Annotated in this window: 57 protein-coding genes and 5 tRNA genes (2 of these 62 running past the window's edge); 9 read left to right on the plus strand and 53 right to left on the minus strand. The window is 39.0% G+C overall.

All coding sequences use genetic code 11. From position 1 onward, the window contains the following. The 8 genes from ltrA to BQ9859_RS09085 form a co-directional block, all read right to left on the minus strand. Positions 1-780, minus strand: the 5' portion of a protein-coding gene (gene ltrA, locus BQ9859_RS09045; protein ID WP_075877859.1) for a group II intron reverse transcriptase/maturase. Its footprint begins 513 nt before the window's first position; 780 of the gene's 1,293 nt are visible here — the first part of the coding sequence; the start codon lies at positions 778-780; its stop codon lies beyond the left edge, outside the window. 678 nt (positions 781-1,458) lie between these two features. Continuing rightward, entirely contained in the window at positions 1,459-3,843 is a 2,385-nt protein-coding gene (locus BQ9859_RS09055) for an HAD-IC family P-type ATPase (RefSeq protein WP_075877860.1), read from the minus strand. A 122-nt stretch (positions 3,844-3,965) separates the two neighbouring features. After that, the gene (gene tsaD / locus BQ9859_RS09060) at positions 3,966-4,985 is read right to left on the minus strand and encodes a tRNA (adenosine(37)-N6)-threonylcarbamoyltransferase complex transferase subunit TsaD (RefSeq protein WP_075877861.1); all 1,020 of its coding nucleotides are present in this window, start codon (positions 4,983-4,985) and stop codon (positions 3,966-3,968) included. Next, positions 4,982-5,431: a ribosomal protein S18-alanine N-acetyltransferase gene (gene rimI / locus BQ9859_RS09065; RefSeq protein WP_075877862.1), complete on the minus strand. Its 450-nt coding sequence runs from the start codon at positions 5,429-5,431 to the stop codon at positions 4,982-4,984. Before rimI ends, tsaD begins: the two co-directional genes overlap by 4 nt. Continuing rightward, positions 5,428-6,036 (minus strand): tRNA (adenosine(37)-N6)-threonylcarbamoyltransferase complex dimerization subunit type 1 TsaB, encoded by a 609-nt coding sequence (gene tsaB, locus BQ9859_RS09070; protein WP_075877863.1) that lies wholly within the window; start codon positions 6,034-6,036, stop codon positions 5,428-5,430. The genes rimI and tsaB overlap by 4 nt, the downstream gene beginning before the upstream one ends. Beyond that, positions 6,033-6,482, minus strand: coding sequence for a tRNA (adenosine(37)-N6)-threonylcarbamoyltransferase complex ATPase subunit type 1 TsaE (tsaE, locus tag BQ9859_RS09075; protein WP_075877864.1), 450 nt, complete (start codon positions 6,480-6,482; stop codon positions 6,033-6,035). The genes tsaB and tsaE overlap by 4 nt, the downstream gene beginning before the upstream one ends. A 155-nt stretch (positions 6,483-6,637) precedes the next feature. Continuing rightward, entirely contained in the window at positions 6,638-7,351 is a 714-nt protein-coding gene (locus tag BQ9859_RS09080; protein WP_075877865.1) for an ABC transporter permease, read from the minus strand. Then, the gene (locus BQ9859_RS09085; RefSeq protein ID WP_235846423.1) at positions 7,348-8,229 is read right to left on the minus strand and encodes an ABC transporter ATP-binding protein; all 882 of its coding nucleotides are present in this window, start codon (positions 8,227-8,229) and stop codon (positions 7,348-7,350) included. Before BQ9859_RS09085 ends, BQ9859_RS09080 begins: the two co-directional genes overlap by 4 nt. A gap of 235 nt (positions 8,230-8,464) precedes the next feature. Here BQ9859_RS09085 and BQ9859_RS09090 point away from each other — a divergent pair, with 235 nt between their 5' ends. After that, the gene (locus tag BQ9859_RS09090; protein ID WP_075876486.1) at positions 8,465-9,721 is read left to right on the plus strand and encodes an IS110 family RNA-guided transposase; all 1,257 of its coding nucleotides are present in this window, start codon (positions 8,465-8,467) and stop codon (positions 9,719-9,721) included. A 57-nt stretch (positions 9,722-9,778) separates the two neighbouring features. Here BQ9859_RS09090 and BQ9859_RS09095 read toward each other — a convergent pair whose 3' ends face one another. From BQ9859_RS09095 to BQ9859_RS09105, 3 genes are all read right to left on the minus strand, one after another. After that, positions 9,779-10,576, minus strand: a complete 798-nt coding sequence (locus BQ9859_RS09095; protein ID WP_075877867.1) for a MerR family transcriptional regulator — start codon at positions 10,574-10,576, stop codon at positions 9,779-9,781. Between the two features lie 118 nt (positions 10,577-10,694). After that, positions 10,695-11,561, minus strand: coding sequence for a LysR family transcriptional regulator (locus BQ9859_RS09100; RefSeq protein WP_075877868.1), 867 nt, complete (start codon positions 11,559-11,561; stop codon positions 10,695-10,697). A 113-nt stretch (positions 11,562-11,674) separates the two neighbouring features. Then, positions 11,675-13,669, minus strand: coding sequence for an oxidoreductase (locus BQ9859_RS09105; protein ID WP_075877869.1), 1,995 nt, complete (start codon positions 13,667-13,669; stop codon positions 11,675-11,677). A 188-nt stretch (positions 13,670-13,857) separates the two neighbouring features. Here BQ9859_RS09105 and BQ9859_RS09110 point away from each other — a divergent pair. Beyond that, positions 13,858-13,934 (plus strand) — tRNA-Ile (locus BQ9859_RS09110). 20 nt (positions 13,935-13,954) lie between these two features. Further along, positions 13,955-14,030, plus strand: a tRNA-Ala gene (locus BQ9859_RS09115). Positions 14,031-14,461: 431 nt separating this feature from the next. On the opposite strand, the gene BQ9859_RS09120 is transcribed toward BQ9859_RS09115, so the two are convergent. The 8 genes from BQ9859_RS09120 to BQ9859_RS09150 all read right to left on the minus strand — a co-directional run bounded on the left by BQ9859_RS09120 (position 14,462) and on the right by BQ9859_RS09150 (position 19,688). Further along, complete coding sequence (locus tag BQ9859_RS09120; protein WP_075877870.1) at positions 14,462-14,824, minus strand: VOC family protein; 363 nt, start codon at positions 14,822-14,824, stop codon at positions 14,462-14,464. Positions 14,825-14,916: 92 nt separating this feature from the next. After that, positions 14,917-15,834: an IS3 family transposase gene (locus tag BQ9859_RS09125; protein ID WP_143404394.1), complete on the minus strand. Its 918-nt coding sequence runs from the start codon at positions 15,832-15,834 to the stop codon at positions 14,917-14,919. Further along, the gene (locus BQ9859_RS09130) at positions 15,789-16,136 is read right to left on the minus strand and encodes a helix-turn-helix domain-containing protein (protein WP_075877515.1); all 348 of its coding nucleotides are present in this window, start codon (positions 16,134-16,136) and stop codon (positions 15,789-15,791) included. The genes BQ9859_RS09125 and BQ9859_RS09130 overlap by 46 nt, the downstream gene beginning before the upstream one ends. A 175-nt stretch (positions 16,137-16,311) precedes the next feature. Next, positions 16,312-17,817, minus strand: a complete 1,506-nt coding sequence (locus BQ9859_RS09135) for a recombinase family protein (protein WP_075877871.1) — start codon at positions 17,815-17,817, stop codon at positions 16,312-16,314. Between the two features lie 58 nt (positions 17,818-17,875). Further along, positions 17,876-18,052: a hypothetical protein gene (locus tag BQ9859_RS12465; protein WP_154666062.1), complete on the minus strand. Its 177-nt coding sequence runs from the start codon at positions 18,050-18,052 to the stop codon at positions 17,876-17,878. Further along, positions 18,052-18,903, minus strand: coding sequence for a ParB/RepB/Spo0J family partition protein (locus BQ9859_RS09140; RefSeq protein WP_075877872.1), 852 nt, complete (start codon positions 18,901-18,903; stop codon positions 18,052-18,054). The genes BQ9859_RS12465 and BQ9859_RS09140 overlap by 1 nt, the downstream gene beginning before the upstream one ends. A gap of 114 nt (positions 18,904-19,017) precedes the next feature. Continuing rightward, positions 19,018-19,362 carry a replication initiator protein A gene (locus tag BQ9859_RS09145; protein ID WP_075877873.1) on the minus strand — a complete coding sequence of 115 codons (345 nt, stop codon included), beginning with the start codon at positions 19,360-19,362 and terminating at the stop codon, positions 19,018-19,020. After that, positions 19,359-19,688, minus strand: coding sequence for a plasmid mobilization protein (locus tag BQ9859_RS09150; protein WP_075877874.1), 330 nt, complete (start codon positions 19,686-19,688; stop codon positions 19,359-19,361). Before BQ9859_RS09150 ends, BQ9859_RS09145 begins: the two co-directional genes overlap by 4 nt. 275 nt (positions 19,689-19,963) lie before the next feature. On the opposite strand from BQ9859_RS09150, the gene BQ9859_RS09155 reads away from it, so the two are divergent. Genes BQ9859_RS09155 through BQ9859_RS09165 form a run of 3 tightly spaced genes read left to right on the plus strand, consistent with a single transcriptional unit; the run spans position 19,964 to position 23,073 of the window. After that, complete coding sequence (locus tag BQ9859_RS09155) at positions 19,964-20,164, plus strand: hypothetical protein (protein ID WP_075877875.1); 201 nt, start codon at positions 19,964-19,966, stop codon at positions 20,162-20,164. Continuing rightward, positions 20,157-22,082, plus strand: a complete 1,926-nt coding sequence (locus BQ9859_RS09160; protein ID WP_075877876.1) for an HsdM family class I SAM-dependent methyltransferase — start codon at positions 20,157-20,159, stop codon at positions 22,080-22,082. Before BQ9859_RS09155 ends, BQ9859_RS09160 begins: the two co-directional genes overlap by 8 nt. Next, entirely contained in the window at positions 22,072-23,073 is a 1,002-nt protein-coding gene (locus tag BQ9859_RS09165) for a restriction endonuclease subunit S (RefSeq protein WP_075877877.1), read from the plus strand. The genes BQ9859_RS09160 and BQ9859_RS09165 overlap by 11 nt, the downstream gene beginning before the upstream one ends. Before the next feature lie 168 nt (positions 23,074-23,241). Here the strand turns inward: BQ9859_RS09165 and BQ9859_RS09170 are convergent, their stop codons facing one another. Beyond that, on the minus strand, positions 23,242-23,595 hold the full coding sequence (locus BQ9859_RS09170) for a TnpV protein (RefSeq protein ID WP_075877878.1): 354 nt from the start codon (positions 23,593-23,595) through the stop codon (positions 23,242-23,244). A 301-nt stretch (positions 23,596-23,896) separates the two neighbouring features. Here BQ9859_RS09170 and BQ9859_RS09175 point away from each other — a divergent pair, with 301 nt between their 5' ends. Continuing rightward, positions 23,897-25,153 carry an IS110 family RNA-guided transposase gene (locus tag BQ9859_RS09175; RefSeq protein WP_075876486.1) on the plus strand — a complete coding sequence of 419 codons (1,257 nt, stop codon included), beginning with the start codon at positions 23,897-23,899 and terminating at the stop codon, positions 25,151-25,153. Between the two features lie 127 nt (positions 25,154-25,280). Here BQ9859_RS09175 and BQ9859_RS09180 read toward each other — a convergent pair whose 3' ends face one another. The 28 genes from BQ9859_RS09180 to BQ9859_RS09315 form a co-directional block, all read right to left on the minus strand. Beyond that, the gene (locus BQ9859_RS09180; RefSeq protein WP_075877879.1) at positions 25,281-26,021 is read right to left on the minus strand and encodes a hypothetical protein; all 741 of its coding nucleotides are present in this window, start codon (positions 26,019-26,021) and stop codon (positions 25,281-25,283) included. A 162-nt stretch (positions 26,022-26,183) separates the two neighbouring features. Further along, positions 26,184-26,259: transfer RNA gene (locus BQ9859_RS09185), tRNA-Ala, on the minus strand. Positions 26,260-26,320: 61 nt separating this feature from the next. Further along, positions 26,321-26,821: a CpXC domain-containing protein gene (locus tag BQ9859_RS09190; RefSeq protein WP_075877880.1), complete on the minus strand. Its 501-nt coding sequence runs from the start codon at positions 26,819-26,821 to the stop codon at positions 26,321-26,323. A 6-nt stretch (positions 26,822-26,827) separates the two neighbouring features. After that, positions 26,828-28,627 (minus strand): aminopeptidase P family protein, encoded by a 1,800-nt coding sequence (locus tag BQ9859_RS09195; RefSeq protein ID WP_268874601.1) that lies wholly within the window; start codon positions 28,625-28,627, stop codon positions 26,828-26,830. A gap of 95 nt (positions 28,628-28,722) precedes the next feature. Beyond that, a complete protein-coding gene (locus BQ9859_RS09200) occupies positions 28,723-32,865 on the minus strand; it encodes an MSCRAMM family protein (RefSeq protein WP_143404410.1) in 4,143 nt (1,380 codons plus the stop codon). 125 nt (positions 32,866-32,990) lie between these two features. Next, positions 32,991-33,066 (minus strand) — tRNA-Gln (locus tag BQ9859_RS09205). A 74-nt stretch (positions 33,067-33,140) separates the two neighbouring features. Further along, positions 33,141-33,782 (minus strand): PAQR family membrane homeostasis protein TrhA, encoded by a 642-nt coding sequence (gene trhA / locus BQ9859_RS09210; RefSeq protein ID WP_161941293.1) that lies wholly within the window; start codon positions 33,780-33,782, stop codon positions 33,141-33,143. Continuing rightward, positions 33,772-34,464 carry a lysophospholipid acyltransferase family protein gene (locus tag BQ9859_RS09215; protein WP_083662821.1) on the minus strand — a complete coding sequence of 231 codons (693 nt, stop codon included), beginning with the start codon at positions 34,462-34,464 and terminating at the stop codon, positions 33,772-33,774. Before BQ9859_RS09215 ends, trhA begins: the two co-directional genes overlap by 11 nt. 9 nt (positions 34,465-34,473) lie before the next feature. Beyond that, positions 34,474-34,914 carry a 3-hydroxyacyl-ACP dehydratase FabZ gene (fabZ, locus tag BQ9859_RS09220; RefSeq protein WP_075877883.1) on the minus strand — a complete coding sequence of 147 codons (441 nt, stop codon included), beginning with the start codon at positions 34,912-34,914 and terminating at the stop codon, positions 34,474-34,476. Position 34,915: 1 nt separating this feature from the next. Continuing rightward, positions 34,916-36,154: a beta-ketoacyl-ACP synthase II gene (gene fabF, locus BQ9859_RS09225; protein WP_075877884.1), complete on the minus strand. Its 1,239-nt coding sequence runs from the start codon at positions 36,152-36,154 to the stop codon at positions 34,916-34,918. Positions 36,155-36,165: 11 nt separating this feature from the next. Further along, the gene (gene fabG, locus BQ9859_RS09230) at positions 36,166-36,903 is read right to left on the minus strand and encodes a 3-oxoacyl-[acyl-carrier-protein] reductase (RefSeq protein ID WP_075877885.1); all 738 of its coding nucleotides are present in this window, start codon (positions 36,901-36,903) and stop codon (positions 36,166-36,168) included. After that, on the minus strand, positions 36,893-37,822 hold the full coding sequence (fabD, locus tag BQ9859_RS09235) for an ACP S-malonyltransferase (protein ID WP_075877886.1): 930 nt from the start codon (positions 37,820-37,822) through the stop codon (positions 36,893-36,895). Before fabD ends, fabG begins: the two co-directional genes overlap by 11 nt. A 1-nt stretch (position 37,823) precedes the next feature. After that, positions 37,824-38,906 (minus strand): NAD(P)H-dependent flavin oxidoreductase, encoded by a 1,083-nt coding sequence (locus BQ9859_RS09240; protein ID WP_075877887.1) that lies wholly within the window; start codon positions 38,904-38,906, stop codon positions 37,824-37,826. Continuing rightward, on the minus strand, positions 38,900-39,847 hold the full coding sequence (locus BQ9859_RS09245; RefSeq protein ID WP_075877888.1) for a nitronate monooxygenase: 948 nt from the start codon (positions 39,845-39,847) through the stop codon (positions 38,900-38,902). Before BQ9859_RS09245 ends, BQ9859_RS09240 begins: the two co-directional genes overlap by 7 nt. Before the next feature lie 13 nt (positions 39,848-39,860). Further along, positions 39,861-40,832 (minus strand): beta-ketoacyl-ACP synthase III, encoded by a 972-nt coding sequence (locus tag BQ9859_RS09250; RefSeq protein ID WP_075877889.1) that lies wholly within the window; start codon positions 40,830-40,832, stop codon positions 39,861-39,863. A 2-nt stretch (positions 40,833-40,834) separates the two neighbouring features. Next, positions 40,835-41,752 carry an acetyl-CoA carboxylase carboxyltransferase subunit alpha gene (locus BQ9859_RS09255; protein ID WP_075877890.1) on the minus strand — a complete coding sequence of 306 codons (918 nt, stop codon included), beginning with the start codon at positions 41,750-41,752 and terminating at the stop codon, positions 40,835-40,837. Then, positions 41,749-42,624 carry an acetyl-CoA carboxylase, carboxyltransferase subunit beta gene (accD, locus tag BQ9859_RS09260; protein WP_075877891.1) on the minus strand — a complete coding sequence of 292 codons (876 nt, stop codon included), beginning with the start codon at positions 42,622-42,624 and terminating at the stop codon, positions 41,749-41,751. Before accD ends, BQ9859_RS09255 begins: the two co-directional genes overlap by 4 nt. Next, a complete protein-coding gene (gene accC, locus BQ9859_RS09265) occupies positions 42,608-43,975 on the minus strand; it encodes an acetyl-CoA carboxylase biotin carboxylase subunit (RefSeq protein ID WP_075877892.1) in 1,368 nt (455 codons plus the stop codon). The genes accD and accC overlap by 17 nt, the downstream gene beginning before the upstream one ends. Further along, the gene (gene accB / locus BQ9859_RS09270; protein WP_075877893.1) at positions 43,976-44,410 is read right to left on the minus strand and encodes an acetyl-CoA carboxylase biotin carboxyl carrier protein; all 435 of its coding nucleotides are present in this window, start codon (positions 44,408-44,410) and stop codon (positions 43,976-43,978) included. It lies immediately after the preceding gene. 53 nt (positions 44,411-44,463) lie between these two features. Then, a complete protein-coding gene (acpP, locus tag BQ9859_RS09275) occupies positions 44,464-44,691 on the minus strand; it encodes an acyl carrier protein (RefSeq protein WP_075877894.1) in 228 nt (75 codons plus the stop codon). Between the two features lie 230 nt (positions 44,692-44,921). After that, a complete protein-coding gene (locus BQ9859_RS09280) occupies positions 44,922-45,377 on the minus strand; it encodes a MarR family winged helix-turn-helix transcriptional regulator (RefSeq protein WP_075877895.1) in 456 nt (151 codons plus the stop codon). Between the two features lie 137 nt (positions 45,378-45,514). Continuing rightward, the gene (locus tag BQ9859_RS09285) at positions 45,515-48,112 is read right to left on the minus strand and encodes a cation-translocating P-type ATPase (protein ID WP_075877896.1); all 2,598 of its coding nucleotides are present in this window, start codon (positions 48,110-48,112) and stop codon (positions 45,515-45,517) included. Between the two features lie 216 nt (positions 48,113-48,328). Further along, a complete protein-coding gene (locus BQ9859_RS09290; protein ID WP_075877897.1) occupies positions 48,329-49,756 on the minus strand; it encodes a DUF2812 domain-containing protein in 1,428 nt (475 codons plus the stop codon). 195 nt (positions 49,757-49,951) lie between these two features. Beyond that, entirely contained in the window at positions 49,952-50,467 is a 516-nt protein-coding gene (locus BQ9859_RS09295) for a nitroreductase family protein (RefSeq protein ID WP_075877898.1), read from the minus strand. Positions 50,468-50,585: 118 nt separating this feature from the next. Then, positions 50,586-50,945 (minus strand): 50S ribosomal protein L20, encoded by a 360-nt coding sequence (gene rplT, locus BQ9859_RS09300; protein WP_075877899.1) that lies wholly within the window; start codon positions 50,943-50,945, stop codon positions 50,586-50,588. 25 nt (positions 50,946-50,970) lie between these two features. Further along, positions 50,971-51,165 (minus strand): 50S ribosomal protein L35, encoded by a 195-nt coding sequence (rpmI, locus tag BQ9859_RS09305; RefSeq protein WP_075877900.1) that lies wholly within the window; start codon positions 51,163-51,165, stop codon positions 50,971-50,973. A 15-nt stretch (positions 51,166-51,180) separates the two neighbouring features. Next, on the minus strand, positions 51,181-51,765 hold the full coding sequence (gene infC / locus BQ9859_RS09310; RefSeq protein ID WP_075877901.1) for a translation initiation factor IF-3: 585 nt from the start codon (positions 51,763-51,765) through the stop codon (positions 51,181-51,183). 191 nt (positions 51,766-51,956) lie between these two features. Beyond that, positions 51,957-52,157, minus strand: a complete 201-nt coding sequence (locus tag BQ9859_RS09315; RefSeq protein ID WP_075877902.1) for a DUF378 domain-containing protein — start codon at positions 52,155-52,157, stop codon at positions 51,957-51,959. 108 nt (positions 52,158-52,265) lie between these two features. Between BQ9859_RS09315 and BQ9859_RS09320 the strand changes: the two genes are divergently transcribed. Next, positions 52,266-52,565, plus strand: a complete 300-nt coding sequence (locus BQ9859_RS09320) for a hypothetical protein (RefSeq protein ID WP_075877903.1) — start codon at positions 52,266-52,268, stop codon at positions 52,563-52,565. Between the two features lie 87 nt (positions 52,566-52,652). Then, a tRNA-Lys gene (locus BQ9859_RS09325) sits at positions 52,653-52,728 on the plus strand. 125 nt (positions 52,729-52,853) lie between these two features. On the opposite strand, the gene BQ9859_RS09330 is transcribed toward BQ9859_RS09325, so the two are convergent. From BQ9859_RS09330 to rbr, 5 genes are all read right to left on the minus strand, one after another. Beyond that, positions 52,854-53,315, minus strand: a complete 462-nt coding sequence (locus BQ9859_RS09330; protein ID WP_075877904.1) for a hypothetical protein — start codon at positions 53,313-53,315, stop codon at positions 52,854-52,856. A gap of 835 nt (positions 53,316-54,150) precedes the next feature. Then, the gene (locus BQ9859_RS09340; RefSeq protein ID WP_075877906.1) at positions 54,151-55,326 is read right to left on the minus strand and encodes a CapA family protein; all 1,176 of its coding nucleotides are present in this window, start codon (positions 55,324-55,326) and stop codon (positions 54,151-54,153) included. A gap of 22 nt (positions 55,327-55,348) precedes the next feature. Continuing rightward, positions 55,349-55,831, minus strand: coding sequence for a DNA-deoxyinosine glycosylase (locus tag BQ9859_RS09345; protein WP_075877907.1), 483 nt, complete (start codon positions 55,829-55,831; stop codon positions 55,349-55,351). Then, positions 55,825-57,126: a 30S ribosomal protein S12 methylthiotransferase RimO gene (rimO, locus tag BQ9859_RS09350; protein WP_075877908.1), complete on the minus strand. Its 1,302-nt coding sequence runs from the start codon at positions 57,124-57,126 to the stop codon at positions 55,825-55,827. The genes BQ9859_RS09345 and rimO overlap by 7 nt, the downstream gene beginning before the upstream one ends. Before the next feature lie 107 nt (positions 57,127-57,233). Continuing rightward, positions 57,234-57,671, minus strand: the 3' portion of a protein-coding gene (gene rbr, locus BQ9859_RS09355; protein ID WP_075877909.1) for a rubrerythrin. 102 nt of this gene lie beyond the right edge of the window; the window shows 438 of its 540 coding nt (coding positions 103-540); its start codon lies off the right edge, out of view — the gene reads right to left on this strand; its stop codon occupies positions 57,234-57,236.

A 57,671-nucleotide genomic window follows, 5' to 3' on the forward strand; every position in this document is an offset into this window, starting at 1 on the left:
CTTTGTTTTGGTTGCACTGACTTTTAGGAATAATTTTCTCTCCAGCCATGATGTGACGGACTTCATCACTCGATTTGCTGCCATCTCGCTTTTAACGAAGATATTACTATCATCTGCATATCTCACAAAGCATAGTCCCCTTTCTTCCAGTTCCTTATCAAATTTATCTAAGTAAATATTTGATAGAATTGGACTTAGAGGTCCTCCTTGTGGCATTCCTATGGCATTTGCTTTGACAAAACCATTTTCCATGATTCCTGCCTGCAGGAATTTACGAATCAAATGCAATGTTGTCGAATCATTCACATGCTCTCTAAGTATTGAAATTAATTTATCGTGATTTACTGTATCGAAGTATGCTTCTATATCTAAATCGATGACCCATTCGTATCCTTCATTTAAGTAGTCCAGTGTTCGCAGGATGGCATCATGTGCACTCCTGTTTGGTCGAAATCCAAAACTATTCTCACTGAATTTACTATCATAAATATCTGATAACACTTGAGCTATCGCCTGTTGGATGACCCTGTCTACTACTGTTGGAATTCCCAGGGGTCTTTTCTTTCCATTTGATTTAGGAATATAGACTCTTCTTACAGGTTGAGGTTTGTATTTCTTCGCCAGTATCTGTTTCTTTATCTGTTCCCTATAGGCCTTGAAATACTCGTCAATTTCATCCACTGTCATCTTATCAATGCCAGGTACACCTTTATTACTTTTGACTCTTTTGATTGCCTCTTCGAGATTTTCATCTCTTAAGATCACTTCGATCAATTTCATGTTGTTGCTTCTCCTTCCTTTTGTAAATATATTTGGAACCATTCCCTCTACCTTCATTCCCATGGGATTACGATTCCCACTTATGGAACTATCCTCGATTTCGAACTATCCAAACATTGCGCATGGTGAGCTGCACCATATAAACATTAGGTCCTTGGGTATAGATGTCTCTACCTACTACGACCTCAGCTGACTTCTTGTGGTAAACCTTTTTCGACCGATGTTACCATCACTGATTTTAAAGATATTGGATTTCATCGTCCACAAGACCTCCCGGGGTAATTCACGAATCCTGTTTCTTTCACAACGTCCTGATTTACTGTCTTGGTTTTACGTTTACCTTTTGGACTTCGGTTTGATATGCAACCTTATCCACCATTTAGCCTTATATCCGGTTTCTGTTCGTACGCTCGAAAGAATCGCTACACCACTTCCTCCATCCTCAACATCACTGTTAACGACTTGTGGTTCGCTACACTTGGCGGTAACTACCTGTGGTTGGCTTATCTCCAACTGAATTCGTGCCATGCCCGGCACACATAAAATGGATGTCTCCTGTAACAGATACAGAAAACATCCATAGAATAAAACATCGCATGATCAATAAATCTGCAGACACCTCTCTCTAAAAGCGTCGGACAGATGCATAATAGAAAAGCTCTTTGATTGAAACGTTATTTATTGTTTGATTTTCTCTCTTTTCCATTTATGAAGGATCTTTCGCATAGAATTTTTCATCGTTTGATGCATCATCGGTGTATCTAAATATCGATTGACCAGCTTGGAAATAAGCGTTACCAATAAGATGCCGCAGATGACCGCAACCGCAATGTACGTTGCCAGTTCATAATTCATCGGTGCCAGTTCCAGCCAATTCCAGAAGAATAAAGATGCAATGAAGAAACCGGCAATATCTAAGATCAATACCATTCCTCGATACCAATTGAGCGGTGCATAGATTCGATAGATCATATGAATGGAAATAATGGAAGCAGAGAAATATAAAATTGTAAACATTTCCTCTTGTGTTAACTGCATTTGAATGCTGAGCAGACGTATCAGACAAACGATCAAGACGATTGCCAGTGCATTCGGCAGCGAATAACGCAGCGCATGGCGGCCAATCGACTCTTTCTGGCGCTCGATATTTCTTTCAAACAAGATCATAAAGGAAGGAAACCCGGCAACAAAATTGTCCAGCAGTGTCATTTGGAAAGGAATAAATGGATATGGCATATTCAAGAAAAGGATGATGATGGAAATCAAGATCGTATAAATCGTTTTCAAATAATACATCGATGCGGAACGTGTCACATTATTTGTATCCAGTCGGCCTTCTCTGACCACTTCAGCCAATGTGCTGAGATCGCCATTGATCACTACGAATTGAGATATCTGTTTCGCTGCGTCAGACCCGCTTCCCATGGCAATGGAAACATCCGCATCTTTCAACGCTAAAACATCATTTACGCCATCTCCTGTCATAGCTACGGTTCTGCCGTGACGCTGCAAAGCCAGGATCATTTTATGTTTTTGTTGCGGTGTTGCCCGTCCAATAGTGGAATGTGTCAAGATCGCCTGTTCGATCTCCTCATCGCTTTGTAGTGTAGTTGCATCTACACAATTCTGTGCATCTTTCACACCGGCTTTCTTTGCTAATGCAGCCACAGTCGTCGGAGAATCCCCGGATATGATCTTGATGTCCACTTCATTTTCTTGAAAGAATTGAATCGTTTCCTGCGCATCTTCACGCAAAGGATCCTGAATGATGATCACCGCAAACGGCTCGGCATCGCTCATCGTCTCTTGAAAAGTAGCAAAATCAGGATGGATAGCAGCTAATAAGACTCGTGCCCCACCATGTTTTGCTTCTTCGATCGAAGCTTCAAATGAATAATTTGGCAAGATAAACTCAGGTGCACCTAATATGACCGTGCCTATGCCATCCAATTCCAAAGCGCTCCATTTTCTTGCTGAAGAAAAAGAAACACGGCGCTGAGGAGCATAAACTGCTTCTCCTTGAAAATGCTGTGCCAATGTTTGTGAAGTTGCATTGCTGTCCAGACTTCCTCTCACAAAAGAAGTCAAAACTTTTTCAACTGCTTCCATCGAATGTTCCTGTAACGGAAGCACTTTTTCTACACGCATCTTTCCCTGCGTCAAGGTGCCCGTTTTATCCAGACACAATGTATCTGCGTACGACAATGTTTCAATACTGAACATCTCCTGCACAACTACCTTTTTTTTGCCTAATCGTACAACGCTCGCCATCATAGAAATGCTGGCAAGCAATACAAGACCGATCGGCAGCATGCCCAGCAGCGCCGTAGAAGTATTGACGACCGTGCTGGTGATTGGCTGCTTACGCAATACCAGTGCTTCAAAAAACAGCAAAGCACTCAACGGTACTACCAGACAACTGGTTAATCTGGTAACTTTGCTGAAAACCTTGACCATTTCTGAAGATACCGGCTTTCTTTTTCGCGTTTCATCCGCTATTTTAGTAGCGTAATTGTCTAGTCCAACATGCTCAACCTGCGCATAACACGCTCCGGACAATAAGAAGCTTCCAGAAAGAAGATGATCTCCTGGTCCCTTTAAGATTGGTTCTGCCTCTCCAGACAGCATCGATTCATCCACTTCTACCTGTGTATCTAAAATAATACAGTCAGCCGCAATCTGCATACCGCTTTTTAAATGGATGACATCATCCATGACGATTTCTTCATTGTCGATTTCCTGCTCAATGCCGTCACGAATAACTTTTGTTTTTGGGGAGATGATCAAATTTAGTTTTGCGACCATATTACGTGATTTGATTTCTTGATAAATACGTAAAAATGTATTCGAACTTACAATGACAACAAAGAACAGACTGGTCCAAGCTTTCACCAGCACCAGTGCGAGCGCGATACAAAAATTATACGCATTAAACAAATTAAATGTATGTTCACATATAATTTGCCGATAGCTTTTTACTGCCGGTTTAGGAGAAATATTCACCTGTCCTTTTCGAATCCGTTCTTTTACTTCTGTACTGTTTAAACCAAATCGCTTATCCATGCTTTTATTCACCCCGCGCTTGTTAATCATAATAACATATGAAATTGCTTGAATGTCAGATTCTTACAGAATTTTAACATTCAAGCAATTTATTTATTCCCATTCACTTTTGATTCTATCATTTATTCTGTAACAAGTTCCATTCCCGGTTTTGCACCGATATCAAAAGCAGAGCGGCGGCCGTGCTGATAAGCAATCGTTCCTGCTACAGCGATCATGGCTGCATTATCTGTACAGCAAGAAAGCGGCGGAATCGTAAATTCAATTTCTGGATACCGCGGTGCAATTTCTTCACTGATCAATGTACGCAGTCTAGAATTAGCTGCTACACCTCCAGCTACGACAAAATGGCGAATACCGCTCACATGGTCCAAAGCATATACCACTCTAGATAAAAGTGCATCTAATGCAGTTTCTTGAAAACTGCATGCAAGATCAGCCGGTACAAATGTCTCATGTTTTCTTTCGCAGCGAGCCTGAAATTGCAATACACTGCTTTTCAACCCGCTAAAGGAAAAATCCATCGGTTGTTCCGTTTTGGGTTTTGCCAATGTATAGACAGGATGTCCTTCTTTCGCTAAGCGGTCAATCTGCGGTCCGCCTGGATATGGAAGTCCCATTACACGTGCCACTTTATCAAAAGCCTCGCCAATGGCGTCATCCTGTGTTTCTCCTAATACTTGAAAACTATTCTCATCTTTCAGATAAACCAGTTCTGTATGTCCGCCGGAAACAACCAATGCCAATAAAGGATACTGCAGATCTGTCACTAATTCATTGGCAAATATATGACCAGCAATATGATGAACGCCGATCAGCGGTTTATGAAATGCCCATGCCAACGTTTTCGCTGACTGCAGGCCAATATGCAGACAACCAACTAGTCCTGGTCCTTGCGTCACCGCTACTGCATCAATATCTTCCATCGTGCAGTTGGCCTTTTTCAAAGCCTGATCGATCACCATCGAGATATTTTCAACATGAATACGGCTGGCCACTTCTGGCACAACGCCGCCAAACTCTTTATGTACATCAATTTGTGTCGCTACGACACTGGAAAGTACTTCTTTTTTATTACGAACGACCGCCGCTGCCGTTTCATCACAACTGCTCTCTATTCCTAGTATCAATGTATCTTTCATTCTACGATCCCTCCAATCGAACATGCATAAACATATGCATCTTCTCCATTATCTTGATAATATGATTTGCGTATTCCAACCTGTTCAAAACCAAATTTTTTATATAAAGCTATAGCCGGCTGGTTGCTGACACGAACTTCCAGCGTTATGAATTCACATTGCGCCTGCTTTGTATCCTTTAGTAACTGTTGCATCAAAACAGCGGCAATTCCTTTTTTCCGATGCTGCGGTGCAACTGCAATCTTACATAACTGGGCAGTTTCAAAGGTGATCCAATAAATCATATACGCAAGGATCTTCCCTTCTTCTTTCACGACATAAGCATGTGAAAATGCATTTTCCTCTAATTCATATCGAAACTGTTCTTCGCTCCAGCAGGATGTGAAACATTCTTCTTCCAAACAGGCGACCTCCTTGAGATCCTCTGTCTGCAATAAAGATATCATTTGACCTCCAGATGATATGCACTTTGATCCTTCAGATAACGCGGTGTCAACGTATGTATATTATCCACTGATCGATAAAATGGACGAAGCGCAATAAAATTATCTAAGAGATCATACGGACAGGATATCATGCCTAACAAAGCAGCATCTCCATATACTTGATAATCATTTTCTTTTACCAGCCGCTGGATTTCATCCAAATCTAGAATCGTCTCCGGTTCAACCAGTTTTCCTTGATCGACGATTCCCACATAAGCGCGATGACTGCGTGCATCCATCAGCACCAATGCATTGGCAGCTAAACCTGCATACAACTGCAGAGAGCTGACTGTATACAATGGCAGATGTTTTTGCGTACAGAAAACTTTGGCAACAGACATCGCAATACGCACACCGGTATAGCTTCCAGGTCCATCTGTGATGACCACTTCATCAATATCATCACTGTCCCATCCAGCCTCTTCCATGCATTCGATCAACATGGGAAACAAAGTCTCGCTTTGTCTCTTCCATGACTCTTTCATCGTACCGCTGATCAACCGATCATCTTCATATAAACCAATCACTAAATAGCGATTGGTCGTATCCATACACAATGTTTTCATTTTAGTTCCTCCACGATCTGCTCATATACTTTTCCTGTTGCATTGATTATAAATACCCTCTGTTCGTCTACTCCATTTTGAATTTGGATATCTAATCGTTCTTTCGGCAATGCATGTGCAATATAATCAGGCCATTCTATGACACAAACACCTTCATCAAAACATTCTTCTATGCCTAATTCCTGTACGATTCCTTCCAAACGATATGCATCTACATGATGCAACATCCAGCCATCTCCCATTTCATAGCTCTTTAAGATCGTAAAGGTGGGCGAGTTGATCGTTCCTTTTACGCCTAATGCTTTTCCCAAAGATTTCGTAAATGTTGTTTTTCCCGCACCTAGATCGCCGCTCAATGTGATCAATGCCGGTCTTGGCAACAATTCTGCAATTTTTTCAGCAAATTCTTTTGTCTCTTTCAATGAATGAATCTGGATCTCCTTCATTTCTGCTGCTCCTTTCTTCTTTTATTTCTTACGTTATCCACGTATTTTTATTTATGAAAATTACGCCTTTATAGTATATCACATTTTATCTCTATCTGCTTTAGAGATAACAATTAAAAAGAACTGTTTCTGCTCATTTGAAACAGTTCTTTTGATCATTCTTCGATTCGATATAACAAATAGCGAGTCATGCACAGTGCCAGGATTCCGATCATGAGTAACGGCAGCATCATTTCCAAAGACAAAACAGCCGTTTTCATCATCTCATATCCCCAATAAGCCGGGAAAAACTTTCCTGCTGTCAATAATACAGCAGGCAACAAATGAGCAGGAAATAAAATAGAGGAAAGCAAGATCGACGGAAGAAAAAATAAAATCGACACCATGGAAACTTTTGCCGGATCTCGGACAAGCAGACCGATCACATCAGCTACAATGATCGTGGCAAGGACAAATAACAGGAATGCGCATGCATAAGACACGCCATTCACTGGCAGTGCCGCATCAAAGATCAAAGGGGCAGATACCCCTATTGCGATACCCAGGATCGATAAATGCAAAAAGGCAGAAAGATCACACAGGATGATTCCCATGCTCAATGGTACTCCATTTGCCTGGTATACCTTCTTTAGATCACTATGATATATTTCCATTATTGTCGGCGGCAAACCAATCAAAGCTCCCATGGAAATTCCAAATATATGCATGGATGCAATCAATGTTTCTTTTGCATTAGGCATGATCATCGTGAAAATGCCGCCCATCACCAGATAAAAAGTCAAAGGAACTAAGTAACAGGTAAGTAATAAGGTCTTGCTGCGTATATCTAATTTCCATTGTAAACAAATTGCATAACACCAGGCTTTCATTCTTGCTCTCCTTTCATCAGATTCAAAAAATGCTGTTCCAACGTTCCTCTTGTAACTCGCATATCTTTGATTTCAATTTTTTTTGTTTTGTACTTTTGCAATGAGGCAAGCAAAGAATCAACGACATTTTCACATTGATATTCCTCTTTCCCCAGCCTGCTTTGAATGACGACCTGATATTGCCTGCCTACTCGCTCATGCAATTGATTGATCGTTCCCGCAAATACTATTTTTCCTTGTGACAGGATTACTATTCGATCACATAAGGTCTCCACCTCTGCCATATCATGACTGGCCAAGACGATCGTCTTTCCTTTTTCACGCAATAAACGAATCTGTTCATGAAAGGAAACACGACCCTCTACATCCAATCCCGCACTCGGTTCATCTAAAAACAAGATATCTGGTTCTCGAAGCAAAGCCAGGGCCAAATGTACCCTCCGTTTTTGTCCCGTTGATAATTTGCCATAATACTGCTCAGAAAGATGGGAAACACCTAAAGCATGCAATTGTGCTTTATCTTCTGTTGTATGATTCCAATTGGCGAATAAATGAATTGCTTCTTTTACTTTGATGTATTCCGGTAAAGAAGCAGTCTGCAATTGAATACCAATTTTACCTCTTATCTCGATTTTTCCAGCATCATACTTGCGCAATCCTTCAAGACATTCGAAAGTGGTTGTCTTTCCCGCTCCGTTGACTCCTAACAAGCCGAAAATTTCACCTGCATGTACATTGAAATTGACACCATGCAGCACTTCATTTTTCCCATAACGCTTTATTAAACCTTTGACTGTGATCATCTCTTTCATTTTTTCCTCCATTTCCCCGCGCCTAAAGTCGCGCGGACACAAATATTTCATCAATAAATCCCACATGCTTTATTTTCGTGTTACCCTATAAGAGAGGTGGTATACTACAGAGCACGTGGAGGTGAGTAGGAATTCTACTCAATTGAATATCCTGTATTTTTATAAGTTGCCGTCATCATATCAAGCACAAATAAGTAGGACTTTGAGCCTGGACACTTATGATTGTTCAATCAACTGTTGTCGATTCGCTTTGATGACAGTCAATGCCACCTCTCCTTTTGTATGAAAGGAGCTTTTTTATATGGCAATGAAAATCGTTCGTTTCAACTGCTGTGGCATGGATGTTCACAAAGATCTGGTCGTCGCTACTATTGGTATCACCGATAGACAGTCGAACATCACAGAATATTTCCAACAATCTTTTTCCACTTTAAACTCGGACCTATATCGTTTAAAGGATTGGCTGAATTCTTATCACTGTTGTGATGTCTGCATGGAATCTACCGGTAAATACTGGATCCCTATCTTCAACATTCTTGAAGGTGAGATCAATGTCCATTTAACTCATCCCAAGTATGTCAAAGCCATCAAAGGCAAAAAAACTGATAAGAAAGATTCCAAATGGATCTGTGATCTCTTCAAACATGATCTGATCAAATTCTCGTTTATCCCTCCAAAAGAAATCCGAGAACTGCGTGAGATCGCCCGTTACCGATACAAGCTGGTCTGCATGCGTTCTTCAGAACGGAATCGTTATCAGAACTGTATGACCGTTTCCAATATCGGATTAGCTTCTGTTGTCTCCGATCCTTTTGGCAAGACAGCTTCCAATATCATGAAAGAAGTCATGAAGCCAAACGTGATTGATGATGACAAGATCTTAAAACTCATTCACAAAAATTGTAAGAACAAAGATAAGATACTAGACTCCCTTCACGGCTATCACATCGAAGCGGATCAACGATTCAAGATGGAAAAATCATTGAATCATATGGAGTACTTGGATCAACTCATCAATTCATGTGAAGCAGAATTGGTCAAGCGGGCTTATCCTTTACGCGAATCTTTCCAGCATATCACACAAATAAAAGGAATTAGTTCCTTATCGGCCATTCTGATCATCTCTGAAATAGGAATCGATATGTCTCAGTTTGAATCCGACAAACAACTTGTCAGTTGGGCTGGACTTTCTCCTGCCAACAACGAAAGTGCCGGCAAGAAAAAGTCAGTTCGTATCTCCAAAGCTGGACAATATCTCAAACCACTGCTTGTCCAATGTGCTTTATCGACCATCAAAGATAAGACATCTTATTTTGGAAGAAAGTATTCCAATATCAAGAAACGACGTGGTCACAAGAAAGCCATCATTGCGATCGCACGCATGATGTTGGTCAGTATCTATCACATGATCCTAACAGGCGAAGTATTTCAACCAACGGATTATGAATCCTTCATGAATCCACGATCCGATACCAAACAATCACTAACAGTTGAAGAAGCATTAAACTTTTTGAAACAATCCGGCATTGATATATCTTCTATTCAAATCAACTTATAAATTTTTTCGATATTTTTACTACTTATTTTTAAGTCGGCTTTTTTTTTACAGTTTTATTCACACTTCACTCTCCTGAAACGGATTATCCTTTCTTTTCGAAAAATAAGCATTCAAAGCTTGTTCAACATAACTATTTGCTTCCTGCTGCTTTTGCTGCCACTGTTGATCCAGGTTCTCTGATTGTCCAAAAGCAACAAGTTTCGATAAGATCTGCAGATCTCCTCCTGTAAAATGCATAATCATTTTCCAATACTCTTGTGCAAATATTTGTCCCTCTGCGCTGTCAGCGGGTATATTTTGTTTTTTCAAAGTAATCGCCCGTTCTTGCAGAGACAGAAATCTTTTCATAAAAGCCCTTCCGCTTTGCTTATCAAAATGATTTCGGATATGTTCCAACATTTGATCATCGAAATGTTTGATCAAATAATAAAATTCATTGTGCATCTGCAAATTAACGATGATATCTGCATATTTTTTAAAGTCCACTGTACGCATTTGCAAGACTTCTTCTCGAAGAAGCTCCAGCTCCTGTAAAGATTGTGTCAGCTTGTCTATCTTTTCACGAACTGCCGTTGCCTGCTCCTGCAAAACGTTTGCGACTTCTTGCGGAGTATCTAAAGAAATCAAGCGATTCTTAATATCACTTAAAGAAAAGCCTAAGTGTTTTAACGATAAGATCTGATGGAGACGGATGACATCTTTGTCTGTATATAAACGACGTCCGCCGTCACTTATGGCAGTAGGATTCAGTAATCCTGCATGATCATAATGCTGTAATGTACGTACGCTGACATCCATTTTTTTTGCTATTTCTCCGATAGTCATATATCGTTTGGCACGAGTTGTTTCTTTCATTCTCTCATCTCCTCTATTCATACTATAAAACATGACGTTACGTCATAAGCAAGCACATTTTATTTCTTTCAAAAAAAAGAACAAATAGCAGGATTCATCTGTTTTATTTGTTCTTCTCTTATAATTTGTCTTTACAAAACGATTGAAAGGCCATCAAACAGTTTCTCTGCTTTGTTCGCTTCTTCCAGGTTCCATAAATTTTCCATTGATAATTTTCTTTAAAAGGAATGGCTTTCAGATGATGGAAAGAAGGATTGGGAAAAGCCGGACAAAGTGCAAGTCCAACTTTTTGTTCACAGAGGTGATAAAGCGTTTCACCATCCATTGTTTTGGCACAGATGTTCGGCAGAAAGCCGTGCATCTGACATGAGCGCATAAAATCATAATAAATATGGTATTGTTCATTCATCACGATCATATCTTCCTTCTGCAGCATATCCATGCTCACTTCATTTTCCTTCCAGAAAGGATGTCCTTCATAGACTAGCAGCAGGATCGGCAAACGAATCAGCTCCATTTGCTGAAACAGAGAATCCTCTATTTTAGATGTGACAAATCCATAGTCGATCGTATCTTCCTTGATACCTCTTAATACTATTTCATTCTCATTTTCACCCCAGATGATACGCTGTTCTGGGTATAATTTCTGATAATCAAATATCCGCTGTAGTGAAATTGCTTTTAAAGTACCCGCAGAAAAACCGATACGCAACTCATTTTTCTCCCGGTTCATCATCGCAATTTCCCTTTTCATCTCCTGTATCTCTTTTGTGAACTGTTTGCTTTTCTCATAAAAAATTTTTCCGCTCTCAGTTGCAACTACCCCTTTCTTTGTTCGAGTTAAAAGGGCAGCACCCATTTCTTCTTCCAAGGCCTTTATGATCTTTCCCAGCCCTTGCGGAGAGATATACAGTTTTTTTGCTGCTGTATGGATATTTTGTTCTTCGTACACTGTTTGAAAATAATAAAACACTTTGATATCCATGCGTCTCGCCTCCAAACAAAAGAAAAGTAGCATACTGAAGTCTATCCGTATACTACTTTTTAGTTTAGCATAGATCTCTGTTTACAACAACAAAGCCTTCGATCATGTATGTTTTATGCAATATGGTTGGCTACTTCAAAGGCATCCCAAATCGCATACATGATGTTCGATACTTTCTTGGCATCACCTAATACATAAAGCTGTGGAACTTCAAATTCGAGTTCTTGGTACAATTGATTTTCTTCTCTGTATCCCACTGCCAATATTACACTGTCACATGCAATTTCTTTCTTTTCTCCATTTTGATCAGCAACTAATTTACCATCTTTGAAATGTTCCACTTTAGCACTTGTCATTACTTCAATGCCGTTAAACGGTATCAAAGCTTCCAACATTTCATGATTTGCTTCGCAAAGAGGACCATTCACTGCCATCAATTTATCCAATGCTTCTACGATTGTCACCTTTTTACCTTGTTGTGCCAACCACAAAGCTGTTTCGCAGCCGACTAATCCTCCGCCGATCACAACTGTCTTTTCACCGCAGTCTTTTTCTTTCAACAATACTTGTGCAGCTGTATAAACATGTGCATCATCGCCTAAAGAGAATACTTTTGGTTTGGATCCTGTAGCGATGATCACTGTATCACAGCCGGAAGCGAGTACCATCTCACTTGTTACTTTCGTTTGCAAATGCACTTCTACATCTAAACGTTGTAATTCATTTGTATACCATTTTGCCAATGCCAGATCATCTTCTTTAAAATCAGGGGCACCGCCAGCTAACAGGTTGCCTCCCAACTGATCGCTCATTTCATATAAAACCGGTTCGTGTCCGCGAATCGCCAGTACCCGTGCAGCTTCGCAGCCTGCTACACCGCCGCCGACAATCAGCACTTTTTTCTTTTTTAAGACTGGTTCATATGCCGTCACGCGTTCTCTTGCGGCCTGCGGATTAACAGCACAGTTAATCAAAGAGAATGCTGCAACACGACCCATGCATCCTTCCTGACAGGAAATACATGGACGAATTTCTGCTAATCGGCCACTGCGCAGCTTGTTACAATAATCCGGATCTGCCAATAATGGTCTGCCTAGGTCAATGACATCACATTCTCCGTTTTCAATTGCCTCTAAAGCCATGTCCGGATCATCCATACGTCCTGCACAGAACACAGGAATATTTACAACTTCTTTTACCATCTTGCAATATTCTCTGTATAATCCTTTCTTTTGATACATCGGCGGATGATTCCACCACCAAGCATCATAAGTTCCAACATCCGTATCTAGCGCATCATAACCATAAGATTCAAGAAGTTTAGCCGCTTGCAGCCCTTCTTCTACATCACGGCCTTTCTCTTCAAATTCTTCTCCTGGCAATGCACCTACGCGCCAATCTTTGATCATGCTCTTCACACTGAAGCGCAATGTTACAGGGAAATCTTTTCCGCAGCGTTTTTTGATTTCTTCAACGACTTCTTTAGCAAAACGCAAGCGATTTTCCAAAGAACCTCCATATTCATCTGTACGTTGATTGAACATGGAAATAGCAAATTGATCCAACAGATAACCTTCATGCACCGCATGGATCTGCACACCATCAAATCCGGCACGTTGTGCATGATAAGCAGCATCACCAAATTGTTTTACGATCATATGGATTTCGTCTACTGTGATTGCACGGCAAATTTTATCTAACCAACGATGGGGGATCGCAGAAGGTGCAATTGGCGGAATATCTCCTACATTGGTTGGAATCGTAACACGTCCAAATCCGGCAGATAATTGTAAAAATATTTTGCTGCCATAGGCATGCACTCTTTCCGTCATCTCTCTGCTTGTTTTTACAAACTGCACTGGTTTATACAATGGATTAGGTACCGTTGAAGGATCTTGTTTCTCTACAAACTGATCAAAAAAAGTAACACCGGTAATGATCAGACCAGTTCCTCCTTTGGCACGTTCTGTATAATAGTCGATTCCTCTTTGATTCCATCCGCCATTAGCATCTGCTAAACCTAAAGGCCCCATCGGTGCCATAGCAAAACGGTTCTTTAAAGTAACGCTTCCGACCTTGATCGGGGTAAACAATGTTTTGTACTTCATATTGTCCTCCTTATGTTGTAAAAATTATAACATTGTATGAAGTTCTGCCTTATCAACCAATTGTTTCTCTGTATAAATAAATCATTTCCAAAAATTATAAATAATGCACCAAAAATTATAAATAATGCATTTTTTTATTGACATAACATAAACACAGTGATATTATAAATGAGCAATTCGATGGAAACGGGCCTGTAGCTCAGGTGGTTAGAGCGCACCCCTGATAAGGGTGAGGTCGTTGGTTCAAGTCCATTCAGGCCCACCATTGAATTTTTATATACAGATGGGGTGTTAGCTCAGCTGGGAGAGCACCTGCTTTGCACGCAGGGGGTCAGGAGTTCGATCCTCCTACGCTCCACCATGGAAAATAAAACGTTGAGAAATCAACGTTTTTTTATTTTTATTAGCCTATCGTCAACGCTTGGGCCAAACAAAGACAGATTCCTTTGCTTTATAGAAACGCTATTTTTTAACTCCTCTCTGATACAAAGATCTGCCATAACTTCTTAAAGAATCAAAATAATTAATTACGAAATGCATGATTGTTCTTCATTCAGAAACTGGATATATATCTTTGTTGTTCAACTTGTCAGATCTGCATTTTTTTATTCATAAATACATATTAAATACATATTTTTTCTGCATCTCTTTAGTCGTAGCAATAAAAAAACCATAACACATATTCAGCTGTTATGGTCATGGATTTCAATTTAAAATTCATTTTCTATTTACGTATTTATTCATAATTTGTCTGCAAAGTTCAGCGCAGGAATCAATGCCGTTTTCAAAATACTATTTTGATGGTACGATTTCTAACCAATATCCGTCTGGATCTTCAATAAAATAAATACCCATTTCTTTATTTTCAAAACAAATGCAGCCCATTTCCTCATGTTTTTTATGTGCAGCCGCAAAATCATCTGTTTCAAATGCCAAATGGAATTCACACTCTCCAAGGTCATATGCTTGTGGATGATCCTTTAACCAGGTGAGTTCTAATTCAAAATCGCTCTCTTCGTTCTTGACGTAAACGATCGTAAAACTGTCATTTGTGATCCTTCTGCTTTCCTTTAATCCCAGTGCTTCTTCATAAAATTTTAAAGAAGCTGATAAATCACTGACATTATAATTTTCATGAATCATTTTAAAACGCATCAATTATTCTCCTCTCTCTATTTGTTGAATTAATAAAAACCACGCCAAAATTGTAAAGCTCCAATAAAATGGGACACTTATAAATAACCACACTATAGGTAGGATTCTCTGTATTTCATAGGAGGCATACCTTTTAATTTCTTTTGTGGTCTTTGATGATTATAGAAGTAGATATAATCATCAACTTTCTTAATAAGATCATCAAAGGTATTTGGGATATTGTTATTAAGTTCTAAGCATTCAGATTTAAGATGAGAAAAGAAATTTTCACAACAGGCATTATCATAACAATTCGCTTTTCTTGAATGTGATATTGTAACTCCATAACTATCAAGATATTTGATATATATGATATTTGTATACTGGAAACCTTGATCGCTATGGATGATGCATTCAATTGTTGGATTCCATATCTTATCATTGATGATCTCTTTTATATTGTTCATAACGATATTCATATCGTTAAATTTAGATATTTTATATGCTAAAATAGAATTGTCATAAAGATCTTTAATAACGGAAATATACATACGACCTTTTTGACAATAGATATAGCTTACGTCAGTAACTAACTTTTCTAAAGGACGTGAAGCTTTAAAGTTTCTAGCGAGGACATTATCACAAACTGTTCTTGCTTTTTTGTCTTTTTCTTGAATCGTACAGCATTTAAACTTTTTCTTCCTGATAGGTGAGGATAAACCTAATATCTTCATATAACGATAAACAGTCTTTTCATTATAAATGACACCAGTATCTAAAGCTATTTTCATTGTTATATAACGATATCCTTTATAAGATTCATAAAATATCATTTCTATCTGATCGGCTAAGAAATCATCAAATGAATACCTTATAGGCCTGCCTATATTTAACCAACGATAATATCCACTACTTGATACTTTAAGATAATTACATAATCTTCTAACTGGATATTTATCTTTTAAATCATAAACTATCGAATATCTTAGTGCTCTCCGTATATTTTGCGGAGAGCCTTCGCTTTTTTTAATATTTCGTTCTCCATCTTAAGATATTCTAGCTGTTCATCTTTGGTCATATAATCAAGATTTATTTTCTTAGATCTACCTTTATATACTCCATCTTTTTTACCTAAGCGTCTGCCATCATCTTTAAGTAATTCTGGATTTTGTTTATATAGTCTTATCCAATTTCTTAAGGTTCTATTATCTTTGATACCATATATTTTGCATATGCTGCGTAATCCACCATATTCATCACTTAGATAATCTTCTACTGCTTTAGTTTTTAACTCTGGAGTATATTTATTAAATTTTGTACTCTTTTTAGCCATGATAAAAGCCCCTTTCTATTAGAGTCATGTGTGGTTTTATTATACATGTCTATTATAACTGGGGCTTTACATAGCACGTGGTTTTTTATTTCGCATCTTCGATGCTCAACTGACTGAAGTCATCTATTCATATTTCTATGAATAGTACAATAAAAAACTCGAACATAGTTCGAGTTTAGAAACTAAATGGTGGAACGCTTTCCTCAATGGTCGAACCCTCGGTATTATTATCTCTTTTTAATGCTTTATTGATTGATTTAATAGGTATATCATTAATGCTTAATTGTTTATTGCTGCCGTTTAGGATGATATTGAAATGATCATCATATAAATATACTGAATGAACGAAGATATTGATCAAAGATCTTTTCTTATTCAGATCATCGATCGGTTTACCGGAAATATGTCTTAAAAAGGCATAGATCTGATCCTCGCTTAAGTTGATCTTTTTACTTTCTTCGATAACCAATTGCTTTTCTATTTCGTCTTTTTCGCTCTGGCGATCATTTAGACGGTTCAATATGAGTTCAGTTGCTGTTCCTGATTCAATAGCTTTAAAAAGATTATTGATAGCTATGTCGATATCTTTAAGCTTTTTCTTTAGATCTTTGATGATATAGCTTTCTTTAGTATTACTACATTCTTGAGTGATCCTTTGAGCGATATAGGAAATACTTTCTTTATCTAAGAGTTTCAGACATTCTTTAACTACTAAGTTTTCAATATAGTCTTTATTGATGACTTTTTTATCGCATTCTTTTTTACGAGCTTTCTTGCAGATATAATAGCGATAAGTCTTACCAAGTTTACCTGTGCCGCCATACCCAATCATCATTTCCTTACAATGGCCACAAAATAACTTTGTGGTTAAGATATATTCTTCTTTAGCCCGATTATGAGCCCTTGCATTTTTGTTTTTATTCATTCTATCTTGCACCTTATAAAATAAATCATCATCTAATATTCTTGGCATGCCATCTTTGGTTTCTTGATCCTTATATAAGTAATAACCAATATAGCGCTTATTGCTCAAAATACGATTCAAGCTGTTTTTAGAAAAGGCATTGCCTTTTGAAGTTTTGATTTGCCGTCTTTGAAGATCATCAACGATCTCATTTTTCGTTTCGCCTCTGGCATATCTTTCGTAGATCTCTTTTACGATCTTTGCTTCATCTTCATCGACATAAAACTTACGATCTTTATCAACTTTATAACCAAGCCCGGGATTAGGTCCTGTTGATAGGCATTTCTCGGCGTTGATATTCATACCTCTTCTTATCTTTTGTGATAATTCGGCTGAATAATATTCAGCCATTGATTCGAGTACACCTTCCATCAAAACACCAGAGGCATCATCAGAGATATTTTCTTTAGCTGATATGACCTTAACACCGTTCTTTTTAAGTCTTGATTTATAGATGGCACTATCAATACGATTTCTGGCAAAACGATCTAATTGATAAACAAGCACCCCATCAAAGATATGTTTATCGCTGTCGCTGATCATTTTTTGAAATTCGATTCGCTGTGTTGTCTTAGCACTTTGGGCTCTATCAATGTATTCGCCTATGACGATATAGTCATGGGCTTTGGCATATTCATAGCAGACCTTTAATTGTCCTTCGATGGATTGTTCACTCTGGCTATGACTGGAAAAACGGGCATAGATAACTACACGCATAGGCCTCCTCCTTTCTTTAAATCATTATTAGATGAAAATATCTAGTTTGTCATTTGTGTCATTTACAGCCTTGAAAACTATTTGATGATTTATCTTTATCATCTTGGTATTTATCAAAGTATTCTTGACCCTCTTTAGAGTTATAAAAGGCAATGATCTCATCTTTAAGACATAAAGCTAAGGCATCCAAGATCTCTTGGGGCAAGGTAATCTTTTCTTGTTTAGTATCATTCATTACCTATCCCTGCCTTTTTGTCTTTCTAAATACCTTTGATAATAAGCACAAGCTTTAATGATGAAGTCTTCAAGTTCTTTATGAGAACTGGCTTTAGGACGATATGCTTTGATCTTATCAACAGGTAGCTTTAAAACTTCTTTTTGATTGCCTTTTGCTTCGCTTAATATTTCATAGATCTTATCTCTATCAAGTAAGCCGTCTTTAGAATAAGTTTTCAATCTTTGAGCTTGTGATAATGAAGGTGATGAATCTTCATAATAGATCTCTTCATAGACTATGAATTGTTCGTCCTCTTTTAGATAAGATAATTCGACCGCCGGTGTGATAGCGATCCTTTTATCATCGACCATTTTTAATAATTCAGGAATAAGATAAGTTAAGCGGATATAGCGGTGTAGGGTTTCTTTACCTATGCCAAGTTGATTGGCTACAAAGGAATCATTTCTTTGTGTCCCAAGTTGGGACAAAGTTAATTCATCTTTATTTTGTTTTCTAAAAGCTTTCAGTTTCATCTTGTAGGCATAAGCCTTTTCGCTTGGTAAGATGTTCTCTCTTTTTAGGTTTGAATCAACCATCATAATGATCGCCTCTTCATCGCTTAAGTTTTTAACAATCACCGGCACTTCATTTATTCCTAATCCTTTTAAGGCATCAAGCCTTCTGTGTCCTGAGATAACTTCATATTTACCACCCGAAAGAACAGGTCTTACAATCAGCGGTTCAATAATCTGATTGGATTTGATACTAGTCATAAGTTCTTCTTTTTCTTCGCCATCTCTTAACTTAAAGGGATGATCTTTAAAGGGAATTAGATCCTTGATATTGACGCTTTGGATTATTTCACTCATATTTACCTATATCTATAATTATTACTTAATACACATTTTTTCGACTGGTAAAGTGCAGTATTACTCTATCGTTATTAGTAGGTTCTAAATGCACGATATTTAAAGATCTGAAACTTAGACTTCTAATCTTTTGATATAGATGATACTGGGTTTACCTTGGCCTTGTCTTTTACGCTTGATAAGATGAGCCTTTTCTAGTTCTTTAAATAATCTGATTGCCTTATCATGACCAATATTCAATCTTTGCATGACTTCTTTAATGGTGAAGTAGATATATAAGCGATAACCATGATCATACCAGCCGTTCTTATTAGACAGGCTAAGACGATCATATAAAAGCGTATAAAGCAGTTTTGACTCATTTGATATATCTTTATACCTTTCATTAAATAAAGCTTTAGGGAACTTATAAAAGCTAAATTCATCTTTATCATTCAAGCGATAATAATCATTCATCATTTTTGATGGATCTTATAATTATAAGTGCGGTCAATATCTTCGATTACTTGGTTTACATTCTTAAATAATTCAGATGTCGCATCTAAATCTTTTAAACGATGATAATAGGGTATTTCAAAAATATCAGCAAGTTTTTTAGCTACATCCTCAAGTGGTTTCATAATTTCATAGAATCTATCATCTGGCTTCTCACAAGGGCGATAACCTAAGATAAGTTCTCTGATTAAAACCGATTCCTTTAGACCCGTTTTTTGGGCATCGCTTTTTAGCTTTTGATCTTCTTCTTTACTTAGCCATACTCTTTTAGGTACATTTCTTTTACGCATTTTAAATTCCTCCTATTCTTAGAAGAGGCAATCTCTTCACATAAACGGACAAAACATAAAGAAATGCACACCTTATCCCTTAGCTTGTCCACTATTTGGAAGAAATAAAAATAAGCCCCTTCACTTGTATGGACAGAAAGAGGGCAAAACGTAAGGTGATTTTTGAAAAAGGTTTTAAATTATTAGTTATCTATGGTTTAACAGATTGATTAATATGACACAAAATGATATCATTATATCTAGATATAATGATATCATTTAAAGGAAAAATACATATGATGAAAGAAGATAAATCCAAACGAACACAACAAATACAATTCCGTATGAATCCTTGTAAATTAAAAGAATTAAAAGCATTGATAGCTTATGACGATGAAACACATAGTATGGCTGATTTATTTAACAAAGCCGCAGATGAGTATATTAAAAAACGTAATAAAAAAATAAAAAACAGAGGAGAGAAAGAAAATGGATAGACACGAGATGATAGAAAGAGTTGGAAAAGAATATTTTACATACAACATTGAGAATGGAGAATTTAGTTACGTTCAAGAAGCTGGCTCTAGATATCTTTTAGATAGTGCTGTAGGTTTTCGTCCTCTTCACTTCAAACTTGATTTGCGATTTGAAAAAGATGATGTAGTTGTTTTGATAGAAACAAAGCAACAATTTACCGAGAAGGATGAAAAACAACTTAATGATTATTTAAAAGCCGAAAAGGCTCTGCATAAGAATAAAAAGATTATTGCTATACTAGCTAATACTAGCAATGACAAAATAAAGGTCTGGAAAGACTATGTTGATGATGATCATTTGCTGCCGAACGAAACTGTTCTAGATAAAATGGATCATTACATAAATCTTTTTAAAATCAATAAGCAAAATGACAGAGAAAAAGTATTAAAGAATACATATGATCTTAATGAATTGCTTCATAAAATGGATATTGATGAACGTTTGCGGAGCCAGTTTGTCGGCACTTCTTTGCTATATTTAAAAGAATTGATTAAGAAATTAGGTGCCACGAAAATAGACGGTGATTTAAAACAAACTTTAGATGATATATGGAAAGTTATGGATGGCAAACAATTACGTGCTGCTATAGAATCCACGTTGGATAGTTTACTAGATGGTTCGGATAATAAAGCTAAGAAAATTGAATTGCTTCAGAAAAACGTATTAAATGATCAGAAAGTTAGAAAACTAGACATTAACAATTGGATTAAGATTCTCGATACAATATTAATGGACATTTATCAATATATTGATACAAACAGTTCGGAAGGCCAAGATATTCTAAATTTATTCTTTATTGCATTCAATAAATACACAGGTAAAGCTGATAAAAATCAAGCTTTTACTCCAGATCATATAACAGAATTTATGTGTCGGTTAACAGAAGTTGATAGGAACAAACGTGTTTTAGATATTACTTGTGGAAGTGGATCTTTCCTTGTTCAAGCTATGGTTAAAGAGTTAGCGGACTGTAGTAGAGACACAACAGAAGATGAGGCTAGAAAATTACAAGAAATTGTCAAAAAGGAGCATATTTTTGGAGTTGAAGTCGAAGAAAAAGCTTATGGTCTTTCTACCACAAATATGCTTATTCACGGTGATGGCAACTCAAATATTAAGTTTGGAAGCTGTTTTGATTGCGAAGAATTTATTAAAAGTGCTGATCCAGATATCGTATTAATGAATCCGCCTTATAACGCAAAACCGATTGGCATTCCTGAAAATTACAAAAGAAATTGGGGCAAAGCAAAAGAAGGAAAAGAAGATCCAACAAAAGGATTAGTTTTTATCCATTATTTGTCGGATGTAGTTGAAGATATTAATAAAGAAAGAGAAAAAACAAATAAGCCAAGGAAAACTGTTAAACTTGCAGTATTATTACCTGTCTCTGCTGCGATTGGAACAAGTGCTATTATCGAAAATGAAAAATCGGAAATGTTGTCAAAAAATACTCTTGAAGCAGTGTTTACACTTCCCAACGAAATATTCTATCCAGGAGCATCTGCTTGTGCGTGTTGTATGTTATTTACACTAGGCAAACCCCACACAAAAATTGACGGAACTGTAAATGAAACATTCTTTGGCTATTGTAAAGATGATGGATTTAAAAAGAAAAAGAATCTTGGAAGAATAGAACAATTTGATGAAAACAATAATTCCATATGGAAAACAATTGAGGAAGAGTGGCTATATTTGTTTAATAACAAAAAGGCTATAGATGGCAAATCAGCAACTGCTGTTGTTGATGGCAAATCCGAATGGTTATGTGAAGCGTATATGAAAACTGATTATTCAAAATTAACAGAAAAAGACTTTCAGCAGACCATAAATGATTATCTTTCATATCTTGTGAAGGAGGGACATATTTATGAATCTTAATACTGAAAACTGGAAAGAGTTTTTATTAGCTGACTATTTTGATATAGTGGCTGGAAAATATCATTATCCTAGCGAATATGATACAGGCGATACGCCATATATTTCTGCGTCAAACGAAAACAACGGTGTTGCTCAAAAAATAGACTTGGTGGCAGATTTTCGCGGTAATTGTATAGTCACCGGCAAGGTAGGTTGTACCGCTTTTTATCAACCGAATGACTTTTGCGCAACAAGTGATGTTAATGTTTTTTATCCTAAGTTTGAATTAAATGAAAAAATCGGTTTATTTATCGTTACTGTCATAAATTTCAATGAAAATTATAAATGGGGTTATGGCCGTCAATGTAGAGTTGGAGATAGCAAAGAGATAGTTATAAAACTGCCTGCAACTGCCGATAACACCCCTGATTGGGTATTTATGGAGGAATACATAAAATCACTAAACCATAAGCCGTTATCAACAAGCAACCGGGGGGGGTGCGCATCACCTATACTTGGTGTTGAAGCTTGGAAGTCATTTAGACTTAACGAATTATTTGATATTAAATATGGTATTAATATGGAATTAAACACCTGTGTAGAAACAGACTTTGATGACCCGGAAGGAATTAATTTTGTTTCGCGAACAGAATCTAATAACGGAATTAGTGCACGAGTAAAGATAGTTGAAGGAAAAACACCGCAACCTGCAGGAATAATTACTTGCGCAGGTGGTGGTAGTGTTCTTTCTACATTTCTTCAAGAAGAACCGTTCTATAGTGGAAGAGATTTATACTTGCTTATCCCATTGAAACCAATGAGCAGACTTTCAAAATTATTTTGCATAACTGTAATTAAAGCTAACAAATATCGCTATAGTTACGGAAGACAGGCAAATACTACATTACCTTTTTTAGAATTAAAATTACCAGCAACAGAAGACGGTCATCCGGATTTTAGTTTTATGGAAAACTATATGAAGTCTTTACCATACGGAGACAGAATATTTTAATAGGGTTTTAGGGATTATCCCTAACGAGTACCGTTTATACGATCTAGGAGTATAATCGGTCTGCTCGCTAAGATAAGGGAATGTTACCCCCATAATAAAAAAGTGGCATACAATGATATGTTTTCTAAATAAACTTACATATCATGACTGTCGCTTTTCTTTTAAATATTAGCGATAGATCACTTCATTTAAGACAATTTCTATAACTCTTTCTTTGATATTATTCATTAGTTTTATCCATTTTATTGGATCATTTGTTTTAAGATTTTCATTGATATTTTCTTGCTTAGATAATGATTCAATTAGCGATTCATATCTCTGTTTGGCTTCATCTTCTACCAGTTTTATCTGATGAATGAGTCTTTGAGATGTTAGTAAACGATAGTAATAAGCTTTATGATTTTCTTTAAGATATGCTTTATGTCTTCTTCCAAAGAATCCTATATCATAGTTTTTTTCTTGTCTTAATCTTAATAAAGGAAGATCATAATCACCTATTCTTTTGTATTCAATAGCTTTCATTTTTTCCTCCATTTCCCCGCGCCTAAAGTCGCGCGGACACAAATATTTCATCAATAAATCCCACATGCTTTATTTTCGTGTTACCCTATAAGAGAGGTGGTATACTACAGAGCACGTGGAGGTGAGTAGGAATTCTACTCAATTGAATATCCTGTATTTTTATAAGTTGCCGTCATCATATCAAGCACAAATAAGTAGGACTTTGAGCCTGGACACTTATGATTGTTCAATCAACTGTTGTCGATTCGCTTTGATGACAGTCAATGCCACCTCTCCTTTTGTATGAAAGGAGCTTTTTTATATGGCAATGAAAATCGTTCGTTTCAACTGCTGTGGCATGGATGTTCACAAAGATCTGGTCGTCGCTACTATTGGTATCACCGATAGACAGTCGAACATCACAGAATATTTCCAACAATCTTTTTCCACTTTAAACTCGGACCTATATCGTTTAAAGGATTGGCTGAATTCTTATCACTGTTGTGATGTCTGCATGGAATCTACCGGTAAATACTGGATCCCTATCTTCAACATTCTTGAAGGTGAGATCAATGTCCATTTAACTCATCCCAAGTATGTCAAAGCCATCAAAGGCAAAAAAACTGATAAGAAAGATTCCAAATGGATCTGTGATCTCTTCAAACATGATCTGATCAAATTCTCGTTTATCCCTCCAAAAGAAATCCGAGAACTGCGTGAGATCGCCCGTTACCGATACAAGCTGGTCTGCATGCGTTCTTCAGAACGGAATCGTTATCAGAACTGTATGACCGTTTCCAATATCGGATTAGCTTCTGTTGTCTCCGATCCTTTTGGCAAGACAGCTTCCAATATCATGAAAGAAGTCATGAAGCCAAACGTGATTGATGATGACAAGATCTTAAAACTCATTCACAAAAATTGTAAGAACAAAGATAAGATACTAGACTCCCTTCACGGCTATCACATCGAAGCGGATCAACGATTCAAGATGGAAAAATCATTGAATCATATGGAGTACTTGGATCAACTCATCAATTCATGTGAAGCAGAATTGGTCAAGCGGGCTTATCCTTTACGCGAATCTTTCCAGCATATCACACAAATAAAAGGAATTAGTTCCTTATCGGCCATTCTGATCATCTCTGAAATAGGAATCGATATGTCTCAGTTTGAATCCGACAAACAACTTGTCAGTTGGGCTGGACTTTCTCCTGCCAACAACGAAAGTGCCGGCAAGAAAAAGTCAGTTCGTATCTCCAAAGCTGGACAATATCTCAAACCACTGCTTGTCCAATGTGCTTTATCGACCATCAAAGATAAGACATCTTATTTTGGAAGAAAGTATTCCAATATCAAGAAACGACGTGGTCACAAGAAAGCCATCATTGCGATCGCACGCATGATGTTGGTCAGTATCTATCACATGATCCTAACAGGCGAAGTATTTCAACCAACGGATTATGAATCCTTCATGAATCCACGATCCGATACCAAACAATCACTAACAGTTGAAGAAGCATTAAACTTTTTGAAACAATCCGGCATTGATATATCTTCTATTCAAATCAACTTATAAATTTTTTCGATATTTTTACTACTTATTTTTAAGTCGGCTTTTTTTTACAGTTTTATTCACACTTGCTTACCTCCTAGCCTTACTATAGATAAAATTAAGGAAATAAGCGAGGGTGTAAATGACAGCATCAAAAATATTTATCAAAAATAGTACGAACTTTATTGATAGCTATTTCATAATCTTCGTAGGTAGTTACTCCAGATTGTTCGCCATTAACATTTTCGACTGGAGCTTCAAATCTATATGCAAAGGATAGTTTACCAATATAACAATCTTGTAGGCCGTTTTCAGAGTATAAAAGATTTTCTATCTCACCATAAATAGGATGATTTTTTAAAATGATATATTCTTTTTCGTAGGCAAGTATTATTTTGCGATATTTTTTATCTACGAAGCTTTCTAATTTTTCTAGCACGGAATCACTATCGTAGTCATTGCCATATTTATTTTTAAGTTTATCAGAGATTTCGAACCAGTAATTATTAAAACCATCTGTATGTAAAAATTCATGCAAAAAGTTTATTATTTCGCCAAATATTCTTCTTGCTGCTTCAATTTGCAATGTATCAAAATATCCTTTATTTTCCATTTTTATATCCTCCCTCATTAATAACATATAGTTTTTGATAGATAAGCAAGACGCTATTGACCTGATCTGTTCTAAAGTTGATGGACCATTAGAAGCAAATCTCCAATTGTGCACACTCTCTTTTGACACACCGGTTTTGTCGGCAATTATTTCTTCGAGATCTTGAACTTTTAGTTTCTGCTCACTTTTAAAACTGTCAAATGCCTTTTTAAATTTAGTTGAACTAAAAATATAATTTCCACCTTTTATCTCGAATATAGTAAAGTTCTTGCTTTTCATGGCTTCTCCTTTCATCTATACTTTATCAACGAGAAAGATGATTCACAAGTTAGAGTTAGAATCTAACTAAATAAAAAATCGCTATCTCTAGCGATCTATGTAAAGTTGAACCCTTACTGCAAACCCTCCAGGGAAGAAGTAAGTGTTCGACCAATACCCGTATGGTGGAGCGTAGGAGGATCGAACTCCTGACCCCCTGCGTGCAAAGCAGGTGCTCTCCCAGCTGAGCTAACACCCCATCAGCAGTATTAATAATAACTGATGGTTTTCTACTTTGTCAAGCAAAATTTAAAGTAGTTCTACTTTCTACGATAAATAAAAGGTACGTTCTTTAGTTCGATCCCTATCATCTGCTCTCCTTGGTTAGTTTTGTTAATGAACCAAAGCACTTCATTTTCCAAACTGTCAAAACGTATCTGTGTTGCTGGATAACGATCATGTAATTTTTCTTTTAATGACATGATCTGTGACGGATAAAGCAACTGATCCAAAATATGAAGATATTCAACAAAATCCTCACTGGTATGCACTTGTTCACATAGGATATCTGGTTGGAAAGATGTTTCCTGTCGATGTTCATTGAGCAGCAGAACAAAACGTTTTGCGGCATCATAATATAACATCGGATGCGCATAAATACTATCGCTCTTACATTTAGGACAATGAAATCGAAAATAACTGCCTTCATACAGCTTTTCTTTCAACCGGTCATCAAAGGAAGCAACCACATACGTTTCTTTTTTCAATATGGTCGTATAACCACAAAAAGGACAACGAACAGGTACTAACCTACTTTTCATTTGTTGCTATGCAAGTGCTCGTGTAGCGTTCTTTAACCATGCTTTTTCTTCTTCATTTAGATATGGTGATACTTTGGCATAGACCTCTGCATGATAGTCATTCAGCCATTTCTTCTCATATTGTGTCAGCAGGCTTCCTTCTACACCATCCAGATCGATCGGTACGAAGGTGATCGTCTCTAAATACATGAACTGTCCGTATTCATTCTTTTCTCCTTTGCGTACCACTGTCTCGTTTTCATGCCGGATTCCGTATTTCCCTTCCAGATATACGCCTGGTTCATCGCTCTGCACCATTCCTTCTTCCAGTACACAGCTGTCATTTCTCTCCGGCACGATCTTCCATCTGAAGCCGTTCGGTGCTTCATGCACATTCAATACATGGCCGATGCCATGCCCCGTTCCGCATTGATAATCCAGATCCATATCCCAGATCGGTCCTCGCGCCAGGATATCCAGATTCATTCCTCGACATCCATACAGAAAACGCGCTTTTGCCAATGCGATCATGGACCGCAGCGCACTCGTAAAGTGATAACGGCATTCCTCGCTGATCTCTCCTAATACAAATGTACGCGTGATATCGGTCGTTCCTTCGTAATACTGTCCTCCGCTGTCTACCAACAGCATGCCTTCCGGCTGCAGCTCTGCATCTGTTTGCGGCGTAGCACTATAGTGCATCATCGCTGCATGTTCTTTATAAGCTGCAATTGTATTAAAGCTAGGCTCAATGAACAGATCCTGTTCCTGACGGAACTTCAATAATTTGTCTGCAGCTGACATCTCTGTGATTTTTTCTTTTCCTACCCGTGTCTTCAGCCAGTACATAAATTTTGTCATCGCCACTGCATCCCGGATATGACAACGGCGGATGTTCTCCAATTCGATCGGATTCTTCTTCGCCTTCATCAACACGATCGGATTTGCGGCATTGATGATCTTCGTCCCTGCCGGCAATGAGGATACGATCTTATAGTTCGTATTTGCTTTATCTAGCAATACCGTGCTCTCTTTCGACAGCTTCTTTACATCTTCATAGATTTCTTCATACCCTTTGACCTCGACCCCGATCTTCGCAAAGCTCTCCTTCAGATCTTCGCTCAGCCGTTCTCCATTCATGTACAGGCATGCTTTCTCTTCCTGGATGATCGCATAGCTCAATGCGACCGGGAAACATGGTATATCATTTGCACGCATGTTCAACAGCCATGCAATATCATCCACTCTGGTGATGATATGCGTATCGGCTCCTGCTTCTTTCATCGCCCGGCGCACTTCCGCCAATTTCTCTTCTGCGCTTTTTCCGCTGTATTTCTCTGCCAGTTCGAAGGTCTTGCTGGCCGGCAATGCCGGACGATCTTCCCAGATCTCTCCTACCAGATCCACATCACAGCTGATCGTGACATCTTTTTCTTTCAGCACGCTTTGCAATTTTTCCACCATGGCTGTATTCATCACACGGCCGTCAAATCCCAATACAGCATGTGCAGGCAGCACTTCTTTTAAGTATTCTTCGATCGTAGGCACACCTTCATTGCCCATCTTCATCAGATCGATCCCGCTGCCTTCCAGCTGCTTTGCGGCCTGGATGAAGTATCGTCCATCTGTCCACAGTTTTCCCTGATCTGCTGTAAAAACACAGGTTCCCGCAGATCCGCTGAATCCGCTCATGAATGCCCGTGCTTTAAAATAATCACACACATATTCTGTTTCGTGAAAATCTGCTGTCGGTACGATATACGCATCGATATGATGCTGTTCCATCTGTTCGCGAAGCAGCTCCACTCTTTTTGTTATTTCGCTCACAATGATTGCCCCTCTTTCTCTGTTTTTATTATTATACATCGAACTGGGCAAAATACAATCTCTATCATTCGGATATGAAATGTTTTAAAGAGTGTTTATTTTGGTTCTCTTTTCCTTTTACACAGCATGATGATGAACAAACTGCTGATGATGCCAAGACCGCTATAGACGAAAACCGTCTCTTTTTTAGCACCGGTTTTGATACGCTTGATGATCGGCTGATTTTCAAAAGTAACGGTATACACATTCCCTGTTTTCGCATCAGGACCTTCCACAACTATTTTTTTGATTTCATTGCTCAATAAATAGCCATCCGGCTCTTTCGTTTCTTTTATGTAATACGTACCATAAGATAAATCAGAAAAAGTAACATTTCCTGTTTGCACATCTGCATGTTCTCGCTGCAAGACTTGTGTACAATTCGCATCTGCATACAGCGTAAATTCAAAATCTTTATCTTTGATACGTGTCTGGTGAACTGCATCTATTTTTTCAACAATGATCTTTGCAAGCGGCTGATTTTGCATCGTAATCAGCAACGGTTCATTCTGTACTTCCGGTACCTGAAAAGTCATATCTTTTGCCAGCATATAACCCTCAGCTGCTTTCAGCTCTTTCAGAATATATGTTTTTCCTCCTGTCAATCCTTCGATCTTATGTGGTTTTGTTCCAGATGTCCATTCTTCGATGACCTTTCCGTCTTGATTGCACACTGCCAATGTATTTCCGCTCAGGGCGTCTTCTTTTTCATCTACTTTTTGAATATACACTTGTGTCAATGCATCCTTCATTTGCACTTTTTGTATCTCTTCTTTATCCTCTACGACAAATGTTACTTTTTCAGATAAAGCATAGCCCTCTGGAGCCAGGGTCTCAATCAATGTATAGGTTTCTCCCGCATGCAGACCTTCCATAATATATGGTTGTCCATCCGAGATCCATCGTTCAACACATTGTCCATTCTGATCGTTGATCTGTAAATGTGCTCCTGATAATTCTTTTTCTCCTGTTATATCTGTTTTTGAAACCTGTATTTTCGTTTTTTCATTTGGCAGTTCGAACTGGACAGTATACATCTCATTTTGATTTTCCTTATAAGGCGTATCAAACAAATAATGTGTTGTTGTTCCGCTGATATAGCCTTTAGGGGCTTTGATCTCCTGTATATACCACAAAGCATTTTTATTGCCGACCTGATGGATTCCGTTTGCATCCAACTGATCGATATATTCTTCCTCCTCTTCTTGATATGTCAAATGCAATGGCAAATCAATTTCAAAAACAGCACGTCCGTCTTTGTCTGTCACCATAGTCGCAATCACTTGATCAGGCCATAAGATCACCTCACCATCGTAATTATAAATTTTTTGATTTGTATTCAAAGATATTTCGGCACCTGGCAATTTTTCTTTTGTATCTGCATCAACCTTGACAGCAGCTGCTTCCACCTTTTGACGCTCGTTAAATAAAGTAATGGAATCAGATAATACGACAGAATTTTCTTGTCCTTGATAAGTCAACGACACATTTATTTTTTCTTCATTTCGTATATATCCTTTAGGTACGCTTTTTTCATATATTTCATATTCTCCCAAAGGGAGCTCTTTGGAAATTCCTTTTCCATCTTGATCTGTCGTGATCGTATCTGCCACACTTCCTTTAGGATATAACACTGTGCCGTCATGACTAGGATCCATGATATCTTCTTTTGCAACGACTTCCGCACACATGCCTTCCAATCCTCTTTCTTCATATAGAAAGCGGCCGTCTGCAAATCCGGTTAATACTTCTCCGCGTTTTTCGATCTGAATCTGTCCTTTCACTGGTTGATCGCTCATCTTTACCGTGATCACAGGAGTGGAACCATCCGGCAAAGTTTCATAAGCTGTATTGCTAGATACTTTGAATTTTACCGGCTCTGGATTCAACACATAGCCATTGGGTGCTTTGATTTCTTCAATCTGGTATTCTCCCGCCTGCAATACATCACCAGTCATTACCGTTCCATCTTCTGTTGTCGACCATTCCGTCACATAGCTTGGCAATGGATTCCATGACCAGTATCCTACATATTCATTTGTCGACAAATTGCGTATCTTAAAAGCAGCTCCTTTTATTTTGATCGTTTTCCCTGTTTCTGCATCCACTTTGATTATTTGAATTGCTGCTTGAAAACGTTCATCATCAAATATGCGCCATGGCTGCGGTTGTCTGTTATCTTCATTGATCACCACCGTAAAATCATCCACTGCGTAATGCTCATCTGGTATTTTCGTTTCTCGCACAACATATGTTCCATAAGGTAATTCATCCGATACGGCATATCCTTTTTCATCTGTTACAAGTATACTGGCTTCTTTGCCTTCTGCGTTTTTAGCAATTGGTGCATCTTCCCAGCTTCCATATTGATCGATATCTTTTTGTGCTTTGATCGTAAACTCGACACCCTCTAGAGGATCTGCTTCTCCATTTCCATCATCAGAAACTTTGATGATCTGAAATGCCTGTGCTTTTACTCTTTCTTTCACGATCTGATTGACCGTTACAGTTGATGTTGTTTGTCCTTGATAATCTAAAACGACATCATACTCCGTTTCATCAAGTGTATAACCTTCGCTGGCTTTTATTTCTTTTAAATAATATTTTCCTAAGTATAGATCTGAAATACTTGCTTTGCGTTGATCGTTGATCGTCAATTCAGAAATGAGTTCATCTGCATGATAGATAATGGACTGATCCGCAGGATCTACGATATTCTCTCTGGCATATAGTCCATACTTTGCGCCAACAAGCGTAGCTTCTCCCTGCGCAGTTTCACCTGTTGCGCTGTCCTGTTTTTCCAAGCGGATCGTACCTCGTACTCGTTCATCGACACCGGTAATTTCGATTTTTTGTTCATTTTCACTGATCGTTACCGGATATTTTGTGTCATTTAAGATATAGCTATCTGGTGCAATGACTTCTTTTACATAATAGTCACCAAAACGAAGATAATCGCTGGATGCATACCCATTAGCTAAAGTAGTGATTCTGGCAACCTCTTGATTCGTATTTGCATCGTAAACGGCATACACTGCACCAGCTACTCGTTTTCCAGAATCTGCATCCGTTTTACGGATCAATACTTTTCCCTTTTTCCAATTGTTCTGTGCGGTATAAGCAGCCGTTTGATTTGCCTGCACGGTTACTTGATGTATAGCAGAATCCAGCACTAAATGATCAGGAACAGCTGTTTCCTGTACATAATAGGTTGCCGGCGGCAGATCATTGATCGTTACCGTGCCATCCTTTCCTGTGGTATACGTACCGATCGGATCGCTCATATCGCTGTTTGCAGAAACCTTAAAAGAAGTATTCGAAACAAATGTTCCATCTTCATCCTGTTTCGTGATTTTCAATGTACCGTATTGGTTGATTTTCAAATGCAGGCAAAAAGATCGTGGATCTGATTGTTTCAATACTACCACATTTTGCGAATCGGCAGAGGTATACAACATGGAAGTTCCTGTATACTCTTTTGGTATCAACTGGTAATATAGATCCACTTCTTCCGGTGCATCTTTGGTTGCTGTCACACGTAAGGTATTTCCCGATTTTGTCAGTTGCAGTCCTTGATCATCCGATGCCAAATGATAATATTGAAAAACTCCATTCGTATCTTTTAACGTGATCGTTTCTCCGACATCCATCTCTGCGCTCTGTTCTTGAAAAGATGGCAAAGCAGAGTAAAGCTGCTTGATTTTATTTTGAATTTCTTTTTTCTTCACCTCATAATCCTTTAATGAAGTGGAATGGATGGTTGTCCCTAGCAGCTCCCATATCATAAATTGAGCAGTCACATAATCCATCTCCGTTTGCTTCGATAACACCCATCCAACATATGCGATATGTTCCATTTCTTTCTTCTGTGCATTCGTGAATTTTTTAGCAGCATAACTGGCTTCCTCATTTACGATCAACTCTGGCTGCACGCAGAACGCTATTGCGCCGTCTGCAGAAAGAATGCCCATTTTGTTCCATGTGCCCGTTATTCCATTTGCACTTGTAAAATGTATAGTAGTATCAAACAATTTTTCACAGGTTACTTTGGATGATGCATGGATCGTTGGAATTTGCAACATAGTAGAAAAAAGTAAACAGACAAGTGCAATGACAGATATTTTTTTTCGATACTTTCTTTTCATTCTGACCTCCTTTTTCATCTTTCTTAACTCATTTGTCAAACTTCTTACTTTCATTTATTCCTCCATTCAATCGAATCAATCGTTCTACTCTTCCCTTATACGAAAAAAAGACAGGATGCCCTGTCTTTTTAAAATGAATTATAAAAAAACCGTCCTACAAGACGGTTTGCTATTTTTTATGGCTGGGGTACTTGGATTCGAACCAAGGAAATGCCAGATTCAGAGTCTGGTGCCTTACCGCTTGGCTATACCCCAATGACTAACGGAACGTGTATAATTTTATACGAAAAGAAGCCCGTTTGTCAATAGTTTTTGTAAAAATCACGTTTTTATATTAAAAAATAAACAAATCCAATTCCTTGCAGGACAGCAGCCATCGCAACGAATATATGCCAGACGACATGTGCATATGGAAACGGCTTTTTAGCATAAATGAATGCACCTATACTGTAAGCAACCCCTCCTGCAGCAACCAGCACCAAAAATGTAACAGAAACTTTCTGCAATAATTCGGGCAGCAAAAGAAGAACGCTCCATCCCATGCCCAGATATAATAACAGCGACAAGCGTGAATTTTTCTTTTTTGCAAAAATCTTATAAAAGATTCCAATCACTACCATGCCCCACTGAAACAACAGCAAAGCGATCTGCCAAAATCCCTGCATGACACATAAAACAGCGGGCGTATAACTTCCTGCGATAGCTAAATAAATACAGATATGATCTAAAACATGAAAAATCTGTTTTCCTTTTGTCTCCGGCAGCATTGCATGATAAAACGTGGATGCTGCAAACATCAAGATCATGCAGCAAAAAAAGATCAAGATACCGATACCAAATACCTCGTTTTCCTGCCAGGCATTTGGAACAGCAACAAACATCCAGCATAGAAAGACCAAGATCATACATCCATGCGTGATCACATTCCATCGTTCTTCTTTATTCAACTGTTGATTTTCTTTAATCATCATATACATTATGCTGAATTTCGTCATGCAGACGGACTAACAGCTCCTCCTGTTTGATGGATCGATAATCTTCATACGGAATAGGTTTTCCATAAATCACCTTGATCGTCCGCAAAGTATTGTCAGGCTCATCTAATACATAACAATGTTGTAAAGTTATCGGCACGATAGCTGCTTTTCCCATATAAGCAGGCTGCAAGGAGCCCATTTTAAACGTATGCATCTTGTCGCCTTTGGAACGTGTTCCCTCTGGAAAAATCAATAAATTTTGTCCCTTTTTTAAGCGTCTTGCACTTTCCCGAAGCATATGTACATTGCCTTCTCTTGTTTCTCTATCAAAATGGATCGTACCGATCATCAAAGCTAAACGTCCCAATAAAGGAATTTTTTCATTCTCTTTTTTGGAAATAAAAGCGAAAGGCAAAGGACAGGTAGCAACGATAGGTGCCGGATCCAATGTTCCTTGATGATTGGATACAAAGAAAATCGGCCCCTGTTTCGGCAAGTTTTCTATACCATCGCAAAGCAGTTCATAGCCTAAAGCACGAATTGCTTTTCTTGCATACTTTTGCAAGACCGCATAATTTTTATTCCAATCTTCCAGATGGCAGCGACGTGCATACAGCCACGCACCCGGTAAAAGGTATGCTACTTTTCCTATTTGTAATGGTGTCACTAAAATCACATTCCTTCTTTATTGCTTGGCATCGACCAGTGCACACATGATCTCGCCGCGAGCTGCTACTTCGCCTTCTACTGTTGCGCAGACATCAGCGAAATAGATACCAGCACGCTGTTTGCTGAAAATCACTTCTAAGCGCAGCACATCTCCGGGAATGACCGTACGGCGAAAACGCATTTTATTGATTCCTGCAAATACCGCCAGTTTCCCTTTATTTTCTTCTTTTGACAACAGCAGTACACATCCGGTTTGCGCCAAGGCTTCTACGATCAATACGCCGGGCATCAGATGTTGTTGAGGAAAATGACCTAAAAACTGCATTTCATTTGCACTGACGCATTTACGTCCAACTATCTGAGTCCCTTCTTCATTGATGCTTTCAATTGCATCCACCAGAAGAAACGGATAACGATGCGGAATGATCTGCTGGATCTCATTGGAATTATATAACATGTTATCGTTCTCCTTTCGCAAAGATCAGGGATGCATTATGACCGCCAAAACCTAAAGAATTGCTCATGGCATAACGCAATTGTGCATTTCTTCCTTCATTGGCTACGATATCCAGATCACATTCTTCATCTGGATGAACATAATGAATCGTTGCAGGAATATACCCTTCTTGCAATGCTTTGATCGTAATGATGGCTTCAATTGCTCCGCTTGCACCTAACAAATGTCCCGTATTTGATTTTGTAGAAGACATTGCCAGTTTTTTTGCATGTTCTTGAAATGCCAGTTTAACGGCTGCAGTCTCTGTACGGTCATTTAACGGGGTACTTGTTCCATGAGCATTGATGTAATCGATATCTTCCTTTTGGATATTGGCATCTTGAATGGCCTGCACCATTGCTTTGGCACCTCCGCTGCCATCTGGTGATGGAGCCGTGATATGATAGGCATCACAAGTCGCACCATATCCAACGATTTCTCCATAAATATGTGCATTTCGTGCTTTTGCATGTGCATATTCCTCCAGGATCAAAATACCCGCACCTTCGCCCATGACGAATCCATGACGATCTTTATCAAATGGAATGCTGGCACGCTGCTTGTCATTTCCTTCACATAAAGCACGCATGGACATGAAACCGGCAATTGCCAACGGTGTAATCGCCGCTTCGCTTCCGCCGGCAAGAATGATATCCTCATAACCGTCCCGGATCTTATGAAATGCTTCTCCAATCGCATTGCTTGCTGCTGCACAGGCAGTGACGACGCAAGAACAGTGACCTTTTGCTCCGATATCGATGGCAACTGTTCCGGCAGCCAAATTTGCCAGTGTCATAGGAATAAAGAAAGGAGAAACACGGCCGGCACCGCGCGTTTCCAAATTGACCTGGGCTTGTTCAATGGTTGCGATTCCGCCAATTCCTGAACCGATCATCACACCAAACCGATCCATATTTTCTGCTGCCGTATCGATCTGGCTGTCCATCATTGCCTGTTTAGCGGCAATGCGCGCAAACTGTGTAAAACGATCATTGAACTTCAACTCGCGTTTCGTAAAATATTGTTCCATATCCAAATTTTTTACTTCTGCTGCAAGTTTCACCTTGTAGTCGCTCGTATCAAAATGTGTGATTTCATCAATGCCGCAACGTTGTGTGCGGATCCCTTCCCACATTTCTTCTACAGTGTTGCCGATAGGAGAAACAGCTCCCATTCCTGTGATCACTACTCTGCGTTTCATACATGTACCTCCTACATTGCCATGCCGCCATCGATCGAAATCGTCTGACCGGTGATATAACTGCTTTTATCTGTTCCTAAGAAAACTGCTAAGTTTGCGATGTCTTGTGCACTGGCAAAGCGTTTTAAAGCAATGACTTCCATAGCAGCACGACGCGCTTCTTCACTCAGTGCATCCGTCATTTCTGTTTCCACAAATCCCGGTGCGATCGCGTTCACCCGGATATTCCGTGGTGCCAACTCTTTCGCCGCAGACTTCGTAAGTCCAATGACTCCTGCCTTGCTTGCCGCATAATTCATCTGTCCAATATTGCCGCGGATACCAACGACACTGGACATATTAACGATGGCACCATGGCGTTGTTTCATCATGATCCTTGCGACATGTCGAATACAATTAAAGCTACCTTTCAAGTTTACCTGGATGACGCGATCAAAATCTTCTTCTTTCATCCGCAGCAACAGCCCGTCCTTGGTTATCCCCGAATTATTGACTAATACATCGATACTGCCAAAATCAGTCAAAACAGCTTTCATCATCTCTTCCACTGCATGAAAGTCTGCAACATTGCAGCGGTAGATCTTTGCCTTTACACCTTCTTTTTCACATAAAGCAGCAGTTTCTTTTGCAGCTTCTTCACTGCCGTTATAATTGATTGCCACCTGATATCCTTCTTTTGCATAGGCAATGGCAATGGCTTTTCCAATTCCTCTTCCAGCGCCAGTGACCAAAACACATTTAGTTTCCACTGTTTTTTACCTCCTTCAAGAGTTTTTCTAAATCCTCTACAGTATCAATGCTGTAAGTTTTTACATCTCTGTTTGTCTTTCTTACAAAACCGCTCAATGTATGACCTGGACCAATTTCGATAAAGGTATCGATCCCCATATCCAGCATCGTTTGTATGCTTTGTGTAAAATGGACGCTATGACAGATCTGTTCCCGCAAAACATCTTTTACGTCACGTTGTTCCACTTGTCCGCTCACATTGGCTATGACAGGCAATTGTGGTTGTGCAAACGTATAGGTATCCAAGACTTTTTTCAGTTCAACAGATGCATCCTGCAATAAAGATGTATGGAACGCGCCGCTCACCGCTAGCGGAATCACACGACGGGCGCCTCTCTCTTTTAATTTGGCACTTGCTGCTTCCACAGCCGCTTTCTCTCCGCTGATCACGATCTGACCGGGACAGTTATAATTTGCTATCTCGCAAACACCGGTTTCTTTTACTTCTTCACATACTTCCTGGATGATAGAAGCATCCATATTGAGCACGGCTGCCATTCCGCTGGTTCCTTTCGGCAGGGCTGCCGCCATGATCTTTCCGCGTTCACATACCAAAGCTGCACCTTGTTCAGGAGAAAATACACCTGCATAAGACAAAGCTGAATATTCTCCCAGACTCAATCCGGCAACTGCTTCCCCCTGGATTCCCTCACTGCGCAAGACAGCTGCTATCGCAGTGGAAGTCGTAAAAATACAAGGCTGTGCAACGGCCGTATCATTGAGTTCCTCCTGAGTTCCTTCAAAACAGCATTTTTTGACATCTAAATCAATCTGCACCTGATCAAATACTGCTTTTGCCTGAGGATATCGTTCGTAAAAATCTTTTCCCATTCCTACATGTTGACTCCCCTGACCGGCAAATAAGATTCCTATCTTCATATCAGTTCTCCTTTAAACAAGCATTTGCTTCTTTTATTAAATCTTGTATCAATTCCTGTACATGCATCATACGGTGAACACGCCATGCATTGCTGCCAACAAATACAACACCATCTTCAGGATCTTTGCTCACAGCCGTGATCAAAGCTTCGCTGATACAATAGGGCGTATGACTTGGATCACATGGCTTCATGCAGTGCAGACAGTTTTCCATACAGATCATCTTTCCTTCTACGCGTTTGATGAACGCATTATTCAAAGCTCTTCCGGGAAGTCCGGCCGGGCTTTTGATCAAACGGATATCCTCTTTCTTACAGCGGATGACAGCCTGTTTAAAAGCCTCGCTTGCATCACATTCAAAAGTTGCAATAAAACGAGTAGCCATCTGTACACCGCTGGCACCTAAGGCAAGCATGCGCGCAATATCTTTTCCATCGTAAATGCCGCCTGCGGCAAATACAGGAATCTTTTTTTGATATTTTTCCTCATAAGAAGGTAGTAAAGATAAAACTTCAGTTACTATTTCTTCCAATGGCTGACAGGTATTGGAAAGAAGCTCTTCTTTTCGAAATCCAAGGTGACCCCCGGCTTCACAACCTTCGATCACGATAAAATCCGGACATGTTTGGTAATGTTTGTCCCAGCTGCGTAAAATCAGTTGAGCCGCTCTTTTGCTTGAGACGATCGGAGCCAGTAAGACACCGCTATCTTTTGCCAACGCCGGCAAATGCAACGGCAGTCCCGCACCGCTGATAATTGCATCTGCGCCTGCTTCAATGGCAGCTTGAACATATCGATCATAGTCTGTCGAAGCGACCATGATATTGACGCCTAACATTCCTTTTCCTTGTGCGATCTTACGCGCTTTTGCACATTCATCAATGATGGATTTGCAATTGGCTGCAACACTGTCCGATCGAAAATCAGCACGGGCATATCCGGGATGTGCTGCACTGATGACCCCCATGCCTCCTTCTTTCATTACATGACCGGCCAAAGAAGAAAGAGAGATGCCGACTCCCATTCCTCCTTGAATGATAGGGATCGTTAAGGTCTTATCAGGAAAGAAGACTGCTTTTAACATGCAGCTTCCTCCACCATTTTGTTTAATCTTGCGCTGACATTTTTTGTATCTTTCATCAATCCCTGCAAGATTTCTTGAATAGGACGGATTTCATGACATAAACCGGCAATTTGTCCCATCATGACTGAACCGGTTTTCATATCTCCATCAAATACTGCACGGCGAAGTCCGCCTAATGTCAGTTTCTCCAGTTCCTCGCGATTGGCAGCTTGTTCTTCCAATTTGATATATTGTCGTGCCATTGGATTCTTTAAGATGCGTACTGGAGAATGCAGGCTTCTTCCGGTTACGACCGTATCTGTATCTTTTGCCTTGATTACCGCCTGTTTATAATTTTCATGAATAGGACATTCTTGAGATACCAATAAACAAGTACCAACTTGTACACCGATTGCTCCTAGACAAAAAGCAGCACAAACGCCGCGGCTATCACCGATACCGCCTGCCGCAACGATCGGGATCTGCACTGCATCTGCCACTTGCGGCAATAATGCCATCGTTGTTTGTTCACCAACATGTCCTCCAGCTTCTCCACCTTCAACGATCAAGCCGTCTGCACCGCTGCGTTCCATACGTATTGCCATGGCAACGCTTGGAACGACTGGAAATACCTTTGCACCACTTTCTTTCAACATCTGCATATACACGCCAGGATTTCCTGCACCCGTAGTGATCAACGCAACTTTTTCTTCTGCGATCATCTCCATCAATTCTTTTGTATATGGATTCATCATCATGACGTTGACGCCAAATGGCTGGTCTGTCAAAGAACGACAGCGACGAATCGCTTCCCTTGCCTGTTCAACATTCATTGCCCCGGTACCAATGACGCCGATGCCCCCTGCATTGGATACAGCAGCTGCAAATTCTGCAGTTGCAATATTTGCCATTGCCCCTTGAATAATTGGATATTTTACATGAAACATTTCATTTAACAACATATAACTAATCTCCTTATAATTCCAACAAGGATGCGGCATAGGTCAAACCTCCGCCAAATCCTACCAGAATGATCTTCATTCCTTTTTGTAATCGTCCTTCTTCTTTTGCTTGTGAAAGGGCAATCGGAACACTTGCCGCCGAAGTATTTCCAAAACGGTCTAAATTAACATAAAAGCGGTTCATTTCTACTTTCATATGCCGCGCTACGCTCATCAATATTCGTATATTTGCTTGATGGGGAATGATCAGATCGATGTCTTCTAAAGTATAGCCGCTTTGTTTCATAACCTGTTGAATCGCTTCTTCCATTGCACCGACAGCAAAACGAAAAACTTCTTTTCCATCCATATGCAAGTAACGATAAGATTCTTCTACATTGACACATGGAATCGTACTCAATGATTTGCCAGGAATATCTAAGACCCGTTTTGGATCTCCCTTGCTTTGGGCAAAATGCCAAATGGGTTTTCCTTCTGAGCTCTTTTTGATAACAGCAGCTCCTGCGCCGTCGCCAAACAAAATGCATGTCGATCGATCTTGCCAGTCGATGATCTTTGATAAGTTTTCTGCACCGATGACTAATGCACATTCATTTTCTTTCAAAAGTCCGCAGGCACATTGCAATGCAAATAAAAACCCGCTGCATGCCGCATTGAGATCAAACGCCATCAATGGCTGATCCATCATCTTCAGCTGTTCTTGAACCAGGCAGGCAGTGCTCGGCATCGGTTGATCTGCCGTTAATGTCGCAACGATCAAGACCTTGATCTCTTTTTGATCGATCTTTGCATCTTTGATTGCCGCCTGTGCTGCCTGAGCTGCTAAATAACTCGTCGTTTCTTTTGTTGCTACATAACGAGCATGTATTCCTGTACGTTGCACGATCCACTCATCGCTTGTATCAATCAGTGTCTCTAAGTGCTGATTCGTGATTTTTTGTTTTGGACAAGCATATCCGCATCCTAATAATTGTATTTGATCCATGATCAGATCACTCCGATCTTTCTATATTTTTCATAACGATTTTTCAATAACTGATTCATTTTGGTCTTTGTCAGATCTGCCAATGCACTGCGGATCGCGTCACGTAAACGGTCACACACCGCTTCCAGATCATTTTGCGCACCGCCTAAAGGTTCGCGGATGATCGCATCAATGATTTCTTTGTCTTTTAAATCTGCAGCTGTGAGCTTCATCACTTCTGCAGCTTCCTTTGCCCGGCTGCCGTCTTTCCACAAGATCGACGCAAAACCTTCAGGTGATAAAATCGAATAAATAGCATTTTCTAACATGATCAAACGATCCCCCACACTGAATGCCAATGCTCCGCCGCTTCCACCTTCAGACAGCACGATGCAAATAATTGGTGTTTTCAAGTTGGAAAATGTAAATAAACATTGTGCGATTGCTTCCGCTTGTCCTCGTTCTTCTGCACCTTTTCCAGGATAAGCGCCGGATGTATCAACAAAGGTAATGATCGGACGATGAAATTTTTCAGCTTCCTTTGCCAATCGCAGTGCTTTTCGATACCCTTCTGGATTTGGCATACCGAAATTGCGTATCAGATTTTCTTGCAAATCTTTCCCTTTTGCTTGTGCGATCACTGTAACAGGGGTTTGTTCAAACATCGCGATACCGCCGATGATCGAACGATCATCTCCATAATGACGATCTCCATGCATTTCATAAAAGGTGTGAAACAGCGATTGCAGATAATCCTGTGCTTTGGGACGATGTGGATGACGTGCCAAATATACTCGATCCCAGGCATCCAGATCATGATACATCTTCATGCTTAGATCTTGGATCTGCATTTCTAATTGCATCTTCTTAACTGGATCTTCGCATAATTCCAATTGTTTCTGAAGATCTTCCAACTGCCCTTCTTTTTCTAATAAGCTCATATTCGTTTTCCTCCATGCAATAAGATCAGATCAGCAATGGTCCTTTTCAGATCCTTACGTTCGACGATACGATCAATAAATCCTTTTTCCATCACAAACTCCGCATGTTGAAATTGGGGCGGCAACACTTCATTTACCGTTTTTTCAATGACACGACGGCCTGCAAAACCAACCAATGCATCTGGTTCTGCCAAAATGACATCACCTAACATTGCAAAGCTGGCAGATACCCCGCCTGTTGTTGGATGGGTCAATAAACTGATATAAAAATTCCCATGATCACTAAATCGTTTTAAAGCCGCAGAAGTCTTAGCCATTTGCATCAAGGACAGGATTCCCTCCTGCATGCGCGCGCCTCCGCTGGTACAGCTGATCAATAAAGGAAGTGAGTGTTTGTCTGCCCATTCGATCAAACGGGTGATTTTATCACCTACGACATGTCCCATGCTTCCCATCATAAAACGGGAATCCATCACGGCGATCGCTAATGGAAAGCCTTTGATCAAACCATGTCCGCAAATGACTGCTTCATGCATGCCGGTCGCTTGTTTTGCCTTTTCCAGCTTTTCATCATAACCTGCAAAATGTTCCTCATTCTTGCTTTCGACCAGTGCATCGTGTTCATGAAAGCTTCCATCGTCGATCAATTGACGAATACGCTCTCGAGCAGAGATCTTTAAGTGATGTCCGCAACGCGGACATACATAATATGTTCGCTGCAGCTCCATATAAGGAATACTTTCTCCACAATGCTCACAGTTTTTAAATACATAATCCGGAATTTCTTTCGGTTGGTTGTTTTCTATATTCGTGTGTCGAAAATTTTCAAATAAATGCAGACGATTTTGCCGTTTTTTAAATAAATTCTCCATTTTCCTTCAGCTCCTCAATGAATGTCTGCGCATACCCTGTATCGTATGTTCCTTCAATGAATGATCGCTGATGCAGCGCCAGATAATGAAATTCCACATTTGTTTCAACTCCATCGATGATCAGCTCTTCTAAAGCAATACGCATTTTTTTGATGCATTCTAATCGGGTAGGTGCAAATGTGATGATCTTGGCGATCATGGAATCATAGTAGGGCGGAATGCTGTATCCATTATAAACTGCCGTTTCTACTCGTACACCGCGGCCGCTTGGCAGATTCAAAAAGGTGATCTTCCCTGGGGAAGGGGCAAAATCCCGATGAATGTCTTCTGCATTGATGCGGCATTCCAATGCATAACCATGCGCATGGATATCGCTTTGTTTCAGCTTTAAATGCTGATGATCCGCAATGCGGATCTGTTGTTTGACGATATCGATCCCGCAAATCTGCTCAGTGATGGGGTGTTCTACTTGAATACGCGTATTCATTTCCATGAAATAATATTTTCCATCATTCGCTAACAAGAATTCGATCGTTCCTGCCGATGTATAACCTACATAGCGGCATGCCTTGATTGCATCTTCAAACATCTTTTCGCGTATATCTTCTTTTAATACATGGCAAGGTGCTTCTTCGATCATTTTTTGATTGCGGCGCTGGAAACTGCAATCACGCTCATACAGATGCAGACAGTTTCCAAACTCATCACACAACACCTGTACTTCGACATGTTTTGGATGTTCAATATATTTTTCCATATAGACATCCTCATCGCCGAAACAAGCCTTTGCTTCGCTTTTCGCACTATAATAAGCATGTTCAAACTCGTCTTCACTATGAACAATACGCATCCCGCGGCCGCCTCCGCCATTTGCAGCTTTGATGATCAAAGGGTATGTGATCTCTTTTGCATATTTCTTTCCCTCTTCTACATCTTGTATGATCTGTTTGCTGCCTGGGATAACAGGGACCCCTGCTTCGATCATCATCTGACGAGCTGTTGCTTTGTTTCCAAGCTTTTCAATTACCTCTGGTCGTGGTCCGATAAAAATCAGCCCGCATTGCTGTGTCAACATTGCAAACTGGGAATTTTCACTTAAAAAGCCAAAACCAGGATGGATCGCATCACACCCCGTACTACAAGCAGCCTGAAGGATGGCATTCATATTCAGGTAGCTCTCTGCAGGTCTAGGACCGCCGATACAGACAGCTTCATGTGCCAGTTGTACATGCAGCGCGTCTTTATCTGCAGTCGAATAGATGGCAACTGTCCGGATTCCCATTTCTTTACAAGTTCGAATGATCCGAATAGCGATCTCGCCGCGATTGGCTATCAATATCTTCCTGATCATTTACTCACCAATGACCATCAGTTCTTCATCAAACTGTACCATATCGCCATCCTTGATATAGATTTCTTTTACTACGCCGCTTGTCGGAGCATGTATCTCGTTCATGACCTTCATTGCTTCAATGATGCACAAGATATCACCTTTCTCTACCTTTGTTCCAATTTCAACAAATGGCTTTGCCTGTTCGCCTGCTGCTGCATAAAAGGTACCTACAAGCGGAGATCGCACGACTTCTCCATTCACAACTTCTTCCTGTTTTGACAATGGAATATCCTTCTCCTGCGACGGTCGAGAGATCTGCTGTATCCTGCTTTCGCTTTCGATTGGCATTTCTTTATTCAGTTTGAGTTTTAGATCATCTACTTCCAGTTCCATGCCTGTTAATGCAGATCCTTCAAAAATGGAAATGATTTCTTTGATCTTTGCAGTGTCCATATTCCTCACTCCTTTTAAAATGAGCTAAGATTCCTTAGCTCACATGATTTCATTTATTTTTGTTTTTCTTCAATGATATTGATGATATCTTGCACAGTTTCTAATTTTGCCAGTTCATCATCTTCAATACGGATATCGAATTCTGTCTCCAGCTCTAAAGCCAGTTCAACAGCTGCCAAAGAATCAATTCCTAAATCATCTTTCAGATTTGCTTCTGGCGTAATGGATTCTTCATCCAAATTCAATGCATCTACTAATACTTTTTTGATTTGTTCGATCATGTTTTATCCTCCTAAAAAACTTTGATATTCAAAGATTACAGATATGACTATACACCTTTTGACAATCAAAGTAAATACTTTGAAAATAAAAATATAATTTTTTTTGTGATTTTCGGCTGTAAGCGTTATTTTATTTGTAAAATAAATTCTTTTTTCTCCTCATCTTCTATATCTTTGTCAAAAAAACGCGAAATTTCATAAAAAAAGATATGCATTTTGCATATCCATTCTTAAATTCCTGCTTGTGAGCGATATTCATCACGGAAATAAGCTAACAGATTTTCCAAAGTTTCATTTAACAATTCATTGTCTTCCAATCCCAGTTTTCCAATTGCCTGGTCGATCATTTCTTCGTGAAATTGTTCATGAATTGCTAAAACGGGCAAGGCTTTCTCTGTGATGCGAAGACGTTTGATCCGTTTATCTTTCTCATCTTGATAACGTTCTACATAGCCTTTCGCAATCAATTTATTTACATTTGTTGTTAAAGTACCCTGTGTGACCATGATCCTTGCCGCAATATGAGACATACTATTATCGCTTGCTTTTTGTATGCTTTCCAATATATGCACATCATTCATCGATAACTCAATGCCTCTTTTTTTTAAATTTCTTTCTTCGATATATAAAATATAGTTAAATAAGCCGACCAGCAGCTCATTTGTCGTATGCCGCAAATTTCCCATAGAATTCCTCTCTTCTTTTTTGTTATTATAGCACGAGTTTTCACAAATACAAGAATTTTTGCTTTTCATTACGAATTTATATCAAAATAAAAAAGAGAGTATCTGTTTTTTAATAACAGGTACTCTTTTAATCAAAATCAAACTCTTTCTTTCCACATTTTCATCAATTGAATACAGATCGTCGGCAGGATTGCCAAGCCAGCGATCATTGCTAACTGTGTCCCGCTCAAGATCGTAACGGAGAACAAATTGTGCAATCCCGGTACCAATAAGATGATGGACAGCAAGGCGCCTCCAGCAATAAATGCGGCTATGGAATAGCGATTGGAAAAGAATCCGATATGCCGTAAAGAATATTTGCTGCGGCAATTAAAGCCATGGAACAAACGAGCCAGGCACAGCACTGCAAACGCCATGGTCGTTGCTTCTGCCCACGAATGAGACAATCCGATAAAGTAAGCGGCAATCGTAACAATGGCAATCAGCGCTCCCTGCACACCCAATGTCTTCAATGTTTCTTTGTCTAAAATACCTTGCGAAGGATCTCGTGGAGCTTGTTTCAACACATCCTGCGCAGACTTTTCCATACCGATTGCTAATGCAGGCAGTGAGTCCGTAATCAAATTGATAAACAGCAGATGCACCGGCAAGAAAGGTACTGGCAAGGCAAATAAAGAAGCACAAAGCACGGTGATGATACCGGAAAGATTTCCTCCCAATAAGTAAATGATCGCATTGCGAATGTTGGCATACACATTTCGTCCTGCAGCAACCGCTTTGATGATTGTCGCAAAATTATCATCTGTTAAGATCATGCTCGCTGCATCTTTGCTTACTTCTGTACCTGTAATGCCCATTGCAATACCGATATCCGCTTGTTTTAATGCCGGTGCATCATTCACGCCGTCTCCTGTCATAGCAACTAATTTACCTTTACGCTGCCAAGCATCCACAATTCGAATCTTATGTTCTGGAGCAACACGTGCATAAACACGCACTTTTTCCAAACATGCATCCAAAGCTGCATCATCCAATGCATTGAGTTCCATACCATCTAAGCAAAGATCTCCATCTTGATAGATGCCGATCTTGCATGCAATGCTGCAGGCAGTTACCTTGTGATCCCCGGTGATCATGACCGGAATCATACCTGCCTGTTTGCAGTCAGCAACTGCCTGTGCACTTTCTTCACGCGGCGGATCCATCAGTGAGGCAATACCGATAAAGGTTAAATGATCTTCATCCTCAAGCGATACTTCATTTCTTCCATCCATGATTCGATAAGCCAAGCCTAAAACACGCAGACCATTTTCGGCAAATGTCTCATTTTGCGCTAGAACACTTTTCTTATCCGCCTCTTTTATTTCGCGTGTTCCATCGATCATCTCGATTTTTTCGCAGCGCTTCAACAATTCATCACAAGCTCCTTTGACAAATAAGATCTGTCGGCCATCCATCTCATGCAAAGTAGACATCATTTTTCGTTGGGAATCAAATGGATTTTCAGCAATTCGCGGATAACGTTTGCGCAACTCTAGCTCATCTTTTCCAAAATGATGTGCAAGATCTACAAAAGCTAATTCTGTTGGATCTCCGATACGTTGTCCTCCTGTTGTTTGCGAGTCATTGCATAAAACATACCCAATTTGCAACAGCTGGTCGATCTTGGAACTGCCCAGATCATTTGCTTCGATCTGCTCATTGTTACGGAAAAATTGCTGTGTGCTCATGCGATTTTGCGTCAAGGTACCTGTTTTATCTGAACAGATGACAGAAACACAGCCTAAGCTTTCTACAGAATTGATATTTTTGATAATGGCATGTTCTCTTGCCATTTGTGAGGTTCCCATTGCTAAAACGATCGTAACGATACTAGACAGTGCTTCCGGAATCGCTGCAACTGCCAATGCCACTGCAAACATCAAAGCATCCAACACTTGGTTGCCTTGTAATACGTTTAATGCAAAGACGATGATACAAATGATGATGATGCCTAAACTCAGTTTTTTTCCAAAATCATCCAATGTCTTCTGCAAAGGTGTTTTACGCTCTTTTGTCTGGTTCATCAAGGTTGCAATTTTACCGATTTCCGTCTGCATGCCGGTTGCACATACCACCGCAACGCCGCGTCCATAAGTAACCAAGCCACTCGAAAATACCATATTCTTCTGATCCCCTAACGGACACTCTTCTGGAATACATTCTACCTGCTTTTCTACGCTTTCCGCCTCACCTGTCAATGAACTTTCATTCACTTGTAAAGAATACGATTCGATGACACGCGCATCCGCACTCACTACATCTCCAGCTTCCAGCAATAGGATATCACCGACAACCAACTCGGGACTAGGAATTTCCATCTTCATTCCATCCCGAATGACCCTGGCGCTCGGTGTAGACAATTGACGAAGTGCATCCAATGACTTTTGTGCTTTGATCGTTTGAATCGTTCCTAAAATGGAATTCATCGTAATGACCGCTAAAATGACGATCGTGCTTTCCACCTCGCCGGAAATCATGGAAATAATTGCTGCAATGATCAAAATAATTACCAGAAGATCTTTAAACTGTGAGAAAAAGATCATCAATGGATGTGGTGGTTTGCTCTCTTCCAGTTCATTTTTTCCATCTCTTTCCAGGCGTTGAGCAGCCTCCTGCTTATTCAACCCTTGTAAAGAAGTCTGTACTTCATCCATTACTTGTTGTACTTCTTTTTGATAAAAATATCTTTCCATATCGTTCATCCTTTCTGATTTTTCTATGTCATCACATAAAAAAACGAGACCATAGAAAAACCCCTTTTCTATAAGTCTCGTCATTTATGAATCCGGCCAGAATCGAAATTCGGGAATGTTGAACCTGATTCGCACATTGTGCAGACTACTCCCTTATGGCTTTTTATTTTAACACTCCACCTATATTTTGTAAATCACTAAATGGGAAATTTACAATTATTTTACATTACTTTCCTCTTGTTTTGTTTTCTGTTTTTGAGCATTGTGAATGTCGATGATACGTAATCGCGTACGATAATACATATTTAGATAAATCAGGAATACAAAGCCGCAAATGGCAGCTAAAACAATACAGATCGCAATCATCCAAGGAAATCCATGCAATGCAATTTGCATACAGATCGCCACAATACTGAATACAGTACATAACGCAACAATAGAAAGAATTCCCTGCCAGTTTTTCGTCAAACGTTCAAAAAGTTCCAAACGTGATGCATTGTTTTCATTATACTCAAACATGTCGCCTTCACTTAATTCACGGCGGAAGAAATACCAGCTTCCCTCATAATTCACAGGCGCATGAAAAATATCTTCCCATCCATCTTGATGCCATTGATTCATTTCTTCTTGTGAAGGATCAACTTTATAATAGTCTAATAAATAGAAGTAATTCTTTGGTTCTCCTTTGATAAAATCAAAACTAAAACCATCATTTCGGATAAAATGATATCCTTTTAATGACATATCACGTAAATAAGCTGCTTCTTTTTCATAATCGGAGATATAAAAGAGCTTACGTGTACGTAAACCGTCTTTCGTTTCTTTTTCTTTTATTTCACGTACAAAAGTTACAACTTTCTCTTTGATCCATAAAACACTCTTTACAACAGCATTCTTTATTTTATTGTAAACGGATTTTACTGCCTGCTTATTCTTCTCACAGGTCAGTTTTGCCCATGCCTGTTTCATTTTATTCAACACGAATAAAACATAGGATTTTGCTTTTTCATAAATTGGCTGCAGTCTTTTTACAAAAGCATTCCACTTGTCTTTCATTGCTTTGCGACGTTCTTCTGTGAAAATTTGAAACCAAACCGCAATACACTTATTTTTCACTTTTTGACAAACTGATGCAATTTTTACACAAACTGCTTTGCTTTTTGCTTTGCAGCTGTTCCAAACTTTTGCGCAAGCTTCCTGGCGCTGAGGAGTCCAAACTTTACTCCATGCATTCTTGCACATCTTGATACAGGAATGCCACACGGATTGAATGCCTGTTTTTATTTTCTGTACCTTATTCATAAAAGCATTCCATTTTGCTAAAAGAGCTTCCTTTCGCTCTTGGGTAAATATTTTATTCCATGCATTTTGAATATTTTGTTTTCGCTTTGCACAAAAATTTTTCCCCTGTCTGCCCCATTGTTTGACCGTATCGCAAATTGATTTACCTTTTTGCTTTATTTTGGCACGGTTTTCCTTTGAAAAAAAATCATGCATTTTCATTAATACTGTTTTCTCTTCATTTTGTATCTTTGTTTCTTTATCTTTTCCCTGTTCGATGACAGTCATCTTGCTTTGCTGATTCATTTCCGTCACGGTGTTGTTTGAATGATCTGATCCTGTTTTCTTATCCATCTGATCCATGATTCGTCCCTCCTGACTTCATGCACTTTCCCAATGGTCTCCATTAGGAAAATCTCATTTATCATACCATTGCCTTCTTCTATTTGTCAAACCGCCATCTTGTTATCTCTATAAAATTCAGAAAACCTTCACAAGCGCTTTTCATATAAAAAACAAAGAGGATATGCCCTCTTTGTTTTTGCTATCACAAAATGTTCATATGAAACGTAAGATATTTTCTTGTTTTTCTTTTAACAAAGGATCTCCTTGTGTATAACCAATTGCACATGATTCCAAGCATTCATAATTTTCCAATCCCCATATACGTTTATGTTCTTTTCCTTGCAGGGTCTTAAAATACTGAATGGATGCTGTATGGATCCAACAAGAGCCTAATCCTAATTCTGTAGCGGCCAGCAGCATATTTTCAACAGCAGCTGCTGCATCTTGTAAAGGAGTACTTGCTTTCTCCATATCGGCAAATACAAAAACGATCGCATTTGCACCGTAATATGGAGATTCCTCTCGTTTTAACACATGTTTACAGTATTTTACAAAACGTTCCATCTCTTCTTCTTTTTGCAAAACGACAAAGCGCAATGCCTGTGTATTTCGTCCAGTAGGTGCTTGGATCGCACAGTGAACGATTTGTTCCAATTTTTCTTTTTCGACCCTGCGATCACTAAACTGACGTGTGCTGTGGCGCTTTTCAATACATTCGATCACATTCATAGGAAAACCTCCGTTTCTTTACCTTTGCTTCTATACTTTTATTTTAACGAAATTTCCTTTCTTCCTCAACTGTTTCCACAGAATAAAAAAAAGTCCGTCAAACGGACCTTTATTCAATTTAAGCTGCTAAAGCTTTTTTAGCTGCATCACAAAGTGCTGTAAAACCAACAGCATCATGAATAGCCATTTCAGAAAGCATCTTGCGGTTTACTTCGATGTTGGCTAATTTTAAACCATGCATTAATTTTGAATATGACAAATCATTTGTACGAGCAGCTGCATTGATACGAGCAATCCACAATTTACGCATATTGCTCTTTAACTTACGACGATCGTTGTAAGCATATTTGAATGAATGCATTACCTGCTCATGTGCTGTCTTATATAAAATATGTTTTGAACCAAAGTATCCTTTTGCCAGTTTTAGGACACGTTTTCTTCTACTGCGTGATACAGTTCCACCTTTAACTCTTGCCATGTTTATTTCCTCCTAATCTACAAAATTACTTCACTAACATTTCTTTAATACGTTTAAAGTCAGTTGGATGCACCGTAGCTGGTTTAGCCAGATGACGACGCTGTTTCTTTGTCTTACCGTGGAAACGGTGAGAAGTATACGCATGACTTCTTTTCAATTTTCCTGAACCTGTTAATTTAACACGTTTTGCAAGTCCTCTGTGGGATTTCATTTTTGGCATGATCATTACCTCCTACTATTTATTCTTTTTCGGTGCCAGAACCGTTGACATTGTGTTTCCTTCCAAAAGCGGTTTCTTTTCTACAGAAGAAATGTCTGAACACTCTTCAATAAAACTATCCATGATCTTTCTTCCTACTTCCAAACGAGTCATCATACGGCCACGAAAGCGCATATCGATTTTCACCTTCATGCCATCTTCCAGCCAATTCCGTGCATGACGCAATTTTGTTTCGAAATCATGCTTATCGATGACCGGTGAAAGACGCAACGGTTTTACCTCCGTTACATGTTGTTTTTTCTTCGCTTCTTTGGCTTTCTTCTGCTGTTCAAAACGATACTTTCCATAATCAAGCACCTTACATACCGGCGGCTGTGCTTTTGGTGCTACACAAAGCAGATCCAGTCCCTGGTCGAACGCAATATCCAAAGCTTCACGACGCATTTTAATTCCCAGCTGTTCGCCATCTGAATTGATGACCAGCACTTCCTTGAAACGAATTTTTTCGTTTACTAAGTCGTCGTTTACATTGTTAGGAATCACTTTTCTATTGATAACAGACACCTCCCATATTTCTTGCCGAAAGAAAAGTGGGTACATACATACCCACTTCATTCATCCGCATAAATCTTTTTGTTTATGTGATGGCGTTGACCCATGTCCTTGGGACATCAGGTGAGAAGGGGTACTTCTAACTTTCCACTCGCTTTTCTGCTCAGTTATAGTATCATGCCCTTCTCATTTTGTAAAGAGATTTTTCTTAAAATCGCCTTTCTTTTTCAGTTTTTTCATTAATCTTGACTCATGATCTTCGGATACAGCATCAAAAGATATAGTCCGCTTAATCCTACCAATATGTAGATCAAACGGCTAAGCCAGCTGTCTACGCCAAATAGCGTATCTACCAGGTTCCATTGAAAAGCACCGATCAATCCCCAGTTAACTGCACCAATAATGGCAATCGTCCATGCTGTCACATTTAAAAATTTCATATGCACCCTCCTGCTGTATAATTTACCCGGTATCTGCATTTTTATACAAGAAGTCAAGTCTTTTCTTTTTCATATTTTTGACCATAATAGATTTAGAAGGTGAAAACGATGAGACTAGAACCATTCTTTCAAGCAAAGACAATGTTATTAAATGCAGTTCCCCTTACGATTCAGGAACCGGGAATAGCCTATCTAAACGATATTCATTTATGGGTGATCACATTAAATAAAAATGATCCTTCTTTTGATCCGACACAGGTGACACTGCAACAGATCATTGAACTGATGGAACATCATTCCAGTTGTTACCCGAATCAGCTTGCTACATTCGATAAAGAGCGAGAAGCAATCATCCAACGCCTGAAAAAGGAAGATGGCAATAAGACCATTGATGGCTTTCAGCTTTGATCAGCAAGTGCTGCATTGCACAATAATTGTTTACTTTTTTATTGACATTATCGCCAGTTATTGATAATATATATGAGCAATCAGCATGGACCCTTAGCTCAGTTGGCAGAGCAACTGACTCTTAATCAGTGGGTCTAGGGTTCGAATCCCTAAGGGTCCACCATTGAGAACAGAAACCTGAGAAATCAGGTTTTTTTTATTATATTCTTTGAAATCTGAAGAATATATATAATTGTTAAAAAAATATCATTTCTTAGTGAATCAATGAAAAGATCATTAAATGACATTTTACTGTTCCGTAAGTGTAAGATCATAAATGATGATGCTTATTGAATCGAAATCTTGATCTTGTATTGCCTGATAATCAACCGAATCCTCTTGATATGAAATCCACTCATCGATATAATGTCGATTGATCGATGCAATCTGGATCTCATAAGGCCTTTTTTTTAAAACAACGGTTTCCCAGACAGTTGCAGAATAATTTTCTGCTTTAAAGCCGTTTTTTTCCATATCATGAATATAGTCATCGAGAACAGCAGATGTATCTTCCGGAAAGCAGACGATAAAACGATCTTTCTCTTTTGATACATATCGGCAGTCCTCTTTAGAAACCTCTAAATAATCAAGAACATCAATTACTCCAGGATAATCAGCAAAATAGGTCAAATCTGAATCAAGCGTTGTTCTTACGGCACACGCGTTTAAGAAGAGCAGTGAACATAAAGCAGTATACAGTATTCTTTTCATAAAAACATTTCTCCTTAAGATATTACAGATATCAAATCAATCAATCGACCCTTGAACTATGCAGCACAAATGCTACAGGCATCATCAATATCTTTGTTTTAGTTGTCTAAAAAGCATAAACAGCGATACTACAAGGAAGGTCTGCATCATTGCACGATCCCGGCATTAGTGATCCATATAAGCTTATCGATATGCTTATATGGATCAACAGACATATCCAAGCACTCAAAGAAATAAAATGCTCGTCTAAAACAAAATGGTTTCATAAGCTTCTTGGTCAAGTTCTGCACAGAGACAAAAATGAAGGATAAAGTAATTGTTTGTTGCGCCCTTGCAATAAACAATGTATCATTTTGCGATAAAAGGCGTTTACTCAATCAAGCCGGAAACAGATATAGTTTTTGGCAGTACAGATGTGGCTGTTTTGCTGCTGATATTTGAGTGCTGCACCTTCTTCACTGTCAAACAACTAATGCAGGATATTTCATTGCGACATGAAACTTATTACGGCCATCTTTTTGTTTTGTCTCTGCAATTGATTTGCCATCTGATTCTCTTCACTATATATGCCGACAATCAGTTTAAAAAGTTGCATAAATATTATTTTTTGCCTTTTTCGATACGTACGTGATACAAGACATATCGACCCATGACAACATTTGATGAAAATAATCATTCGTTGCATTCTTAATCGTAATGCAATCGATTTTGATATTGAAAACAAAATCCGAATTATCGGATTTTTTTATTATATCTGATTTATAACTGAAAAAAGGACATATTCTGCATAGAAGAATACGCCCTGATGTAAATAAATATATCTTTTCGATTGTTTCTATAGATCCAGCTGCACCTTTCTTTCAAAAAGGAAGTTCAATTGTTCCTGCAGCCATTCTTTCGTGAAATTATTTGCATACTGTCTTTGACAATGCTCTTGTGCTAATTTTTCTGTATATTCAGAAAACGGGATCAATTGAAAATGCGAATAATTAACATCAAAATGATTGATATAAGGAGTAAGATGAACCTGTTCTATTCGTATCTTGCCACTCTCTCCATCTTTAACTACATTTAAATGAACGATTGCTCCCATTTCATACAAGTTTGCAAAATCCACACTTGCCCGATCCACCATCGCTGCCGCAGAAACAAGATTTCCTAATGAGTAGAAAACCATCGTTTCTTTTCCTTCCTGATTCACCAGGCGCTGCATTGTCTGTAAACAATGCGGATGATTACCAATGATCAAATCGACTCCTAAATCATTCAAATAGGCGGCCGCTTGCTTCTGGGCTTCATTCAGTTCAAAAGTAAATTCCCTTCCCCAATGCATGGAAACAACGATCGCATCTGTTTGAGAACGTGCTTTTTCCACATCTTCTTTCAACATTTGCTGATGTTCTTTGTCAAATTGTCCTGCATCATTTAAAAAAGTTTTTGTCACAAATGCATATTTTTGTTCAATAGGAATATTGGTATCATATGTATAAGCGAGAAAAGCAATACGAATACCGTTTTTTTCAATAACAGTAACATCCTCTGCACTTTTCTCATCCGGATAGAGTCCCACAGCCGTTATTCCGCTATTTTCCAAATTTTCCAATGTCTGGTATACACCTTCATAACCTCTGTCATATACATGATTATTTGACATGGTCAGCACATCAAATCCAACATCGGCTAATTGCGGCGCAATCCAGTCAGGTGCATTAAAAGAGTAAGCTACTCCACTAATTCCTAAATCTTCTCCAGCAATCGGAACTTCTTGATTTCCAACAACGATGTCGCCTTGCAAATACGGCTTGATACGATCAAAATAATCACCGAATTGGTCATTCTCCCAAGAATCATATAAACTTTGTTCAAATAACAGATCCCCGGTAAATGTAAGTGAAACCTTTTGGTCTTGTTTGATCTCTGGTTCTTTTTTTTCATCCGTATGTTGCATTTGACATCCTGACAATACCAAAATACCGCTCAGGATCGTTAAAGCAATTTTACACTTTTTCATCATTTTCCTCTTATGTCCCTTTTTATTTCAACAATGTATGCAATGCCGTGATCCACTTTTCAAAAAGAAGCGGTTCACGGATCGTACGATTTGCATTACTGGTACTTGGCAGATAGATCTCTCGTAAAGGCAGATCAGAAAAGTAGCGTTGGTACAGTGCTTCACTCTTCTTCCCATTGCAAATAACGGTATGCAGAGAAGGATACTGCTTTACAATTTGATCAATAGGATTGACAACTTCATTATGTATCTTTGCATCTAATGAACCTTCTCTTTCACAACTATGGATCACATCCCACAGAAGCAGATGATTTTGTAAGATGATTTCTTTTTTCTTCTCATAGGTATCGATTGGCATGGAAAAACAGGCTGATAGGATCTTCCAAAAACGATTATGCCGATATCCATAATACTGCTGCAATTCTAAAGAGGTCACACTGGGCATAGAGCCTAAGATCATGACCTTTGGTTCTGGAGCAATGATCGGATCAAAACCAACTAACACACTTCGACTCCGATCACATCATAAGGCAAGACTTCCGTGATCTTTACTTTTACAAATGAACCAAGTGTAATTTCACGATCACTGCGGAAGATGACCATTCCATCCACATCATCTGGAGCATCCCACGCACTGCGGCCACGATAACGGTTTGTTAATCCATCTTTATCTTCTACTAATACTTCGATCACTCTGCCTATTTTCTTCTGCTGGTTTTCTAAAGCAATCTTTTCCTGCAGCTGCATCAATTCATCCAAATACTGTTTTTTTAATGATTCCTCACACACAGGTTTCATGCTGTAGCCAGGCGTATCTTCTTCCGGCGAATATGTAAAGGCACCCATACGATCCCAATGCACATCTTTTACAAACTGTAACAATTCATCCATGGTTTCCCTTGTTTCTCCTGGAAAACCTACGATGAAAGTCGTACGTAATGTTGGAGAATCAAATACTGTACGGATCTTTTGTACCAGTGCTAACACATCTTCTTTGGTTCCCCTGCGATTCATTTTTGCTAACATTGCATTATTTGCATGCTGCATCGGTATATCAAAATATGGTAATACTTTTGGCAGCTTTGCCATGCCTTCGATCAATTCATCATCAATCTCATCTGGATACATATATAAGATACGGATCCAATGAAAACCATCTATTTCGTGTAATCGCTGCAAAAGAGGCAGCAGGCTGCGCTGTCCATAAAGATCGACCCCGTATTTCGTCGTATCTTGCGCATTGAGCACTAATTCTTTGACACCCCTTTTTGCCAATTCTTTTGCTTCTTCGATCAACTGTTCCATTGGAACGGACACATTATCCCCGCGAATAAGCGGAATTGCACAATACGTGCAATGATTGGAGCACCCTTCAGCAATCTTCAAATAAGCCGTCCATGGTTTGCTGGTCAATAAACGCTGTGCATTTGCAAAAGTCACTTTTCCTTCATCTTGCAGTTCTTTTGCAAGTATCTCATGCAATGTATCATAATCCTGAATGCGGATGACTGCATCAATTTCCGGAATTTCTTTTTCTAATTGTTCTTTATAACGCTGTGCCAAACATCCCACAACGATTAATTTTTTTAAATTTTCTTTCTTATAAGCCGCCATTTCAAAAATAGTCGAGATTGCTTCCTCTTTTGCACTAGTAATGAAACCGCAAGTATTGATGATAATGGCCTCCGCTTGTGATGGCTGAGCAACAAGCGTATGTCCATTGGCTTGTAGCATTCCCATCATTTTTTCACTATCTACTAAATTTTTGCTGCATCCCAGCGAAATAAATCCAACTTTCATTTCTAATCACCGTAATCATTTTATCATGAAGCTTCTGAATCATAAAGAAAAACAACTGCTCCTTTTCAATATAAAAGAAAGGATGGGCTGCCATCCTTTCCATACAATTAATAATTCTTTGCTTCCTGCGCAAAATGTGCTCCGTCATATCCGCAAACCGGGCAAGCTTTAGGAGCTTTTTCTGCTTCTACGCAATATCCGCAGATATCACATACCCAAACTGTCTTTTCTGGTTTTTCAAACACTGTATTATTTTTTACATTATCTAATAATTTTAAATAACGCTCTTCATGACGTTTTTCAATTTCTCCGACTTTTTCCATTTGGAATGCAATCTTCAGGAAACCTTCTTCACGGGCAGTTTCAGCCATATGTTTGTACATATCCGTCCACTCATAGTTCTCTCCGGCTGCCGCATCTTCTAAGTTTGCATCTGTTGATGGAATAGAATCTTCATGTAACGCCTTAAACCATAATTTTGCATGTTCTTGTTCATTACGAGCAGTTTCTTCAAAGAAGCGAGCAATTTGTTCCATTCCTTCTTC

Source organism: Merdibacter massiliensis, assembly GCF_900155395.1.
GTDB lineage: Bacteria > Bacillota_I > Bacilli_A > Erysipelotrichales > Erysipelotrichaceae > Merdibacter > Merdibacter massiliensis.

Bases quoted from the DNA above. Each gene is read 5' to 3' on its own strand.
- BQ9859_RS09150 (WP_075877874.1), bottom strand. From the start codon at position 19,688: ATGCGTAAAAGAAATGTACCTAAAAGAGTATGGCTAAGTAAAGAAGAA.
- BQ9859_RS09170 (WP_075877878.1), bottom strand. From the start codon at position 23,595: ATGAAAGCTATTGAATACAAAAGAATAGGTGATTATGATCTTCCTTTA.
- accD (WP_075877891.1), bottom strand. From the start codon at position 42,624: ATGGAGAATTTATTTAAAAAACGGCAAAATCGTCTGCATTTATTTGAA.
- BQ9859_RS09120 (WP_075877870.1), bottom strand. From the start codon at position 14,824: ATGCGTTTTAAAATGATTCATGAAAATTATAATGTCAGTGATTTATCA.
- BQ9859_RS09090 (WP_075876486.1), top strand. From the start codon at position 8,465: ATGGCAATGAAAATCGTTCGTTTCAACTGCTGTGGCATGGATGTTCAC.
- BQ9859_RS09340 (WP_075877906.1), bottom strand. From the start codon at position 55,326: ATGAAAAAGTGTAAAATTGCTTTAACGATCCTGAGCGGTATTTTGGTA.
- BQ9859_RS09145 (WP_075877873.1), bottom strand. From the start codon at position 19,362: ATGATGAATGATTATTATCGCTTGAATGATAAAGATGAATTTAGCTTT.
- BQ9859_RS09085 (WP_235846423.1), bottom strand. From the start codon at position 8,229: ATGTGGGATTTATTGATGAAATATTTGTGTCCGCGCGACTTTAGGCGC.
- fabZ (WP_075877883.1), bottom strand. From the start codon at position 34,914: ATGTTATATAATTCCAATGAGATCCAGCAGATCATTCCGCATCGTTAT.
- acpP (WP_075877894.1), bottom strand. From the start codon at position 44,691: ATGATCGAACAAATCAAAAAAGTATTAGTAGATGCATTGAATTTGGAT.
- BQ9859_RS09155 (WP_075877875.1), top strand. From the start codon at position 19,964: ATGATGAAAGAAGATAAATCCAAACGAACACAACAAATACAATTCCGT.
- trhA (WP_161941293.1), bottom strand. From the start codon at position 33,782: ATGATGATTAAAGAAAATCAACAGTTGAATAAAGAAGAACGATGGAAT.
- BQ9859_RS09130 (WP_075877515.1), bottom strand. From the start codon at position 16,136: ATGGCTAAAAAGAGTACAAAATTTAATAAATATACTCCAGAGTTAAAA.
- BQ9859_RS09095 (WP_075877867.1), bottom strand. From the start codon at position 10,576: ATGAAAGAAACAACTCGTGCCAAACGATATATGACTATCGGAGAAATA.
- accB (WP_075877893.1), bottom strand. From the start codon at position 44,410: ATGGACACTGCAAAGATCAAAGAAATCATTTCCATTTTTGAAGGATCT.
- fabF (WP_075877884.1), bottom strand. From the start codon at position 36,154: ATGAAACGCAGAGTAGTGATCACAGGAATGGGAGCTGTTTCTCCTATC.
- BQ9859_RS09200 (WP_143404410.1), bottom strand. From the start codon at position 32,865: ATGAAAGTAAGAAGTTTGACAAATGAGTTAAGAAAGATGAAAAAGGAG.
- BQ9859_RS09190 (WP_075877880.1), bottom strand. From the start codon at position 26,821: ATGAAAAGTAGGTTAGTACCTGTTCGTTGTCCTTTTTGTGGTTATACG.
- rimO (WP_075877908.1), bottom strand. From the start codon at position 57,126: ATGAAAGTTGGATTTATTTCGCTGGGATGCAGCAAAAATTTAGTAGAT.
- BQ9859_RS09250 (WP_075877889.1), bottom strand. From the start codon at position 40,832: ATGGATCAAATACAATTATTAGGATGCGGATATGCTTGTCCAAAACAA.
- BQ9859_RS09255 (WP_075877890.1), bottom strand. From the start codon at position 41,752: ATGAGCTTATTAGAAAAAGAAGGGCAGTTGGAAGATCTTCAGAAACAA.
- BQ9859_RS09240 (WP_075877887.1), bottom strand. From the start codon at position 38,906: ATGTTAAAAGCAGTCTTCTTTCCTGATAAGACCTTAACGATCCCTATC.
- BQ9859_RS12465 (WP_154666062.1), bottom strand. From the start codon at position 18,052: ATGAATGATACTAAACAAGAAAAGATTACCTTGCCCCAAGAGATCTTG.
- BQ9859_RS09165 (WP_075877877.1), top strand. From the start codon at position 22,072: ATGAATCTTAATACTGAAAACTGGAAAGAGTTTTTATTAGCTGACTAT.
- BQ9859_RS09105 (WP_075877869.1), bottom strand. From the start codon at position 13,669: ATGAAGTACAAAACATTGTTTACCCCGATCAAGGTCGGAAGCGTTACT.
- BQ9859_RS09140 (WP_075877872.1), bottom strand. From the start codon at position 18,903: ATGAGTGAAATAATCCAAAGCGTCAATATCAAGGATCTAATTCCCTTT.
- BQ9859_RS09290 (WP_075877897.1), bottom strand. From the start codon at position 49,756: ATGGATCAGATGGATAAGAAAACAGGATCAGATCATTCAAACAACACC.
- BQ9859_RS09320 (WP_075877903.1), top strand. From the start codon at position 52,266: ATGAGACTAGAACCATTCTTTCAAGCAAAGACAATGTTATTAAATGCA.
- fabD (WP_075877886.1), bottom strand. From the start codon at position 37,822: ATGAAGATAGGAATCTTATTTGCCGGTCAGGGGAGTCAACATGTAGGA.
- BQ9859_RS09330 (WP_075877904.1), bottom strand. From the start codon at position 53,315: ATGAAAAGAATACTGTATACTGCTTTATGTTCACTGCTCTTCTTAAAC.
- BQ9859_RS09135 (WP_075877871.1), bottom strand. From the start codon at position 17,817: ATGCGTGTAGTTATCTATGCCCGTTTTTCCAGTCATAGCCAGAGTGAA.
- BQ9859_RS09080 (WP_075877865.1), bottom strand. From the start codon at position 7,351: ATGAAAGCCTGGTGTTATGCAATTTGTTTACAATGGAAATTAGATATA.
- tsaD (WP_075877861.1), bottom strand. From the start codon at position 4,985: ATGAAAGATACATTGATACTAGGAATAGAGAGCAGTTGTGATGAAACG.
- BQ9859_RS09295 (WP_075877898.1), bottom strand. From the start codon at position 50,467: ATGAATGTGATCGAATGTATTGAAAAGCGCCACAGCACACGTCAGTTT.
- BQ9859_RS09285 (WP_075877896.1), bottom strand. From the start codon at position 48,112: ATGGAAAGATATTTTTATCAAAAAGAAGTACAACAAGTAATGGATGAA.
- BQ9859_RS09175 (WP_075876486.1), top strand. From the start codon at position 23,897: ATGGCAATGAAAATCGTTCGTTTCAACTGCTGTGGCATGGATGTTCAC.
- BQ9859_RS09100 (WP_075877868.1), bottom strand. From the start codon at position 11,561: ATGGATATCAAAGTGTTTTATTATTTTCAAACAGTGTACGAAGAACAA.
- BQ9859_RS09245 (WP_075877888.1), bottom strand. From the start codon at position 39,847: ATGTTGTTAAATGAAATGTTTCATGTAAAATATCCAATTATTCAAGGG.
- rplT (WP_075877899.1), bottom strand. From the start codon at position 50,945: ATGGCAAGAGTTAAAGGTGGAACTGTATCACGCAGTAGAAGAAAACGT.
- BQ9859_RS09180 (WP_075877879.1), bottom strand. From the start codon at position 26,021: ATGAAAAGCAAGAACTTTACTATATTCGAGATAAAAGGTGGAAATTAT.
- tsaB (WP_075877863.1), bottom strand. From the start codon at position 6,036: ATGAAAACATTGTGTATGGATACGACCAATCGCTATTTAGTGATTGGT.
- accC (WP_075877892.1), bottom strand. From the start codon at position 43,975: ATGATCAGGAAGATATTGATAGCCAATCGCGGCGAGATCGCTATTCGG.
- rimI (WP_075877862.1), bottom strand. From the start codon at position 5,431: ATGATATCTTTATTGCAGACAGAGGATCTCAAGGAGGTCGCCTGTTTG.
- BQ9859_RS09055 (WP_075877860.1), bottom strand. From the start codon at position 3,843: ATGGATAAGCGATTTGGTTTAAACAGTACAGAAGTAAAAGAACGGATT.
- BQ9859_RS09280 (WP_075877895.1), bottom strand. From the start codon at position 45,377: ATGGGAAATTTGCGGCATACGACAAATGAGCTGCTGGTCGGCTTATTT.
- rpmI (WP_075877900.1), bottom strand. From the start codon at position 51,165: ATGCCAAAAATGAAATCCCACAGAGGACTTGCAAAACGTGTTAAATTA.
- infC (WP_075877901.1), bottom strand. From the start codon at position 51,765: ATGTACCCACTTTTCTTTCGGCAAGAAATATGGGAGGTGTCTGTTATC.
- BQ9859_RS09160 (WP_075877876.1), top strand. From the start codon at position 20,157: ATGGATAGACACGAGATGATAGAAAGAGTTGGAAAAGAATATTTTACA.
- tsaE (WP_075877864.1), bottom strand. From the start codon at position 6,482: ATGAAGGAGATCCAGATTCATTCATTGAAAGAGACAAAAGAATTTGCT.
- BQ9859_RS09315 (WP_075877902.1), bottom strand. From the start codon at position 52,157: ATGAAATTTTTAAATGTGACAGCATGGACGATTGCCATTATTGGTGCA.